Below are 46493 nucleotides of genomic sequence, written 5' to 3'. Positions count from 1 at the left end.
CCGCCAACAGGGCCTGGATGGAGTCGGCCATCATCCGGGCGTTATCGGCGACGGCGCCGGCAGCGCTCTCGTTTCGGGTCTGAACCCCGAGGACTATCGTCACCATATCGGCGTCGGCGGTCGCGTCCCCCGTCCCCGATACGGTCAGGGTCGAGGTCTCTTCCCCCTCGTCGTCGGCTCCCAGGCAGGAGCTCGCCGATGCCAGGATCAGCATCATTCCCATCAGAGCAGCTTCAAATATCTTCATGGAAAACCCCCATGAACCGATATATCTCATCTTTTACATTTAACGCCTTCGAACCCGCCCCTCCAGTTATCAGCAGCCAGAGGAAGGCCCCTCGGTCCCGGCTCAGAGATACCCCATCCCCGCCAAGGCCGCCACCATAAAGGCCGCCAGGGCCGCCGCCATCCCCGCCTTCAGCATCTTCTGGGCCCGAGGAGCCTCGCCCCTGATGATGCTCACCAGCGCCGCGAGGAAGAGGAGGTCGGCGACGGTGACCGCCACCATGTACGCCCTGCCCAGGGGGGCGAGGTAGCTGAGACCGATCGCCGCGACGACGAAGCCGGCTGCGAGGAGGGACGACCTCTTCTCACCTACGACGATGGGCAGGGTTCTCGCGCCGCTGGCCATATCTCCGGCCAGGTCCTCGATATCCTTCTCGATCTCCCTTGCCAGCGTCGCCAGGAAGGCCAGGAGGAAGAGGAAGACGGTGATCCCGACGTCGCCGCCAGCGGCCCCTCCGAAGAGGAAGGTCGAGCCGGTCAGGTACCCCACGGCCAGGTTTCCCGCCAGGGGCGTGACCTTGAGGTCTCGGGCGTAGAGGTAGAGGAGGATCGAGTTGAAGACGGCTATGGCAAAAGCGATGGGGTTTACGAAGAGGGCCGCAAGGCACCCCAGAACGAAGAGGAAGATCGACCAGGCCAGGGCGAGATCCGGGCTGATCCTGTTGCTCGGTATCGGCCGGCCTGGCCTGTTGACGGCGTCGATATCGCGGTCGAAGTAGTCGTTTACGGCGTTTCCAGCCCCCGTCACCGCGAAGACCGCCAGGGCCGCCAGGACGGCGGTGAGGGGATCGGGGCCGCTGTCGGCCACCAACAGGCCGATCAGGGCTGCCAGGCTTGCCATCAGACAGTTGCCGGGCCTCATTATCTCCAGGAAAACCTGCACCAACCTCGATATCCTCCTGATGAGGGGGCCTTACGCTCCGTCTTCGGATAAATTTATGCCCCTCGACAAGGTCGGCTCATCAAAGCCGTCCACTTTCGTCCGGGGCCAAAGGCCTTAAACTCTGAAGATATATAAGTCCGAATATGAACGGGTCACGAATCATCGATCGATCGAGGGGAGCTGGCGGATCTGGAAGGTTGGCGAGTCCAGCTAGCAGGGGCTCTGGGGGGGTGAGATGATGGCCGTCAGCTTCGATCCGGAGACGAGGCTCGACCACATAGCCGACTACCTGAGCAGGTTTCACATGAGCCTCACCTTCGAGGAGGGGAGGATGCAGCTCCTCCGGCTCCGGCTCACAGGATACAAGCTCGCGGCCGAGATGGGGGACGGGAAGGCGAGGGCCAGGGTCGACGAGATGATCAAAAAGGGGTACGAGAGCCTCGGCGAGCACTGGGAACGGGATCTGAAAGACCCCTACGACGACCCCTGCCAGGCTCAGTACGACCTTCTGGCGGAGCTCCGATCCTACGTCTACAGGGACCTATCCGAGCCCTTCATGGCCTTCATCCGGTCCGAGTTCAAGAAGATCTTCGTTCCCACCTTGCGCCTCATGACGGAGCTTTGCAGATCTGAAAACAAGTACACCTGGGGCCAGGTGAAGGTCCAGCTCCAGGAGATCATGGCCGAGATCGAGGTCGACGTCGAGTGGGAGGTCTGCGACGTCTACCTGGAAGGGTACCTGGCGAAGGTCTCGGGGGTCCTGGATATCGAATCCGGATGAGGGGATGGAAAAGGGGAATAAGTTAAAGGTCTCAGTTTGCCGCCCTCTCGACGAGGAGCTCGAAGCTCTCGGCCCCGGCCAGTGGATCGGAGTTCTGAGCTCTCACCCACTCGCCGAGCTTCTCAGTGGCCTTCCCCGACCGGATGATCTCTCTTGAGATAGAGAACCCCTCCCAGAGGTCATCGACCTTCCCGGCGATCTTGAGGATGGGGGCCGAGTTGATGCTGACCGCCGTCTCTTTTGGCCCTCTCTCCATCCCGGAGAGGACCCGGAGAAGCTCCACCGCCTCGTCGACCCGGTCTTCCCGGGGGAGAAGATGCCTTTCGTCCACCGGCTCTGCCCCGAAGTCCGCCGGAGTGAGATCAAAAGTTTCTATACCGCCATCTTCCCGAACTTCGGCGACGAAGCTCTTTCCAGAGGGTGATACCTCGTCCATTCCCCGGCCGTCGGAGGCTAGGCCGAAGACGACCATCGCCCTGGTGTAGCCGATCTTTTTCATCGCCTCGGCGACCGGTATCACCAGATCCTTCGAGTAGACCCCTCGAAGGCCAGACCGAGGCATCGCCGGGTTTGCCAGGGACCCCGCCATGTTCAGGATCGTCCCGAACCTGATCTTGGAGAGGATCCTCCCGAGGCCCGCCGGATGGACCTTGGGGCTCATGCCGTTGAAGATCCCGATCCCGGCCTCCTCGATGCTTCTTTTTATGATTGGGGGGTCGGCCTCCACCTCCACCCCCAAAATCTCCAGGATGTCGACGGTGCCGCAGCGGGAGGTTATCGCCCTCGCTCCGTGCTTTGCCATGGGAACGCCGGCGGCGGCGGCGACGATGGAGGCGGCGGTGCTGATGTTGAAGGTATCAACGCCGTCCATACCCGTTCCGCAGTTCTCGAAGAGATCTCCGGAGATCCGCGGGATGACCCTGATGGTGTCAAGCTCGATTATCGCCTCCCAGCCTCCTGCGATCTCGTCGGGGGTCGGACCCTTGGCGGTGATGGCCGCAAGAAACGCCCCCTGATGAGCGTCGGGCTGCTCGTCGTTTAAAATCTGGCTGAACATCACCCTCGACTCCTCCCGGCTGAGGCTCCCCCCGGCTATGAGCCGGTTCAGCCTTGATCCAAAATCTGCAATTGCATCTTCCAAAGGATATCACCCACCAAAATTCGTCACCACCGCCTTCAGCCCCTCACGCCTCTCGGCGTGCTCCATCCCCCGCATCATCTCGGCCAGGGAGACCCTCTCGGTGATCAGCTGGCTGAGATCAGGGTGGCCGGAGATAATCTCCAGAGCCTCCCTGTTCTGGGCAGGGGTGCAGCCGTAAGAGCCTGCGATCATCTTCTCCCGGTAGTGGAGATGGTTCAAGTCCAGATGCGGGACGGCGATCTCCGGGGGGAGGCCGGAGAAGAGAGAGATACGACCCCGAGGGGCGAGGAGGGCGAGGAGGTCGGCGTCTACGGCAACATCGCGGCTGGCCAGGACGATGACATCAAAGCCCATCCCGCCGGTCAGCTCCATCGCCAGCTCGAAAAGATCCTCTCCGCCCGAGTTGATGACCAGGTCCGCTCCAGAGGCCCTGGCGAGATCGGCCCGCTCTTCGAGGGGCTCGACGATCGCCACCGTCGAGGCCCCCCTCTCCCGGGCGAGGTGGGTGTGAAGAAAACCCGCGGGACCGGCCCCAAAGATCAAAATCGAGTCGCCCTCTCCGACCCCCACCCGCTCTTGGGCGTTGATAGAGCAGGCCAGGGGCTCGGCCAGGGCCGCCAGCTCGAAGTCGAGCCCGTCGGGGATGAGATTGACGCCTCCATTTCTGGCCGAGCCCCCCGGAACCGAGAGATATTCCGCAAACCCGCCGTCGAGGTTGAAGCCGAAGATCTGAATTCGTTCGCACATGTTTTCAGCCCCCCGCCTGCAGGAGGGGCAACTTCCGCAGAAGACGCCGGGGAATATCTGGACCCCCTCTCCGACCCCGGGGCCGACGCCGTCCCTCTCGGAGACGACGCCCGCGATCTCGTGGCCCAGGATCCGGGGGTATACCAGATCCCTCTGTCCCCCCTTGAGCATCTTCACATCGGTGCTGCATATCGAGCAGGCCTCGACCTTCAATATCAGGCCGCCCCGGGGGCAGACCGGGTCCTCCACCTCCCGCAGGGCCATCCTCCCGGGAGCTTCCAGCACGGCAGCCATCATAGACGATTTTCCTCCATAGTTCTCCCAATGACAATTGATCGCTGATCCCATCTATGAGATGGCATGATGTGGATCAGACGACCTCAAGAGCAATTATCGGGTATATAACATTTACCTATTATTAGAAAAGATTGATCTGAGCTCAAGTAAACTTTCCTTATTTCAGATCCGACTTATAAATGGTGAGGCCACTCCAAGAATATCCCCCCGATCAGTTCGGATGCGAAATCGGAGGTTATGGGAAATTATTTCATGGGGTGGAGCTAGATAAAAAATCCAAGGTGCAGAGGATGAGAGACCTTTTCGATTTTGCAGATGAGCTGGGACCGACCAAGATCATCCACGTCTACGAGCCTTCGGCGGGGCTCAGGGGCATCCTGGTGGTGGACAACGTAGCCCGGGGACCCTCCATCGGCGGCCTGCGGATGGCCCCCGACGTCAGCTGCCAGGAGTGCGTGAGGCTCGCCCGGGCCATGACCCTCAAGAACGCCGCCGCTGACCTCCCCCACGGCGGCGGCAAGTCGGTGATATACGGCGACCCGAAGATGCCGAGGAGAGAGAAGGAGAGGAAGATCAGGGCCATGGCCTCTGCCCTGAGGAACGTCGACGAGTACATCTTCGGCCCGGATATGGGGACCGACGAGGAGTGCATGGCCTGGGTCAGGGACGAGATCGGAAGAGCTGTGGGCCTCCCTTGCGAGGTGGGAGGGATCCCCCTCGACGAGATCGGGGCTACGGGGTGGGGCGTCTTCCATTCGACGGAGCTGGCCCTCGAATACCTCGACCTCGAGCTGGAGGGGGCGAGGGTGGCGGTCCAGGGGTTTGGGGCCGTGGGGAGGCATGCAGCCCGCTTCCTCTCGGAGAGGGGTGCAGTCCTGGTCGGGGCGGCCGACTCCTGCGGAGCCGTCTTTGATCCCCAAGGCCTGGACGTCGGCGCTCTCATCGATATCAAGGGGACGGGAAAGAGCGTGGTGGACTATGCTGGAGGAAGGAAGCTCGATCGGGAGGCGATCATCGACGTCGAGTGCGATATCTGGATCCCGGCGGCGCGGCCCGACGTGATCGACGAGGGGAACGTAGGCAGGTTGAAGACCAAGCTGGTGGTTCAGGGAGCCAACATCCCCATAACCGCCGGGGCGGAGAAGATCCTCTCCGAGAGGGGGATCCTCTCGGTCCCCGACTTCATCGCCAACGCCGGCGGGGTGATATGCGCGGCCAACGAGTACCGGGGAGCCTCCCGCTCTGAGACCTTCGATGCGATCGAGGAGAAGGTCCGAAAGAACACGAGAGAGGTCCTGGATGCCGTCTACGAAGATGGAAAGCTGCCCAGGGAGGCGGCCTTCGAGATGGCGGTGGGAAGGCTCAAGAGGTGCATGGGCTACCGGAGATGGTCGCTATTCTCCTCCGCTCCCGGATTCCTCTGAAAAATCGCCTCGCAGTTCCGGGGATCTCAGAGATGGGGAGGGTAGCGCTCTCCGATCTCCCTCTCGTTCATCACCTCGACGCCGATCTCCTCCAGGGCCTCCGAGATCCTCCTCTTCTCAGCCGAGCGGAGGGACTTTCGGTCCAGATAAGCCCCGACCGCCCCGGACTTCTGGGCCGCCTCCTCGATCATCGAGAGATCGAGGTCTTTTGCCTGGTAGTTGGAGAAGAGGTGGCCGAAGCCGATCTTCGTCTCCATGAGCAGCCGGTTCTGCCGCTTTACGTAGTGGCCTCCGCCGAAGCCGATAAAGGCGGGGACCAGAAGATCCTCCAGCTTTAGAATCGACCTGGCCACAGCACAACCTGCCTCTGAGTTCAACCACTCCGCCTCGGTGCTTCCGATCTCCGCAAAGAGGGAGGGGGTCGATAGGTCCGTCGGCCCGTGGTGGGTCGCCTCGACGGTGATCTCAAAGCCCTCCGGGGGGGCTCTCGTCAAATTCAGGATGAAGGACTTGAGGGCTCCTGGTGCCGCCACCGCCAGCTCTCTCGGCCTTCCACCCATGACAGCATCCCCGGAGTTTCCAGGGAAGTGGCCGCAGAGCCGGGGCGTTCCATCCTTTGCCTGGTGCCTAGAGGCGAAGACGATCAGCCCGGGAGATAGGCCCATCTCCCTCAGCCGCCCCTCCAGATCCCGAAGGTTGATCAGCCTCTCGTCGAGGACGACCAGCCGATAGCCCCCGAATCGATGGTAGAGCCCCTCGTCCTCCCAGAGGGCGAGCTCCATCATCCTCTCAGCGATGTTCTCGCTGGCGGGGTCCGTCCTGGATGCGACGACCACGATCTCGCCGATCATATCTCGGTCTCGATATTGAGCATCGACCTCACCATGGGGGCGTAGTCGATCTTCCTCACCTTCAGCTCTCGGAGGGGCATGATGACGCAGGTCGGCCTCTCTGTGATGAGCCCCACCTCGCTGAGCTTTTTGACCTCATTATCCATCCTCTCCTTCATCTCCACGTAGCACTGGGAGAGGAAGGAGCCGAAGATCTCGCCGGGCTGGATGTAGCTGCAGACGGCGGCCCCTATCCTTCTGAAGGAGGAGTAGACCTCCATCATCTCCTCAGAGGTGGCCTTCGGCCGGACGTTGATGTGGTAGAAGATCATCAGCTCGCAGCCGATCTTCTTCCAGTTGACGTTCGCCTGTCGGCTCAAGAGCCCGCTCGCGAAGAACTTGTTCCTCTTCCCGGAGATGGTGGGCCTGGAGATCCCCGTCCTCCGGGAGAGCTCCAGGTCCGAGAGGGCAGGGTACTTGACGAAGGCGAGGAGGGCGAGCTTGTCCTTCTCGGTGAGCTTGATCGAGTCCTCGGGGACCTCCTCCTCGACGGGGGGCTCGTACTGGAGGTCGGTCCTGCCGAGGTCGAAGGTGTTGTTCACCGCCAGGGCCGAGTCCCAGGAGACCCGGGTGAGGGAGAAGGGGTAATGATAGCATCCGATATCCTCGACGAACCCGGCGTCCCTGTAGTCGTCCGTGACCGGATCGAAGACCCTCTTGAAGTCGGTGAAGCTCTGGGAGTAGACCATGGAGACGGAGTCGGAGTCGGTGGCGGAGTGGAATACGCAGTGTGGGTGGTCTACCCACTCTTTGAAACCCGACTTGTTCTTCCTCGCCTCCACAGGGGCGTTGGGCTTGTATCTGGCGAAGACCGCGGTCATCATCTCCGCCCCCACGCCCACCCCGGAGGGGACGTTCAGAAGCTGGACCATATCCCACTCCCGAAACTTTCTCTTGCTCTTGAAGATCGTCGATCGATCCACCCCAATCTTCGAGGCAAGATCTATATCGCTGAGTCCCGGGTACCGCGCAAGGCCGTAGAGGACCAGCTTCTCTTTTGATGTAAGTTTCAGAGGCATCTTGCGTTGGGTCTACATTTTTTACTATTAATAGATTGCCTTTTTTGCATTTTGAATTGAATGTCGCTACATATAAGCGAGATCGAGGGGACATTTTTAGCAGGAATGGCGCAGCCGCAGAGGGTGAACGATAGGTCCTTCAGCCCAGATCAGTCACTCGCACCCTCTCCCGCACGAGAAAAGGCGAATCGTGGCCGGGGACCACCAGATCTGCGACCTCGACGATCCTCGCCATGCTCCTCATGGCGAGCTCCCTGTCCACGTGTAGGCGGGGCGGAACCCACCTCAGATAGTTTCCCATCAGGGGGATGGCGTCTCCCGCCATCACCGTCCGCCGGGAGGACTCGCAGACGACGGATATGCTATCCAGGCTGTGGCCCGGCGTCTCCATGATCCAGACGCCTGAGGCCACATGATCCCCCTCCTTCAATCGCCCCACCCCCTCTCCAGAGAGGATTCGGGCCCGAGGGAAGAGGCCGTTATTTCCGGAGTGGTCGGGGTGGTCGTGGGTGTTGATGACCAGGTCGACCTCCTCAGGAGAGAGGCCCAGGGCCGCCAGCTCCCCGACTATCAGCTCCTCCTCCCCCTCGGTGGCGGTGTCGACGACGATATTTCTGGACTGGGTGAGGATCAGGGTCACCGAGGACCGGGCGTCCAGGATGTTTCCCGCCTCGTCCCTCTCCAGGTGGCCCGGCTTCAGCAAGAACGCCCGGGGCCGGGCTGCAGCCATGTCTCCTCCGTTCGTATCTGCTCCTCCGTTCGTATCTTCTCGCCCGGCTCGGGGTCATCCCCTCCGGCCCTACCATCTCGTTTCGCTCTCTGCGGCCCCAAAATTCAGTCCAGGAGCGGCTCGAGCTTCAAAATGAGCCTCTCCACCTGCTCGACGGCGGTTCCTATGTACTGGTGGGGGTCGAGAAGCCGTCTGATCTCGTCGCCGGTGAGGATACCTGCGACCGTCTCCTCCTCGATCAGGACCCCGGCGAGGGCTCTATCCTCCTCGACGGCCCGCATGGAGGCGCTTCTCATGATCTCGTGGGCCTTCTGCCGGCCGACGCCCCGCTTCGCCAGCTCCACCATCACCGACTCGGCCATGTTCAGGCCCTTCAGCAGGTTGAGGTTCTTCTCGACCTGATCGGGCCTTATGGTGAGCCCCTCCAGGATCCGGGCGGTGAGGGCGAGGAGGTGGTCGGTGAAGATGAAGGCCTCGGGGAAGATGACCCTCTCGCAGCTGGAGTTGGTGAGGTCCCTCTCGTCCCATAGAGGTATGTTGGCGAATGCCGGCTCGATCTGAGCCCGGACGACCCGGGAGAGGCCGGAGACCTGCTCAGACTTGATGGGGTTTCTCTTGTGGGGCATGGTGCTCGAGCCCACCTGCTTTTTGCCGAATACTTCACCGACCTCTCCGATCTCGCTCCTCTGGAGGGTCCTGATCTCAACGCAGATCTTGTCCAGGGTCGATGCGACCAGCCCCATCCAGCAGATCATCTCGGCGTGTCGGTCCCTCTGGACGACCTGGTTTGAGACGTCCACCTCCCGGAGGTCCAGAATCTCCATCACCCTCTCCTGGATCTTCATGCCGGTGGGGCCAAAGGCCGCCTGGGTCCCGACGGCGCCGCTCATCTTGCCCACGGCGGCCCGGGGCTTGAGCTGGCCGAGCCTCTCCAGGTGGCGGGCCATCTCCGAGGCCCAGACCGCAAACCGGAGGCCGTAGGTGGTGGGAACTCCGATCTGGCCGTGGGTCCTGCCGGCGCAGACGAGATGCTTGTGCTCCTCGGCCCTGGCCAGGAGGACCCCGAGAACCCTCTTCAATTTCACCTCCAGGACCTCCAGGGAGGCCTTGATCTGAAGGCCGGTAGCCGTGTCCAGGATGTCGTTGGAGGTGGCGCCCAGGTGGACCCACTCTCCTGCCCACTCGCAGGACTCGGCCAGGGCGTGGACGACGGCCATCATGTCGTGGCCGATCTCGTCCTCGATCTCCTTAGCCCGCTCGGGGCTCGCCGCGCCGGCGGCCCTCTCGATGTCTTTTGCGGCCCCCTCGGGGATGAGGCCGAGCTCCTCCTCGGCCCGGGAGAGGGCGGCCTCGACCAGAAAGAGGCACCGAAACCTGTACTCCTCCGACCAGAGGTCCTTCATCTCGGGATTTCCGTAACGAAACTCGATGGGATGGATCGCCATAATCAAAGCTCCAACCGGTGATGCCGATGGGAATAAAAGGAGCTTTTGGTCGAGCCGGATGGCCTCCCGCAATCGAGCTCGCCATCATCTCCTTCCTATTCCCGATCGATCTATCGGTCAATAATCCGAAATCGGGGGTGGACCTCGGCCAGTCGGGCCCGAAGATCGCCCAGGGTTCGATCGAGATCTTCGGAGATCCTCCTTCGCCTCCCGCCGTCCTCCTGGACCTCGTTTACGGGGCCCCGATCCGGCGGGCAGAGGGGAGAGCCCCCCACCTCGTTTTTGAACAGCTCGGCCCAGAATGGGGGTAGATACTCCCGGACCTCCTCTCCCTTCATGATCTGGAGGGCGGCAGCCCAGGAGACCGGAACTACTCCCAGGTTGTAGCCGCCGCCCCCCAGGGCGAGGAGCCGCCCCTCGGCGTACTGATCTTTCAGCTCCCCGATCCGTGAGACGAGCCGCCCGTAGCCCGAGAGGGTCAGGTTCAGGTCCGCGAGGGGGTCGGCGTAGTGGGCGTCGGCACCGAGCTGGGAGACCACCACCTCCGGCCTGAAGGCCTCAAAGAGAGGGGGGACGATAGCCTCGAAGGCCCTCTCGTACTCCCGGTCACCCGAGCCCGGGGGCAGGGGGATGTTCACCGAATATCCGAAGCCCGTCTCCTCCCCCAGCTCGTCGACGAAGCCGGTCCCGGGGAAGAGGTGTCTTCCCGACTCGTGGATGGAAACGGTGAGGACTCTGGGATCGTCGTAGAAGACCTTCTGGACCCCGTCACCGTGGTGGGCGTCGATGTCGATGTAGAGGACCCGGCCGAACTTTCTCCTCAAGGTCCGGATGGCCAGGGCCGGGTCGTTGAAGATGCAGAAGCCCGAGGCCCGGTCGGGCATGGCATGGTGCAGGCCCCCGGCGAAGTTGAAGGCGACGCAGCCCTCCTCCGCGATCCTCCTCGCGGCATCGATGCTTCCTCCAGCGACGAGGCGGGAGGCGTCGTAGATCCCCTCGAAGACGGGGTTGTCGCCGATCCCCAGGCCGAAGAGGATGTTCGGCATCTCGGACCTGACCGCCTCCAGGTACTCGGGGGTGTGGACGGAGAGTAGCTCCAGCTCGCTCGCCAGAGGCGGCTCGACGACCTGGACGTCGCCCTCGTCCAGGAGGCCGTAGTCCTCCATCAGCCGATAGGCCAAAGCCAGACGGACCGGCCTCAGGGGATGGTGGGGTCCGAAGTTGTATTCGGAGAACCGATCCGAGTAGTATAGGTATATCATCTTTAATGAGGGAAGTTGTCGGGAACGTCCAAAAAGGTTTTGCTCTCGTGGTGCACGAGATCGACTGCTGATGCGAGGTGAACGATATGAATATCCCGAAGACCATGCGGGCCATGGTTCTCGAAGAGCCGAGAACGCCCCTGAAAGAGAAGAGGGTCCCGGTCCCCCGGCCAGGCCCCGGAGAGATTCTGATCAAGGTCCGGGCCTGCGGCGTCTGCAGGACCGACCTGCACATCGTAGACGGCGAGCTGCCGGAGCCGAAGCTCCCCCTGATCCCGGGCCACGAGATCGTGGGGACGGTCCTCGCCGGGGGCGAGGGCACAGATCGCTTCCGGATGGGGGAGAGGGTGGGGGTCCCCTGGCTCGGCTATGCCGATGGGACCTGCCCGTACTGCAGGAGGGGAAAAGAGAACCTCTGCGACGACGCCCTCTTCACCGGCTACACCATCGACGGCGGGTACGCCGAGTACGCCCTCGCCGACCAGCGGTTCTCCTTTCGGCTCCCCGACTCCTACGGCGACGCCGAGGCCGCGCCGCTGCTCTGCGCTGGCCTGATCGGCTACCGGTCCTACCGGATGGCGACAGCGGTTCCCGGTGCGGAGAGGATCGGAATCTACGGATTTGGGGCCGCAGCCCACATCATCGCCCAGGTGGCCCGGTTTCAGGGACGGGAGATCTACGCCTTCACCCGCCCCGGCGATCTCGAGGCCCAGAACTTCGCCCTCCGGCTCGGCGCAGCCTGGGCCGGAGGCTCAGACCAGGAGCCGCCCGTTCTCCTGGACGCCGCCATCATCTTCGCCCCCGTGGGTCCCCTCGTCCCCGCGGCGCTGAGGTCTACGGCCAAGGGCGGGACCGTCGTCTGCGCCGGGATCCACATGAGCGAGATACCCTCCTTCCCCTACCAGATCCTCTGGGAGGAGAGGGTTCTGCGGTCTGTCGCCAACCTGACCCGGCAGGACGGCGAGGAGTTTCTGAGAATCGCCCCCCGGGTCCCGGTGAGGACCGAGGTGATGCCCTTCGCTCTGGAGGAGGCGAACCTCGCCCTGGAGAGGCTGCGGTCCGGAGGGATCGAGGGGGCGGCGGTCCTGGTGATCTGAGCACGCTATCAAATCACGACTGCGACTCTTTGGTTATCTTCAGCCCCAACCGGTTGAGCCCACCGGTTTAGCTTGCCGACGTCCGAAGCGCGCGAGGTCTGCAACCTTCAGCCCCCAGGCACCCTGGATCTGCTGGCCCCGTAGCTTGGAGAGATCCGGGGTAGTCGCTGAAGTGTAGCTCCTGATAGGTATTGGGTTGCGGAGAGGGGCGTAAAACCCCGCCCTTCAAGGCGGGAAGTAGTCACCACCGGCCAATAGCGCCCCCACGGCCTTCGAGGCGTGGCCCACCAGCCCTCCGAAGATGGAGTAGGCGAGGATCATGTAGGCTGGCATTCCGAACAGATCGACGGGGGCCGCATACCACCAGGCTCCGGCGGCGATCGGCAGCGACTCGCATATCGGTCCTAGGAGGGCTCCCGTTCCCATCATCGCCAAGGTCGCCCTCTCCCTGAAGGCGAAGATCACCGCCGCCGCCAGAGCTGCCCCACCCGCCAGGGCGAGAGGTGGGTTCATGCCCAAGGAGACGAAGATCGCGATCTCGGCGCCGATCCCCGCCAGGGCCAGGGGCAGAGCTCTTGGAGAGGAGGTGATCGTAACGTCAGTTCCGAGGAGGGCTCTTGTCAGAAGCCAGACCGCCGGGGGAAAGCAGGCCCAGATGGGGAAGTTCCAGGGAGGAACGTAAGGGAGGCCTCCGGTGTTGGCGTAGGTCCAGAGCCCTCCCGCCACGCAGGCCATCTCCGTCAGGGGACCGAGGATCGAGCCCGAAAGACCCATCGCCGCCGCCATTCTTGGATCGCCGAGGATCAACCCCAGAACTATCGGCGGCGGCAGCAGAAGGAGGGCTGCGAAGTAGGGGCTGTCCCAGAAGGTCGCCAGGACGAGGGTGCCGTAGGCGGCGAGGATCGCGACGACGGCGACGTCCCCTCGTCCGGAAAGTCTCATCTAATCCTCTCCCGCGAGCTCTCTGACCTTTGCGATGTTGCCCCGATCGTCCCTCCTCTCGTCCGAGGGGGTCTCCAGGATCAGAGGGCGAGTTCTTATGCCGGGATGGCCGAGGATCAGCCTGAACCCCTCCTCGCCGATCTCGCCCAGGCCTATGTGCTCGTGGCGGTCCAGCTTAGAGGCGAGGGGGCCTTTGGAGTCGTTGAGGTGGACGACCTTGATCCTCTCCAGGCCCACAGTCCTATCGAACTCCTCCATCGTCTCCCCCAGCCCGTCCTCAGTCCTCAGCTCGTATCCTGCCACAAAGGCGTGGCAGGTATCGAAACAGGCTCCGACCCGGTCATCCCGGCCCACCCGTCTCATTATATCCGCCAGATCCTCAAAAGATCCGCCGACGCTGTTTTTGGAGCCAGAAGTCGTCTCTAAAAGGAGGATCACCTCGTTGTCTACGGAGGAGAGGACCTTTATGATCGCCTCGGCCGTCCTTTCGATCCCCTTCTCCTTGCTCGCGTCCAGGTGGCTTCCCAGGTGGGTGACCAGGTATGGTATCCCCAGAAGTTCGCACCTTTCGAGCTCTCCGGCCAGGGCGGCCACCGACTTATCGTATACGTCATCCTTGGGCGTGGCGAGGTTGGGGAGGTAGGGCATGTGGTCGATGGGGGGGGCCATGGCGGAGAGGTGGAGCTTCCTCTTGAACTCCTCGGCAGCCTCTTCAGAGATCTCCTTCGCCCTCCAGCCCCGGGGGTTTCGGGAGAATATCTGGAAAGTGTCGCATCCGATCTCTTCGGCCCTATCCACCGCCCGATCTATGGAGCCCGCGATGGAGACGTGCGCTCCGACTTTGACCATATCGTCGTCCTCCTGAATCCGTGACGTGACCCGCTGGATTATACGACCTCCAGAGATGGCGTGCTAGGTCACAGACACGGGCCAAATCCTCGGAGGCACCTCTTTTGAGAACCGTTTTATACTTTCCCGAAGAGCCCCGACTAGAGAGGTCGGCGGCACTTTCGTCCGCCCTCACCCGGCGCCGATGAAGAAAAAGAGATGGCTGATTTTGTGATGAGCCCTATGAGTCCTGAGGCGCCCGGGGCCTCTCAGACCACATCATCCCGCCTCGTGCCCACCCCACTTCTTCTCTAGCCCTCATTCGCCTGGGACCGAGCCCACCGGTCCACGTTATCGATGAGGTTGAACTCGATGATCTTCTTCGCGTCGTTCAGCATCTCCGCCACCTCGCCTATGGTGAACTTGGTGGCGTTGCCCGCCCGGTTCGCCACTTCGATCTCCTCGTCGAGGCTCACGCCCTTCCCGGTGGTGAGCATCTCGGAGAGTTCGCGGCAGGCCTTCTTCAGGTAATCGATCGAGTAGTCTGCCATCGATTCCCTGTCCTGGAGGTTCTTGTTGACCTCCCTTATCGACCAGCACATGGTAATTATATTCTCGTACATCTTCATCCACCGCCCTTCATCTCGCACATAAGGATATTTAATAGCTCTCGTCATCAAAAATAGTGGGGCTGGTGCGATTCGAACGCACGATCGACGGGTCTCTCCGATACCGAGAGCGATTCTCTCAGTGCTCCAACGGATCATCAACGGCCTCCCCGTCGAGAGGCCTCAGCAGACCCGTTGCTCATCATCAATAATACCGCTGGAGCCCGTCGCCATACCTGACTAGGCCACAGCCCCTCAAAGCGGGCCGAGAGGGATTTGAACCCCCGACCTAAAGGTTAAGAGCCTTTCGCTCTGCCTGACTAAGCTACCGGCCCGGACTTTCCATATACTATGCTGGTTAAATACGTTTCGGCTTTGAAGAGAGTTGGCGCCGGAGGCGGTCCTCTCCTCAGATCGTGTTGATGTACCTCTCGACCTCCCAGGGGTGGACGTGGTTGTTGTACATCTTCCACTCAAGGGATCCAAGCCTGCTGAAGTTGGCGTAGACGTGCTCACCGAGGGCGTCCCTGATGACCCTGTCCTCCTCCAGGCAGTCGAGGGCCTCCCGGAGGTTCGAGGGAAGGAGCCTGATCCCCAGCTTCTCCCGCTCCTCGTCGGATAGCTCGTAGATGTTCAGGTCGACGGGGTCGCCGGGGTCGATCTTCCTCTTGACGCCGTCGAGGCCCGCCGCCAGGATCGCGGCGAAGCCCAGGTACGGGCTGCAGGAGGGATCGGGCGACCTAAACTCGAGCCGCGTGCTCAGGCCCCTGCCGCTGGGGACCCTGATCAGGGAGGAGCGGTTCGGGCCTGACCAGCCGATGTAGACGGGGGCCTCGAAGCCCGATACGAGCCGCTTGTAGGAGTTGATCAGGGGGTTTGTGATCGCGGTGATGGCGCTCGCATGCTCCAGAAGGCCGCCCACGAAGTAGCGGGCGAGGTCGGAGAGCTGCATCTTCGCCGCCGGGTCAAAGAAGGCGTTATCCTCGCCCCGGAAGAGGGATATGTTCACGTGCATCCCGGAGCCTGCCGCACCGTAGATCGGCTTGGGCATGAAGGTGGCGGCAAGCCCGTTCTTCATCGCGATCGTCCTGGTTACGTACTTGAAGGTGACTACGTTGTCGGCGGTCCTGAGCGCCTCTCCGTAGGTGAAGTCTATCTCGTGCTGCCCCTTCGCCACCTCGTGGTGAGAGGCCTCGATCTTGAAGTCCATCTCGGTCAGGGCGAGGACGATCTCCCTTCTTATATCCTCGGCCAGATCCACGGGGCCGAAGTCGAAGTAGCCTGCGAAGTCGTGGGGCTTTGTGGTGGCTCTGCCGTTCTCCATGTTGAAGAGGAAGAACTCCAGCTCAGGGCCGACGTTCATGGTGTAGCCCATCTCCTCGGCGTTCTTCATCGCCCTCTTCAGAACGTACCGCGGGTCGCCCTCGAAGGGCTGGCCGCTCGGCTTGTAGACGTCGCAGATCAGCCGCGCGACGTTCTTGTTCTCTCTCGCCCTCCAGGGCAGGATGGCGAAGGAGGAGATGTCCGGTCGCAGGAGCATGTCCGACTCCTGGATCCGCGCGAAGCCCTCGATGGAGGAGCCGTCGAAGCCGGTCCCCGAGTCGAGGGCCTTTCCGAGCCTCGTGGCAGGGATCGAGACGCTCTTCACGAGCCCCTGGATGTCGGTGAACTGCAACCTCAGAAACTCGACGTTCTTGTCACGGATGGTCTCTAACAACTGATCTATTGAGTACATGATTGGTCATACACCCCTTGATGCAGGTCTCTTGAGCTGGCGACCCCCGTCCCTTGCCCATCAGCTCGGTTCGGTCCGGCCGAGAGGCGGGCTTTGGAGGCTGCAGACTCCTCTAAAGACCCCAGATGGACTGACCTCCTTTAATATAGTCATCGGCCCGGGGGGTGCGATCTCTCCATCAATTACCCTTATCTATTGGCATATACCACGAACTTGTCGGTAGATCAAATGTCTGGTGCAAAGGTTCTGGTTGTTGATGCAGGCGGGAGGGGAAACGCCATAGCCCACGCCTTCGCCAGGAGCCCTCTGGTGGAGCGGGTCTACGTCGCCCCCGGAAACGCGGGAAGCTCGATGCTCGATAAGTGCGAGATCGCCCAGAAGAGGGGACGCCCCATCAAGGAGATCGCAGATCTCATCTCCTTCGCCAGGGAGGTGGGTATCGATATGACCTTCGTCGGGCCCGAGGGCTACCTCTCCGACGGGATCGTGAACGTCTTCTCGAAGGCGGGGCTACAGATCGTCGGTCCGCGGCGGGAGGCGACGATCCTGGAGGGGAGCAAGTGCGACACCAAAGACTTTCTCCAGAGCATCGGGGTTCCCATCCCTCGCCACCGAAACTTCAGCAATCCCGACGAGGCGAAGGAGTACGCATCCGCCTTCTATCGAGATTTTCCGGAGAAGAACCTGGTGGTGAAGGCCGACGGCCTCGCCGCGGGGAAGGGGTCGATCGTCTGCAGCTCCCAGGAGGAGGCGGTCTCGGCGATCGAGAGGATCATGGTGGAGCCGAGGCTCTTCGGCGACGCCGGCCGAAGGGTCGACATCGAGGAGAGGCTCTCGGGAAGAGAGCTGATGTTCTTCGCCGTCTCCGACGGGCGGACCGTCCTCCCTCTGGAGTCGGCGATGGACTACAAGCGGGCCTTCGCCCCCGACGAGGGGGTGGCGATCCGCCTCTTCAACAAGCTCTCGGGAAACCCGAACCTGGATAACAACCCCAACACCGGCGGCATGGGCGGATACTCGCCCCACCCCTGGCTGGACCAGGATCTAACAGACCGGATCATGGAGACGATCGCCGTTCCCACCATAAAGGGGTTCAAGGAGGTGACCGGCTTCGAGTATTCGGGGATGATCTACTTCGGCCTGATGATCTGTGAGGAGGAGGAGGAGAAGGTGCCGCGAGTTCTCGAAATAAACGTGAGGCTCGGCGACCCGGAGGCCGAGGTGATCCTCCCCCGTCTGGAGACGGACATGTACCTCCTCTCCAAGGCCGTCCTGAACAAAGAGCTCGACTCCATAGACCTCGAATGGTCCCCCGAGGCCTGCGTCGGGGTCTGCGCCATCAGCGGGCGTGTGATCAAGCCGGTGACCAGCGGCGGGACCGAGGAGGAGAGGCCCGGCTACCCCGGTCCCCACTACACCAACATGCCCATCCGGGGTCTCGAAAAGGTCGACCCCGACGTTCTGGTCTACCACAACGGAACGGCCTTCGGGACCGACGCCGCGGGGAACGAGCAGCTCTACACCACAGGTGGCAGGGTCCTCACCGTCGTCGGCCGGGGCGAGAGCCTCACCGAGGCGAGGGAGAAGGCCTACCGGAACATCCGAAAGATCAGGTTCAACGGGATCAGGTACCGCAAAGACATCGGCCTATCCCCCTGAAACCTTATCCCTGAAACGTGAAATTATAATATTGCTTTATGAATCTTGGAGCTGGTCGAGAGATGGAAGCTGACCGAAGGACGATCGTTTTGGGATTGGAGGGGACCGCCTGGAACCTCAGCTCCGCCCTGGTGGACGAGGAGGACGTGATCGCCGAGAAGAGCGCCACCTACGTTCCCGCCAAGGGCGGGATCCACCCGCGGGAGGCGGCCCAGCATCACGCAGAGCACATGGCCGGGGTGGTCAGAGCCGTCCTGGACGCAGCCCGAGAGGACGACCTCAAGATCGACGCCGTCGCCTTCTCCCAGGGGCCGGGGCTGGGGCCGTGCCTGCGGACGGTGGCCACGGCAGCTCGCGCCCTCTCCCTGCGGTTCGGCGTCCCCCTGGTGGGGGTGAACCACTGCATCGCCCACATCGAGGTGGGGAAGTGGAAGACCGGCGCCACCGATCCGGTCGTGCTATACGTCAGCGGCGGAAATTCTCAGGTCTTGGCCCTGAGGCGAGGTCGCTATCGAATCTTCGGCGAGACCCTGGACATCTCCGTCGGAAACGCCCTGGACAAGTTCGCACGGCAGGTGGGCCTCCCCCATCCCGGCGGCCCCAAGCTGGAGGCTCTCGCAAAGTCCGCGAAGGAGTACATACCGCTTCCCTACGTGGTCAAGGGGATGGACTTCTCCTTCTCCGGCCTCTCCACCGCCGCGGCTCAGGCAGCAAAGAAGCACGATCTCGCCGACGTCTGCTCCTCCTTCCAGGAGACGGCCTTCGCCATGCTGGTCGAGGTCTCGGAGAGGGCCCTCGCCCACGCCGAGAAGGAGGAGGTGCTCCTGGTGGGCGGCGTCGGCGCCAACTCCCGCCTCCGCGAGATGCTGAAGATCATGTGCGAGGAGAGGGGGGCGCGGTTCTTCGTCCCCGAGAAGAGGTTCATGGGCGACAACGGTTCCATGATCGCCTATACCGGCCTGGTAATGATGAAGAGCGGTGTCACCACGCCCCTCGCCGAGTCGAGGGTCCGGCCGGGGTATCGGACGGACGAGGTGGAGGTCACGTGGCAGTAGGTTCTCAAGGGTGGGCGATCTATGGTGGAAGAAGATCGGGAGACATTGAACGAGGGCTGGCACCGGTTTTATCCTGAGGAGCCGCTCATCTCCTTTTGCAGGGTGGAAAGACCATGAGTCAACGTGACTTTTTAGAATATCATAAATCAATTGCTGCGGAACTAAAGGCTACCAAGGACCGTGTTCAATATTTGATCGGTTCAAATCATTGGCTCACGGTTGGGGAACATAAAGAAGCAGTCCTTAGAAAAGTACTTAGAGGTCATATTGCTGAGACGTATCACATTGGAACCGGTTTCGTATGCGGTCCGGATACAACATCTCATCAAATCGATATACTCATAAGTTCACGTGACAAGCCGATTTTGTTTGAAGATGGAGAACTGAGGATAGTCACTCCAGACATGGCGATTGGAATCGTTGAAGTGAAAACCCGGATGCCGATGTCGAGAGACTTGGAAGAGGTTCTGCAGAAAATTGCTGATGATGTTGAGATGATACGCACCAACGGAAATCAGCAATGCTTGGCGGGCCTTTTCATTTATGAGCCCTACAATACCATCGGAGGACCTGAGCGCATTCTTGGTATCGTTCAAAAGGTCACCAATGGAGAAGAAAGCCGAGCGATAAACTGGATCGCCGCAGGGCCGGACATTTTCATTAGGTATTGGTGTAAAGGAGAAGACGCCCAGAGCATTCAAGGACCGGTATGGCATAGCTACTGTTTGTCTGGTTTAGCACATGCGTACTTTTCGAGTAATGTCGTGTGGGACATATGTCCACACTCCGAACTCAATATGCAGTATGCTTGGTTCCCTATCGAAGGCGGAAAGGAACGTTATCGTCAATGGTATATCGGGCTAAATGATCTTCAGCCACGAAGGTTTAGCTTGGTCAAGGAGGCTGCAGCAAGTCGGTCCTGAAATCGGATCAAATCTAGGTAACGCATAAATCGTGTGAAAAATGGCGAGATCGTGTAGTTTAAACTCCTTAACCGATGACCCATGTAAATTATTTCGATGTTGAATACGACAGAGATTATTTTTGATCCGTTGTCAGGAACGCAATGGTCCGCTATAAAAGATATCGCTGGGCATGAAAGTTTTCCACAAGACAGGTACAGCAGAATCGATCGACGAAATATATAAATCACCGATTGAACAAATTAGAATAGAGGTGGATATAGTTGAAATCGAATAGATCAATCTGCATCTTACTCGCCTTCGCGGTGATCCTTTCGGCCTCGGCCCTCGCCGTCGAGGCCCCCTCCTCGCCCTTCGAGCCCGAAGAGGAGGTCGCGCCCGACACTCTCGGCGGATCAATCGATGGCCCGCCGTCGGGAGAGCCCACAGCCACCATGCCCGCCGCCGGCCCAGAGCCGTCGTATACGCCGTCGGCCTCCTCGGGGGAGGCCGAAGCCGACCTCTCCCAGGGGGAGACCCTGACCCGCAGCCGGGCCAGCTCCATCGGCGGCAGCAGCGCCCTCGCCACCATACCGGGGATGCCGGGGCTCCAGGCCTTCATCCTCTACAACGGGGCCTGGAGCATGAATCCCTCGGGCTTCTGGCCCGGCCAGAGGACAAACCTCCTTCTGGATAACGACCGGCCGCAGCAGCTCTGGTCTTACGAGATATTCCCAGACGGGCGGGATGAGTGGATCTCCATCGGATACGTGGCGGAAGGGTACATCAACGGCTGGTACGAGGCGGTCGAGCCGGGATGGCACCAGCTGGCAGTCTATGGCGAGATGACTGGATGGAGCAACGTCCTCTGGATCTACGTCTGGCCGGGCGGGGCTCCGGCCACCGAGCCCGATATCCGGATAGTCACCCAGGCCGTGGACCCGGCCACAGGCAGGGTCTACTACTCCTACAACTCGGCTGGACTGCAGATCTTCAAGATCAAGGTCCTGGTAACGGGGCCGGACAAGTTCGACCTCCGATCGGTCCACTACCAGCTCCATCCCACCTTCAGCCCCTCAGAACAGACGAGCACTGACCCCTACAACGACTTCGAGCTGGAGCTCTGGACCTGGGGAGCCTTCAATATGCCGATCACGGTGACCATGAAAGACGGGAGGGTCTTTGAGTACGACTACGACTTCTCCTTCGGCGATCTGCTGAGAGACGCCCAGCGGCGGGGGGTGCCCTTCGTCCGTGTGAGGTGAGCCGCCCGCCGCTCTGCCGCCTGAGCAGACCTTTTTTTCAGCGGGGTCGTCAGGGTCGTCAACCGTCACCAGAGCCTGCACCCTCTCGGCCCGTGCTCCTCGAAGTACCTCTGGTGGTACTCCTCGGCCCGATAAAACTCGGAGGCGGAAACGATCTCGGTGACCATCTCTCCCCTATAGAGGCCCGACCTCTGGAGCTGCTCCATCTTGGCCCGGGCCGCCGCCTCCTGCTGGGGGCTGTGGTAGAAGACCGCCGAGCGGTACTGGCTCCCGACGTCCGGCCCCTGCCGGTTCCTGGTGGTGGGATCGTGGATCGACCAGAAGAGGTCGAGAAGCTCTTCGTAAGAGACGACCCCCGGATCGTAGATCACCTCCACCGCTTCGCCTCTGTCACCCACGATGTAGGAGTAGTGAGCGAGCCCCTCAGATTCAACTCTTTCAAACAGCATAAAACTCAGCTCCGACCTCGATAGCTCAGCCTTTTAGCGTTTAAATCCACAGTATTTTTAGGATGGATCCCAGTATGAAACCTGTTCTGAGCTGAAGGCAGCCGACCGATGGCGCTAAATTTCATTACTACAATATACAGAAGAATTAATACACAACTTCACTTATACTCAGGTCCCATGTGGGGCAAATCGATATCGTTCATTATTTTTTTGATAGCGGTCCTATCGACCGGAGCCTTTGGCCTTGAGGCCGCTGCCTACGAAGATGCCGGAAGCTCGGACCTGAACGAACTTCCCGAGACTTCCCAGAGCCTTCTGGAGTTTGCGGGCCAGGCCCTCGCCTACGTCGAGGAGAACGGCAAGCAGAGAGCTCTGGAGGAGTTCAACTACGGAACCGACCTGTTCGTCACAGAAGACCGATACATAATCGCCTTCGGATTTGATGGGACCTGCCTCGCTCATCCCTTCAGACCGGAGATGGTGGGAGAAGACCATACCGACTTTCGAGATGTTAATGGCGTACTTTTGAACAGAAACCTGAACGACGTTGCTTCAAGAGGCGGAGGCTTCACCTACTACGTCCGGCCCAACGCCCAGAAGAACGACACCCCTGAGCTGAAGCTCTCCTACATCGCCAAGGTCGACGACGAGTGGTGGCTCGGGACCGGGGTCTGGCTACCGGAGGTTTCGGCCGTCTTCAGCGCCGAGTCCCGCCTCGCTCTGGTCGATCTAGTCGATGAGGCCGCCGCCTACGCCCAGGAGAACGGCAGGGAGAAGGCCCTGGAGGCTTTCGGCGACAGAGACGGTGAGTTCGTCGACGGCAACCGCTACATCTTTGCCTACGACTTCGACGGGCGGGTTCTGGCCCACCCCATCCAGCCGGAGCTGGTGGGAGAGGACCGGTCCGAAGAGCCTGACCACTACGGCGCCCACTTCATTCGCGATCTCATGGACGCCGCTGAGGAGGGGACGGGCCTCGTCTACTATTCCTACCCGGACCCGGCGAAGAAGATGACCCCCTCCGTCAAGCTCGGCTACGTGAGGGCCGTGGACGAGGAGTGGTGGCTCGGCTCGGAGATTTACATAAACGAGATCGGAGAGGTCGAGGAAGCCGAATCGTCTCACCAGCCACCGGCATCGAAGGAGGAGCTGGCGGCCTTCGTCGAGTCTGCGGCCTCCTACACCCAGATCTTTGGCAGGGACCTCGCGACAAAAGACTTCATGAACCTCGAAGGTCCCTTCGTGAGGGGAGACGTCTATATCTTCGCCGCAGATTTCAACGGGACGAGCCTTGCTCTCCCCTACCTTCCCTCGGCCGTCGGGACAAACCGCCTCGACCTTCAGAACTCCGAAGGCGTCCGCATCAACCGGGAGATGAGGTCGATCGCCGAAAACAGGAGCGGCTTCTTCGAGTACCTATGGACAAATCCCATCTCGGGCGAGACGGAGCCCAAGACGAGCTACGTGACGAAAGTCGACGACGTCTGGTGGCTTGGGGCTGGGATCTACCTTGAGGGCGAGGAGAGGGCAGCTGACGCCTGAAATTGCAAAAATAGATAACTGTCTGGAGTCCTAATTCTAGTGTCGAATGGGACCCTAAATCTTTTGGATCCTCGCTGTTTCATGTGAGTAGATTGAACTTGAGTTTCCCTAATCTAAGATATATAGTTATGATAAAATTCTTTGTGGTTCTGAATCTTCTCGCGTCGTCTTTTGCTGATTGGATGAGGCTATTTATTCCCTCTAAAATTCCGTTATCTATTCTAGAGTTTATATAGTTCAGAACTCCTTTCCAATGCCCCTTGATCGCTTTTGCGGTATCAATAAGAGCTATGGGATCAACATCAACTCCAGCCGCGACTCCAAGGAGAAGTACCAGCTGATCATCTCGAAAAAGCACTGGCGGCTCAAGGTTTCCGGCTTCTTTCTCATCCTCAGCTTCGTGGCGCTAGCTGCTGCCCTCGCCCACTACCTGCTGATGGTGCCGGCTCCGACGTGAGGAAAGTCGTTCAAGTGGTGAGCGCCGCCGGAGGAGCCGGCGGTGGGGTTGCTGGAGCCGGTCATCGCAGCGCAGCAGGGTTATATATAAAAAGATTTAAAATATCCCCGAGCTCTTCGGGCAGAAAGAGGGGGAGGTTGGAGGTTTGAGCAGATCGGCTCAAAGGGAGATGATTTGAGCATATCTATTCAAAACTCGGATATTTGGGCATATATGCTCAAATCACGCTCGAATATCTCCGGCCACCATCACCATCATCTATTCTCCGGCCCGGGTCCCCTCCCCTCTGGACTGGGGCCGGAGGACCACCAAATTTTCCCGACCGCCGCTCACCTCACATCGCCGCCGCCCAGAGCGCTCCGCCCACCAGGGCGCCGAAGAGGGTGGCGAAGAGGTTGACGCCGTTGTTGCTCAGGTATCCTCGCGACTGGAGAGTCGCGCCGAGAAGGCTATCGAAGTTCGTTCCGAGAAAGCCCCCCAGGAGGGCGGCGGCCAGGCCCGAAAGGCCCGCCATCCCCGTCGCCACGGCGAGGAGGCCGGTGAAGAGGGAGCCGAAGATCGAGGCAGCCTCGCCGAGGAGGGTGACGCCGCCGTCGACGCCCGGCTGGACGGGCTGAAGATTGGTGATCATCCGGGGGGTCGACCTAGCCGTCTCGCCGATCTCGCTCGCCAGGGTGTCCCCGGTGGCGGTGGCCACCGAGGCCAGGAAGGCGAAGGCGAAGAGGTCTGAGCCGTAAACCCCGTAGAGGACCGCCAGGGCCAGGGGTATGAGGCTGTTGCTGTAGACGTTCTTGTAGCCCCGGACGCCGCCTCGGGACTGGGCTATCCTCATCTCCTGCTTCTTTGCGTACTTGTACCTGGTAAACCCGCTCCCCAGGAGGTAGAAGGAGAGGAGGAGGAGAAACCAGAATATGTTCGCGAAGAAGATGACGAGAAGGCAGACGATAACCTCGCTCAATACGGCCTCGGAGTCGGCCGCCTTCATCCTGTAGGCGGCGATCCCCAGGGCCAGGGCGAAGACGTATATGCCAGCCATGTATTCAAGTTCCGGAAGAGGATAATCGAAGCTGAAGAGCCACATCACCATGCAGGAGCCGAAGGGGACGGCGAAGTCCCTCTCCGCCCTCCGGGAGGCGGAGTGGAGGAAGGCGCCGGAGAGCCCCCCCAGGGTCGCCAGGAAGAGGAGCCTCTCGGGCTCGAGGCCGGCGTCGGTCGCCGTCCAGAGGATGGCCAGGCAGCCGAGGACCGTCGTCGCCGCCAGGTAGGAGAGGCTCCCCGCGAGACCCGCAAACCTCCGGGAGGCCGCGGCCCCGAAGGTGGGGGCGACGAAGGATACCGCCACCAGATAAAGGGGGAGCTTGAGGCTCGTCGGCTCAAGTCCGAAGCTCAAAACGAGGAGGAAGGCGAGGGAGGCGGCGAGGACCCTAACCCCCCGCTCTGCGACGAAGAGGGCCAGAAGGGGGAGAACGGAATAAAGCCCGGCATAAGGAATGAACAGCACCGTTAGACCCACACAGATCCTCGCCCTAGCCTCTCTCTTCACGGACCGCTAGATGAAGGGGATCGCAAAAATACTTTCTCTCGAGGGAACCGTCCAGGTGCCGAAATGCTCGACCGCGCGCGCGAAAAACTGCTGGAGAAGGAGATCAGGAGGGGCGAGGTCCCATCCTGCATAGCCGTCGTCATCTCCACCGAGGCGAATAGGTCCCGATGGTGGCGAAAGGTTTGCGAGGTGGCGGGCTGGTGCACCTCCCTGGGGGTCCGCGAGGCGACGCTCTTTCCTGAGCGGGCCGGGGCCGAATCGGTCGAGGAGATCGCAAGAGAGCTATCGGACATCCCGGCAAAGGGTAGGCTTCTCGCAGAGGACGAGGAGATCGGCTTCGGGAAGGGCGGTCCTATGAACCTGGTCGTCTTCACCGGCCGAGGCGGAAAGGCGGAGGTGACCGAGGCGATCAGGTCGATTCTCGAAGACGTCAAATCCGGCCTCGTCAACCCCGACGAGATCGACGAGGCCGCCATCGAGTCGAGGCTCCGGCTCCGGCAGCGACCCGACCTGATGATACGGCTGGGGGGAAAAGAGCTGAGCGACTTCATGATCTGGCAGTCGACCTACTCTGAGCTCTACTTCATCGACCGATCGTGGGACCGGCTGGAGAAGGTCGACTTTCTTCGGGCCGTCAGGGACTACCAGAGGAGGGAGAGAAGATTTGGGAGATGATCAACCCTCATCCTGCGGATGGGCGAGGGCGACGAGGCCCAGGTACTCCGGAGGCACGTTCTCGGATATCACTATGTTCTCGCTCACGGTCATCATCTTAACCCCCGCCTCCTGAGCCGCCTCGGCATCGACCCTGATCACCCGGGGGTTATTAGTCCTGAAGGTGCCCACGTACCAGGCCTTCTCAGGGGTGGTGGAGAGATGGACGTAACGCTGGGTCGCCGCCTTCAGCCCGACCTCCAGGATCCTGTCCGCCTCCTCCTCGTTCGCTCCGTAGTAGAGGTCGGAGAGCTCGTTTGGAGGATAGTCCAGGCTCACGTCCACCGAATGGCCGTACTTCGCCCTGATCTTCCCCTCCCTGATCTCGTACCTCTCCTTGGGGTCTGACTGAACGAGGGCGATCACCAGCCTTTTATTGGCCCAGCGGTACCTGGTCCCGATCACCTCGGAGAGATGGTCCAGCTCCACCCAGCCTCTTGGGCTCATGTCCAGGCCGAGATCGTCGGGGAAGTGTCTGAGGGCTCCCGCCACCAGCCTGCCGAGCTTCTCGCTTCTCTCCTCTTCGAGGACGATCTGACCGGCGTTGCCGCATTCGCAGCGCTCTCCCCGGAAAAACCCGTGTTCTGGACATCTCTTGATCACGCTTCTCTCCTCCGGCAGGAATAGAAGATGGCCCTATTGATAAATATAGCTGACTCCAGAGGATGACGGACTTCAGACCGGCGAGACGGCTCGAGAGCCGCGATCCCGGCCATCTGGCACGCCAACGCCCCAATCTCGCAAAATCCGGGTCCAGAGCCGAGGCTCCGAGGTCGATGGTGCGAACCGCGGGCAAAGCCTGAAATAGAATTTGAACTCAGAGATCTGTCCATGCTGGATTTGGACGAGATCGAGAGAGGGCTGAAGTGCAGCGACCTTCTTGATCTGGACGATGAGCAGCTCTCCGCCGAGCTGGAGACCTTTTTCCATACTTTGGAGGAGCGGGATCGCCAGATATCCGAGACCCTGGAGGCTCTCATGGCGGAGGTGAAAGAGCTCATCGCCCTCTCCGACGAACTGGAGTCCGAGGACGAGATCTGCAGGTGATGCCCTTTGGAGACGCTGCCAGACGTTCAGGCCTGTCAACCCGAGTACCCCATAAACCTCACCCGCGTCGGCCTCACCGGGGTCAAGAAGCTGGTCAAGGTCCTCCGAGAGGACGAGGGGCGGCCGATAGTCCTCATCTCCAACTTCGAGGTCTTCGTCGACCTGCCCTCGGACCGGAAGGGGGCGAACCTGTCCCGAAACTTCGAGGTGATAGACGAGGTCTTGGAGGAGGCCGTAAACGAGCCGGTCTACGTGATCGAGGAGCTCTGCGGCGAGATCGCCCGCCGGGTTTTATCCAAGCACGAGTACGCCACCCGGGCCGAGGTGAAGATGAAGAGCGAGTACATCGTCGAGAGGAGCTCGCCCGTCACCAGGACCGCAGGCCAGGAGGTGGTGGACATCTTCGCCGAGGCGGTGGCCAAGGCTGGCCACGTGAGGAAGCTGGTGGGGGCCGAGGTGGTGGGGATGACCGCCTGCCCCTGCGCCCAGGAGATCATGAGAGACCAGGTGAGAAAGGAGCTTTTGACCCTCGGCCTCAGCCAGGAGGAGGCCTTCGATTTTGCGGCGAAGCTCCCCGTGGCCACCCACAACCAGAGGGGTCGGGGCATGATCTCGATCCAGGTCTGCGACCGACGCTGTGTATCCCTCGACGAGATAATCAAGATCATCGAGAGATCGATGAGCTCGCGGGTCTTCGGCCTTCTCAAGCGGCCCGATGAGGCTCTGGTGGTCCAGAGGGCCCACAACAACCCCAAGTTCGTAGAGGACTGCGTGAGAACGATGGCCCAGAAGTTGGTCGAGGCGTTCGAGGACCTGCCCGACGACGCTGTGATCGTCTTAAAGCAGGTGAACGAAGAGAGCATCCACCAGCACAACGCCTTCGCCGAGAGGTCCGCCACCATGGGGGAGCTTCGGGCGGAGCTGGGGACCGAAGATTCCGCCAGCGCGAGAGAGGTGCCTAAGAGATGACCGAGAAGAAGATAGAGCTTATGGGAGGCTGCCTGTCTGCCCTCCTCGCCGAGAAGGAGATCATAGCACGCTACGAGCTTCTCCAGCGGGTCTACGACTGCGTGAGGAGGGCAGACCTCACCGCAGAGGAAAAAAAGGAGCTCGAGAAGATCCTCGGAAAAAAGCACGTCGCTTCAGCCATATTCTTCAACCTCCTCAGCGGCGAGCCGATCTTCATCAACCTCCCCAAGCTCGACAGCGTGATGAAGATCAACGACCGGATGTTCCACTTCGTCCACACCGGAAACTACGCCGACCCCGACTTCGCCCTGGCCTTCAAGAGGTACCAGGACTCGGGAGAGGAGATCGATGAGCTCGCGAGGCTGAACCTCAGAGACCTCCTGGTGGAGTTCATGGCGGGGGCGGGTTACACCCCGGCCGACGGCTCCTCGGGAAGGCTCGCCTTTGCTGGCCCCAAAGGCAAGAGGCTCGACTTCTGGATCTTTCCCTCGATCGAGGAGGTGGAGCTGGTGGAGGGGATGGAGGGCTCTGTCGTCATCGTCCCCCACGCCGAGAGCCCCGGACCTTTCATCGCCTTCTTCCGGGAGAAGGGGGAGGTGGCGGAGCTCGCCGAGATCAAGGTCTGGGTCGCCAACATGGAGCAGGGGACGATCGACCCCTTCATCGGCTACCCCAAGGACCTGGCCATCTACAAGCAGTTCAAAAACCCCCGGATGGCCATGATGGTGAAGACGAACTGGGGCCGGAGGATGGGGTAGGGGCGCGGGGTTGGGCATTCTCCGGGGAACAGCTGGCTTCTGCCCCGGCCTTTGGCTGCAGAGGTTTTGGGATGACAATATCTCATACCAGAACTACGTCATCTCTTTCCCTGATCCGCTCGTAAAGCTTCCTGTCGGTGCTAAAAAGGGGCGCGTTCATCTTCTCGGAGGCTGCGACGAAGAGCGAGTCGTAGATCGGGATCCGGTTTTCTGTGGCGATCTCAAAGGCCTCCTCCAGAAGCTCCTGGGAGGGGATGGCCCTGCAGACTCCCAGGATGAACTCCCTGGATAGCCCCAGCACCCTGAGGGCCTCGCTCTTCGGCTCGTCGAAGAAAGCGACCCTCTTCCAGGCTACGTTGGCCACCTCGGCCATCGGAGCACGAAAAGAGAAGATCAGATCTGCGCCGAGGGAATAACAATAACCCCCGGCTTTGGACTTTTCGCGTTTCACCCCAGCATCTTCCCCATCCTCTCCAGGGCCTCGGTGAGCCTCTCCTTGGAGGCGGCGTAGGAGATGCGGACGTGACCCACGCCGCCGGGGCCGAAGGCCGACCCGGGCGTGGCCGCCACCATCGCCTCGGAGAGCATCCTCTCGGCGAAGCTGTCTCCGCCCCCGAACTCCGAGACGTCGGGGAAGACGTAGAAGGCCCCGCCGGGAAGAGAGCAGACGATCCCGATATCCTCAAGCCCCGAGACCAGGAGGTCTCTTCTCTCCTTAAACTCGGCCACCATGGCGCGGATGCTATCCTGGGGGCCCTTGAGGGCCTCGATCCCCGCCCACTGGACGAAGGTGGTGGCGTGGGAGACGGAGTGAGAGAGGATCCTGTTCACCCACTTCATCACCTCCTGGGGCCCTGCGAGGTAGCCGAGCCGCCAGCCGGTCATGGCGTAGCACTTGGAGAAGCCGTTGACGGTCACCGTCCTCTCAGACATCCCAGGAAATGACCCCATGCTGATATGCTCCTGGCCGTAGACGATCTTCTCGTAGATCTCGTCGGAGAGGACCGCGAGATTGTGGTCGATGGCCAAATCCCCGATCTCCTCCAGGATCTCCCGCCCGAAGACGGCTCCGGTGGGGTTGGAGGGAGAGTTCACCAGGATCATCCTCGTCTTGGAGGTGATCGAATCTGCGAGGTCGGTGGGCTTGAACTCCTCGTCCACCTGGGCCCACCGGACCCTCCCCCCGGCGAAGTTGACGCAGGGTTCGTAGCTGACCCAGGAGGGTCCTATCAGGACGCACTCGTCCCCCTCGTCCAGGAGGGCCTGGATCGCGGCGAAGATGGCCATCTTCGCTCCGGGAACCACCGAGACGAGATCGGGGGAGATCTCGATGCCGTTGTCGTTGTAGAGCTTCTCTGCGATCGCCGCCCGAAGCTCCGGGATCCCGCTGGTGGGGAGGTAGTGGGTCTCCCCCCTCCGGATCGAATCGATGGCGGCATCGCAGATGTTCTTCGGGGTATCGAAGTCGGGCTCTCCCACCCCCAGGTCGATGACGTCGAGGCCCGCGGCGTTCAGCTTCTTGGCCATCGCCGAGATCTTCATGGTGGTGGACTCGGGGATCGAGGCGAGTCTCTCTGAGACCAAATCTAATCACCCTTTAGCCTTCTGACCATCTTGACCGCGGCCTCCACGGCGCGCTTGGAGTAGTCTATGCGGCGATGCGCGTCCATCCTGGACATCTTGGGACCGGATATCCCCAGGGTGACGGGCTTGTCGAACTCCAGGGCCAGGTCCATAATCTTCCTTGAGGCCTGCTGGGCCACGATCTCGTCGTGGCCGGTCTCGCCCTGGATGACGCAACCGATCGTCACCACGGCGTCTACGTCATCGCGCCCGATAAGCTTCTTTACGGCTAGGGGCATGTCGTATACGCCGGGAACCATCAGGGCGCAGACGACCTCTGCGCCCAGAAATTCCGCATGTTCTCGTCCCAGGATCTCCATCTGGTAGGTAATATCCCGGTTGAACTCAGCGACCACAAAACCAAGTTTTATCATAGATCCAACACCGCCAAAGGGAGGCTGCTTCTTTAGCTCGGCGCATTTTGGGCTAATAAACCCATCGATCGACCCAGGGCGGAGCCGCACGGTCAAAACCCATTTATCCCTTGCCAATTATGCGAGCTGGTGGATGCCTTATGAGTTGGGTCTATCTAGATGGGAAGTTCGTTCCCGCTGAAGAGGCGGCGGTTTCGGTTTACGATCACGGGCTGTTGTACGGCGACGGGGTTTTCGAGGGGATCAGGGCCTACAACGGGAGGGTCTTCCGGCTGGAAGAGCACGTCGAGAGGCTCTACGACTCTGCCAAGGCTATCATGCTCGAGATCCCCATCACTCAGGTGGAGATGGCGGACGCGATCCTTGAGACCCTCAGGAAGAACGGCCTTTCGGACGCCTACATCCGCCCCATCGTCACCAGGGGCGTCGGCGACCTGGGGCTCGATCCTCGAAAGTGCGCAAAGCCCACCGTGATAATCATCTCTCAGGGCTGGGAGGCGATGTACGGAGACCTCTACGAGGTGGGCCTGGTCGCAGTCACCGTCACCGTTCGGAGGAACTCCTCGGCGGCGCTCCCTCCCAACATCAAGTCCCTCAACTACCTCAACAACATCCTCGCCAAGATCGAGGCCAACGTCAAGGGCGGAAACGAGGCCATCTTCCTGGACGAGGCCGGAAATGTCTCCGAGGGGAGCGGCGACAACATCTTCGTGGTCAAGGACGGGAAGATATTCACGCCTCACACCTTGAACAACCTCAAAGGCATCACCAGAAAAGCCGTCATCGAGGCAGCCCTGGCTCGCGGATACTCGGTGGAGGGCGTCCACCTCGGTATCTTCGACCTCTACACCGCCGACGAGATCTTCGTCACGGGCACCGCGGCGGAGGTCGCTCCCGTCACCAAGATCGACGGCAGGGCCGTAGGCGACGGCAAGCCGGGTCCCATCACCATGGACCTGATCGCGGGCTTCAAGGAGATGACCCAGACGACGGGAACGCCGATCTGAAGGGCATCCACTAAAATTATCAAAGAAGTATGATGACGGCCTAGCGGGGGACGATCTTGAGAAGGACGTTCCTGCGCCGGGGGCCGTCCAGCTCGACGAAGAGGACTCTCTGCCAGGTTCCCATAACCAGGCACCCCTCCTCGATCGGTATCGCCTGATTGCTACCGAGGAGGGCGGCCTGGAGGTGGGCATGGGCGTTCTCGTCGATCCTGTCGTGAAGGTAGCCCTCTCCAGGCGGCGCGAGGGAGGCCAGCCGGGCGAGGAGGTCTTGGACCAGGCCGCCCTCTGCCTCATTGATCACGATACCGGTGGTGGTGTGCAGACTGTAGACGAGGCAGATGCCGTCCTGGACACCGATCTCCTTTACGGCCTCGTTCACCTGATGGGTTATGTCTATGACCTGAGCGGGCTTTTCGGTCTTTATCTCAAGCATTATGATCACCCCAATTTCTCTCGGATGAGATCTATGGGACGTTGGGAATTTAAACCGAACGGGCGGGGATAGAACGTCTGCCTCTTAGGCCATCGATCCTTCTTTTCCGATCTCGGGGGCCGCGGCCGTGATCTCAGAAGATCCGAAAGCCCTTTACCCCCAGAGGTTGATATTCTCTCAGCGTTCTGATCATTCTGGGCTAAAGATCGAGGAGGATTAGCGACGGAGAAGACGATCCTGGTTCTGGGCGGGTACGGCGGTGCAGGCTCTGCCATATCGAGGGCGATCCTCAAAAATACCCCCGCCGATCTGATCGTGGCCGGAAGGCGCGATGAAAAAGCGAAGGCCATGGCGGAGGAGCTGAACCGTGAGTTCTCCGGCGACCGCGCATCCTGGGCCTTCGCCGACGCCTCCGACCCTCCGACCCTGGCAGAGCCCTTCGGGAGGGCCGACCTGGTCATCGCTGCGGCGACGACCACCTCCTTCGTCGAGACGACGGCGAGGGCCGCCATGGAGGCGGGTGCAGACTACCTGGATATCCACTACCCAGAGCAGGTGGTGGCGGTCCTCGAAGGCCTCGCCCCCGATATCGAGAGGGCGGGGCTCACCTTCGTGACCAGGGCGGGATTTCTCCCCGGCCTCCCTTCGGTCTTCGTCCGGAGGGCGGGGGCCTTTTTTTCTGACTACAGAAAGGCCGCCGTCTCCGTCGCCATGAGGAGCGACTTCGATCCCGGAGGCGCGGTCCTGGAGTTCGTCGAGACCTTAGGCGACTACTCCGCCGAGATCTTTAGGGGCGGCGAATGGAGGCGGGCCGGTTATCGGGACCTCCGGAAGGTCGACTTCGGCCCACCCCTGGGAGAGATGACCTGCTACCCCACGACCCTCTCGGAGATGAGGGATCTGCCGGCGAGGCAGGGGATCGAGGAGCTGGCGGCTTACGTCGCCGGGCTGAACTGGTTTGTCGACTACGTGGTGACCCCCCTCGCCTTCCTCCTCGGCGGGGTGAAGAGGGGGCTTGGGAAAAAACAGCTGGCATGGCTCATGGTCTGGGGGTCGAAGCGGTTCAAAGCGCCCGGTGAGGCGGTCGCCGTCGTCCTGGAGGCGGAAGGGGAGACGGACGGCGAAGAGCTCTCGGTCAGGATGGCGGCGAGGCACGACGACGTCTACGAGTTCACGGCGATGCCCGTCGCGGCCTTCCTAGCCCAGTATCTGGACGGAACCGCGAAGCTTCCGGGCCTCTGGATGATGGGTCATCTGGTCGACACGGCGAGGTTCGTCGAGGAGCTGGAGAGGCTGGGGGCCGAGGTCGAGGTGGAGGTCGGCTAGGTCTGAAGGCCGCAGGCGAGAGGTTGAGCGATGATGAAGTCAGACGAGAAGTTCATGAGGGCCGCCATCCTGGAGGCGAAGGAGGGGCTCGCCGAGGGCGGCGTACCCATAGGCGCGGTACTGGTGGAGGAGGGAAGTATCATAGGGAGAGGACGGAACCGGCGGGTCCAGGACTCAGATCAGCTGATGCACGCCGAGATCGACTGCCTCAGAGACGCGAGGCTCACCGGCGGCTACATGGGGACGACCCTCTACTCGACGATGATGCCCTGCTACCTCTGCGCGGGGGCCGCGGTCCAGTTCGGGATAAAGAGGGTGGTGGCCGGGGAGGCGGAGAGCGCTCCCGAGGCTAGGAAGTTCATGGAATCTCACGGGATCGAGGTCGAGAACCTGGACCTCGCCGAGTGCAAGGAGCTGCTGGCCGAGTTCATCCTGAGCTATCCTGGGCTCTGGGATCAGTTCCTCGCCGAGTGCAACCCGGAGATATTTTGACGATCTCTGGAGCAGAGGCGAGGAGATGTTCATAAAAAACCTCGAAGACCGCCCCCGGTTCGTCGCCCTGGACAGAACCGAGATCTGCGAGCTTCTCCACCCCGACCGGGAGGACGAGGTGCTCTTTTTGGGCTACAGTCTGGCCCACGCCCGGCTCGGGCCCGGCGAGGCCTCAAGACCCCATCGTCTCAAGACATCTTCGGAGGTCTACTTCATCTTGGAAGGAAGGGGCAGGATGACGATCGAGGGCGAGTCTGCAAAGGTGGGCCCTGGCATGGCGATATACATCCCGCCGGGTTCGATGCAGCATATCGAAAACCGGGGCGACGGCCCTCTTGCCTTCCTCTGCATCGTACGCCCTTCCTGGAAAAAGGAGGACGAGGTGCTGGACTGAAACCGATCTGTGGTGGCTTCTCGCTGTCGGCGGGAGCTAACCCTAGAAAATACCATTTTTGCAAGCGGCGGTTGCCTCATTGGGCAGACTCGTCGCTTTCAATTATGCCGAAGACGTTCCCCTCGGTATCCTTGCAATAAGCGAAGTATCCGTAGCCGAGTATAGTCATCTTCTCAGAGATCACCTCGCCCCCCTTCTCGACGACCTTCTCCATGTACTTCTCAAGAGAAGGAACCTCCACGGTGTTTGTGGTGCTCTCATGCGGCCTCTCCCTCATCTTGAGGGCGCCGTCTATCCCGGGACCCTCGCCGGTCTGAACCAACCAGTAGTCTACCGGCCCCCACTTCTCCACCTTCCAGCCGAATACCTCGGAATAGAACTTCACTGCACGGTCGGGCTCGTCGATGGCGATCTCAAAATGAATCACTCTGGGTATGCCAGATACTTTGTTTTTTGAGCCAGATATAGATGACGATGAGATGAGGGTCTGGAGGTGAAAAGCACTAAGATGAACGTCATTCCCACTCTTTTTCCAGGATCTCATAAAATTTCTCGCTCGCTTCCTTCTCGATCCACGGAGCATGCCCACATTTCTCGAGGAGGATGAACCTGAAGCTCCTCAGAACGGCCGAAAGGGGGAGCTCAACACCCAATGCTGGATGGGGGTCATAGTCTCCGTGTATCGCAACCACGGGGCACTTTATCTTTTCTCCCAGCTCCAGGAGCCTCCCGATCTTCCTCAATTCCGCAGCTTCTTTCCAGACGCCCTGAAATACGTCAGCACGGCAATCAACATCTTCTGATTCGGATGTCGCCGGGTCGTATGCATCGACCTTGGAGAATAGCGCTCCCATCCGCGTCATCGCTGCGTTCTTTTCTTCCGCCCTGACGTTCTCTGAGCTTTCCAGGATTTGAACGATGGACTCGACCTCAGCCCTCTCCTCCAAGCTCAGGCGGCTCAGTCTGGTCTCTGCTATTCTGGCGGCGTACTTCTCTTCAAAGGGGCCGCTTCCGACGAGGACCAGCTTTTCGACCATTGCCGGATAGCTGGCGGCAAATATGAAAGATAGCCAAGCACCCCAGGAAAAGCCTACAAGCGTTGCAGGAAGATCTCCCTCCTTCTCCAGAACCGCCTTCAGCTCTTCGACCTGTCCATGAACCGAGGTCGCCGTCTGGAGCGGCTCCAGGACTCCCCTTCTTTTTGAGAGCCTCCGCGCCACCCGAGCCATCTCTCCCCGAGCTCCCGGACCGCCGTGGACGACGACTACGTTGAAGGGCGGCTTTCCATATGCTCTGAGATCGTCCATTTCGAGCCTCCCCCATCCTCGCTTAACACTCACTGCGCGCCTTCTTGATCTGACAATCGCTTTAGTATGCTCCTCGCCGCCAAGATCCCCGTGGAGAAGGCGGCCTGGAGGTTGTAGCCGCCGGTGTCACCATCCACGTCCAGAACCTCTCCTGCGAAGTAAAGACCATCGACGAGCTTCGACTCCATCGTCTTCGAGTCGACTTCCTTCAAGCTCACGCCGCCCCTGGTGACCATGGCCGAATCAAAGCCGCCGAGCTCCTCCACCACCAGTGGAAAGCCGGAAAGACGGTCGACAAGGCCGATCCTCATCTCTCTCGTCATCGAGGCGCATTTAAGGTCTTGAGGAATCTCCACGATCTCAAGGACCCTCGCCGCGAGCCTGGCGGGAAGGCCCAGGTCCGCCAATACCGACCTCAGATTTCGAGCGCCGTCCTTTTGGGACCTATCTCGAAGCCACTGCTCCAGATCCTCCCTATTCTTGTCCCCTACAAATGATACCCTCAGGACGTCCCCGGCCCGAATGCTCCTGGATAGGTCGAGGATCCCTGGGCCACTGAGTCCCTGGTGGGTGAAGAGGACGTCTCCGTTCTGCTCCTTCACCTTCTTGCCCCTGAAGATCGAGATACTCGCGCTCGTAAGGGAGATCCCGGCGAGCTTCGAGAAGGGGTAATCTTTTATGCGGACCGGGGTGAGGGCGGGCCCGATCTCGGCGATGGAATGGCCCAGGCTTCTGGCGAAGCTGTAGCCGTCGCCGGTGGAGCCGGTGGCGGGATAGGAGCGCCCTCCACAGGCTATGACCAGAAGCCGGGATCGATGCCTCTCATCTCCACAGGCCACCAGAAACCTCCCGCCACCTTCGACTTCTCCTTCTCCCAACTTCTCGACCGACGTCACCGTTTTGCCGCCCTTGATATCGACCTTCTGAGCCTCGCACTCCTCGACGAGAACCTCCAGGACGTCCCTTGACCTCTGGGTCTCGGGGAAGAGCTTGCCGCCCTCCATTCTGATCATGGGAAGGCCCCTATCCTCGAAGAAGGCGACCAGGTCGCGGTTTGTAAAGCCCAGCAGGGCGGGGCGGAGGAAACGGCCGGCATCTCCGTAGTGGTCAAGGAATGATCTGATCTCCCCGTCATGGGTTATGTTGCAGCGGCCCGAGCCCGAGACGAGGAGCTTTCGGCCGGGGGATCTCTTCTTCTCCAGGACGAGAACCTTTACGCCATCGCCGGAGGCGCTCGCGGCGCAGAAGAGGCCGGCGGGACCCGCTCCGATGACGATGAGGTCGAGGAGTTCAGTGGCCCCTCCACGTCTTCTTTCATCTGATATCTGGCCCCCTCCCTGGTCGCATTTTGGGGACGGTTTAATCGACTTCTTCACCTGGATCTCTCAGCCATTACCATCCCGGATGGATGAAAAACCTTCCGTGAAGGCTTAGGTATGGTTCTGGCAAGAGCAAGCTTCGTCTTTTGTAGTCAGTCCCAAGTTAGTCTTTTGTAGTTTGGAAACCCACTGGCCTGAAGCGGAGGAGTATGAGAGATGTCTGCCAGGGTGAGCAAGTTCGAGCGAAGCGTCGTGGACGCGTTCAAGGGGTCGGTGGATGACTTCCGCAATGGAAAGATAAAGAGCGAGGACGATCTTCTGGCCTCCCTTTACCACCACCTGCGGGCTCATACAGATAAAAACAAGATCATGACCATGCTGATCAACCATCCCCTGGGCGACGCCAAACCGGCCATCTCCATCTTCAAGGGTGAGGAGTGCTTGGTGGTGATCGAGCCGTTGACCATCACCAGAGTCGGTGACGAGATCAAGCCTTACGACCGGTCGAGGATAAAGAGCAGCATGGAGAAGCTGAAGCTCTGCGCCCCCTCCTCTGAGAGGGGCTTTCTGATCCACATCGACGAGAGGGACCCGGGGTTCGATGACGGCTTTGCGGAGTGGAAGGAGGACTACTACAGAAACCTCTGGCACGAGCTCGAAGAGGATAAGACCTACATCTTCGAGGTGAAGAAGGGGCGGACGAACAAGAGGAGAGTCTAAAATTTCGAGCTTCGAGCATGAACGAGCTTCACATCTCCCGGATCGCTGCTGAGCTCGGCCTGAAGGAAGGCCAGGTCAGGGCTGCGGCGAAGCTCCTCTCCGAGGGCAAGACCATCCCCTTCATCGCCCGGTACAGAAAGGAGGCGACGGGCGGCCTTGACGAGGTGGCCATCGCCTCCGTCCGGGACCTGGCCGAGAAATACGTCGAGCTGGACCGGAGGCGTGCCTCCATCCTGAGGTCTCTTGAAGAGAGGGGAGTGCTCACCTGCGACCTCGAGAAGAGGATCCTGGCCGCGGAGACGCTTCCCGTCCTGGAGGACCTCTACCTACCCTTCAGGCCCAAGCGGAGGACCCGGGCCTCCGTCGCCCGGGAGAAGGGGCTGCTGCCATTGGCGGAGCTGATCTTCGAGCAGGGCAAGATCGATCCCCGGGCCGAGGCGGCTCGCTTTGTCGATCCGGAGAGGGGGGTCTCTTCGATCGAGGATGCCCTGGCCGGTGCCCGGGACATCATCGCCGAGAGGGTCAATGAGGACCCGGAGGCGAGGTCGAAGATGCGCGACCTATTCCTCTCCCGGGGGGTATTGCGGTCGAAGGCCTCCGGAGAGCTGGAGGGGGAGGGCGCGAAGTACCGGGATTACGCCGACCGGTCTGAGCCCCTCGCCAGGGTGCCGTCCCACAGGGCGATGGCCATGATGAGGGGCAAAAAAGAGGGCTTTCTGATCCTGCACGTCGAGCCGCCCATGGAGGGGGCATCAGCGATCTTGGAGGCGCTCTTCCTCAGGAGGAGGGGGAAGGGCCCCGCCTCTTCCGCCTGCGAGGAGGTCGGGCTCGCGGTCGAAGACGGCTACAGGAGGCTCCTTCTCCCTTCCATGGAGAGGGAGAGCCTCTCCATCCTGGGGGAGCGGGCCGAGGAGAGGGCGATGGAGGTCTTCGCGAGAAACCTCCGAGAGCTCCTCCTGGAGCCGCCCCTGGGAGAGAGGACGGTCCTGGCCGTAGATCCGGGGTTTAGGACCGGCTGCAAGGTGGTGGTCCTCGACCGGCAGGGGTCCCTGATCGCAAAGGACGTCATATACCCCCACCCGCCCCAAAAAGAGGGCCGGAAGGCGGCCGATAAGATCGCAGAGCTCTGCAGAAAGTTCGGGGTGGAGTTCATCGCCGTCGGAAATGGGACCGCCGGGAGGGAGACCGAGCAGTTTCTAAAAGAGCTGAAGCTCCCCGGCAATCTTCCCATCGTGATGGTGAACGAGGCCGGAGCCTCCGTCTACTCGGCCTCCAAATGCGCAAGAGACGAGTTTCCCCACCAGGACGCCACGGTCAGAAGCGCCGTCTCCATCGGCAGAAGGCTCATGGACCCTCTGGCGGAGCTGGTCAAGATCGATCCGAAATCGATAGGCGTGGGCCAGTACCAGCACGACGTCAACCAGACGGCCCTGAAGAGGAAGCTCGATGACGTGGTGGAGGCCTGCGTCAACGCGGTGGGGGTCGACCTGAACACCGCGAGCAGAGAGCTTTTGTCCCGGGTATCGGGGCTCGGGCCGAGGCTGGCGGGATCGATCGTCCGTTATAGAGAAGAGCACGGACCCTTCAGGTCGAGGGAGGAGCTCCTGAAGGTCCCCGGCCTCGGCCCGAGGGCCTTCGAGCAGGCTGCGGGCTTTCTTCGGATAAGAGGCGGAGAAAATTCTCTGGACAGCTCCGCGGTCCATCCCGAGAGCTACGGGATCGTGGAGGCGATGGCGGAAGACCTGGGAGTCTCCGTCGGAGAGCTGATGGAAGACCCCGCCCTCCAAGGAAAGATCGACCCCGGAAAGTACGTCTCCGAGAGGGCGAATCTTCCCACCATCGAGGAGATCCTGGAGGAGATCTCCAAGCCCGGCCGGGACCCTCGCCGGGAGTTTGAGCTCTTCAGCTTCATCCCGGGCGTTGCGAGGATGGAGGACCTCCGGCCCGGGATGAGGCTCTCGGGGACGGTGACCAACGTGGCCGCCTTCGGCGCCTTCGTCGACGTCGGCGTCCACCAGGACGGCCTGGTCCACATCAGCCAGCTCGCCGACCGGTTCGTCAGGGACCCGGCTGAGGTGGTTCGGGCCCACCAGAAGGTGAAGGTCACCGTCCTGGAGGTGGACCTGGACCGAGAGAGGATATCCCTCTCCATGAGGGAGAACCCCGAGATCGAGAGAGCCGATATAACCATAAGGAATAAAGAAGGTCTCAGATCCTGGCCACAACCTCGATCTGCCTCGCCTCCCTGATCGCGGCCTTCATCCCTCTGATCAGCTCTTCCAGCCCCGCCAGGTCGCCTCTCGATATCAGATCGACGCAGGCGGACCCGACGATGGCGGCGTCGGCCCCGGCCCGGATCACCTCCGCCGCCTGCTCCGGCGTCGATATCCCGAAGCCCACGGCCTTGGGCAGGTCGGTCTTGACTCTCTCGATCAGGGCCTTCGTCGACTCCTGGACCTCGGCCCTCGCTCCGGTCACCCCCGATCTCGCCACCAGGTAGAGGAAGCCGCTGGAGCTCTCGGCTATGAGGGGTATCCTCTCTGCGGGGGTGTTGGGGGCGACGAGGTATATCAGGTCCACATCGGCCCGCTCGCAGGCCTCCCTCAGGGGGCCCGCCTCCTCCGGCGGGAGGTCGGGGACGATGAGGCCCGTTATGCCGCTTTTGGCGCAGTCGGTGGCGAACTTCTCGAGCCCTCGCTGATAGATCATGTTGTAGTAGCCCATGAAGACCAGGGGCAGGTCGGCTTTGATCCGAGAGGCCATCTCGAAGTAGAGGTCGGTGTCCATCCCGGCCTCGATCGCCCTCTGGGCCGCGGCCTGGATGACCGGCCCGTCGGCTATGGGGTCGGAGTGAGGCAGGCCGAGCTCCACGACGTCGGCCCCCGCCCTCGCCAGAAGCTCTGCCATCTCCACTGTCGCCTCGGGGTTCGGGTCACCGGCGCAGATGTAGGCGATGAGAAGCGGCCTTCTCTCAAAGGCCTCGGACAGCTTCATCTCCCCGCCCCCCTCTCAAACTCCATAACCGTCGCCAGATCCTTGTCGCCCCTCCCCGAGAGGTTGATTATGGCGAGCTCTCCCAGGGCCTCGGGTTTTTTGAGGGCGTAGCCGATGGCATGGGACGACTCCAGGGCAGGGATGATCCCCTCCAGGACCGAGAGCCGCCTGAACCCCTCCAGGGCGGTTTTGTCGTCGGCGATGGCGGGGCTGACCCGGCCGACCTCGACCAGGTGGGCGAGCTCCGGCCCAACCCCGGGATAGTCGAGGCCTGCGGCCACGGAGTAGGACTCCAGGATCTGGCCGTGGGGGTCCTGGAGTATCTTGGTCAGGGCCCCGTGGAGGACCCCCTCTTGGCCGAAGTTGAGACAGGCCCCGTGGTCTGCGATCTTCTCGCCGGAGGAGATTCCCCTCCCTCCCGCCTCGACGGCGACGAGCTTCACCTCGTCGTTCAGAAAGCCCGAGAAGATCCCCATGGCGTTGGACCCGCCTCCGACGCAGGCCGCGACGGAGTCGGGCAGTCTTCCTTCCGCTGCCAGGATCTGATCTCTCGCCTCGGTCCCGATGACGCTCTGAAGCTCTCTCACCATCAGGGGGTAGGGGTGGGCTCCGGCCACCGTCCCCATCAGGTAGTGGGTCTCCTCGTAGCTTCCCGCCCAGTCCCTCATCGCCTCGTTGATGGCGTCCTTGAGGGTCCTCGACCCCGACCTCACCGGGATCACCTTCGCGCCCAAGAGCTCCATCCGGTAGACGTTCATCTTCTGCCGCTCGATGTCCACCTCGCCCATGTAGATCTCGGTCTCCAGGCCCAGGTTCGCCCCAACCATCGCCGCGGCGACGCCGTGCTGCCCCGCCCCGGTCTCTGCGATCAGCCTGGTCTTTCCCATCTCCCTCGCCACCAGTCCCTGTCCCAGGACGTTGTTCAGCTTGTGGGCCCCTCCGTGGACCAGATCCTCCCTCTTCAGATAGACCTTTAGGCCCAGCTCCCGGGAGAGGGACCGCGCTAGGTAGAGGGGGGTAGGCCTCCCTGCGTAGTCTGCGAGAAGGCCGGAGAGCTCCCGCCTGAACTCCGGATCCTCTTTGAGGCGGCTGTAGGCCTCGGCCAGCTCCTTCAAGGGCTGCATCAGGGTCTCGGGGACGAACTGGCCGCCGTACCTCCCGAATCTCGTATCTGACCTTGCTGTGATCTTCATCAAATATCATCCGCTCCAAGTGAATCTACGATTTTTAGCATAATTCGGATTCTCCAGCCCGCTTTCAGGGACGGACCATCCCGTTGAGGGCCGAAAGGAGCTCTGGCTCCTTCATCAAAGAGGTTCCGACGAGGAGGGCGTCGGCCCCGGCCTCCTCCATCCTCAGGACGTCCTCTCGGGAATTTATGCCGCTTTCGGCCACCACAAAGAGGCCCGAGTCCTTGGCCTGCGGCCCCAGCCGCTCGAATGTCTCCAGGTCCACCTCCAGGGTGGCGAGGTTCCTGTTGTTTATGCCCACCATCCGAGCGTCGGTTTTGAGGGCGGCCAAAAGCTCCTCCTCGGTATGGACCTCCACCAGGGGCTCCATATTCCTGGAGAGGGCCGCCTCCACCAGGCCGTCCAGGGGCTTGGAGAAGGCGGCGATGAGGAGGACCAGGTCTGATTCGACCTCGTCGAGCTGCCTCTCGTCCAGGATGAAATCCTTTCTGAGGATGGGAAGGCCGGCCGCCCTCCTCGCCGTCCGAGCGTTCTCCGGGGACCCCAAAAAGTAGGTCGGCTGGGTGAGGACAGAGATGGCGCAGGCCCAGTCATCCTCGTAATTTCTGGAGATCGAGGCCACCTCCCGGGGGGTGAGGGCTCGATTCAGGATCCGAGGCTTGATCTCGGCTATGATGGGGGTTATCCCCCTGGAACGGAGGGTCCCGGCCTGGGCCGCCAGGTCCCGAGGATCGGCGACCTGGACGCGGCTCTTCTGGTCGGCCTTTGGGAGATCTGCCAGCCTCGCCTCCGTCTCTCTCAGGATCTCCCTGACGACTTCTGAGGTCACAGGTCCAGCCCCTCCAGCCAGTTGGAGATCAGCCTCTTTCCCTGGGGCGTCAGGACCGACTCGGGGTGGAACTGGACCCCTTCCAGGGGAAGGCTTCTATGCCTCACCCCCATCACCACCCCCTCGGCGGTGAGGGCCGAGATCCCCAGGGGTGAAGCGAGCTTCTCCACGGCCAGGGAGTGGTAGCGACCTCCCTTCAGGGGGTTATCAAGCCCCCGGAATATACCCCGGCCGTCGTGGAAGATCGCAGAGGCCTTGCCGTGGACCGGGGTCGTCCTGTTGATCGTACCCCCGTAGGCGAGGTTGATCGCCTGGTGGCCGAGGCAGACCCCCAGGATCGGCGTCCCCTCAAACCGCCTCATGATCTCGATGCAGCTGCCGATATCCCTCTTGTTTGCTGGATGGCCCGGCCCCGGCGAGATCACGATTCCCAGGGGGTCGATCTCCCTCACCCGAGAGGGCTCGATCCGGTTGGCCACCACCTCTGTCTGGGGATGGAACTGGGATACGTAGTCGACCAGGTTCCAGACGAAGGAGTCCTGGTTGTCGATGAAGAGGATCGTCTTTCCCCTCACAGCTCCACCCCCAGGGCCCGCTTCATGGCAGCCATCTTCCGCTCCGTCTCCAGAAACTCCCGATGGGGGTCGGAGTCGGCGACGATCCCCGCCCCCGCCTGGACGAGGGCCAGATCGCCCTCGATGATCACGCTTCTTATGGCGATGGCGAAGTCGGCGGAGCCGTCGGCGGAGAAGTAGCCGACACCGCCGCCGTAGATCCCTCTCGCCGTCCCCTCCAGGTCGTCGATGATCTCCATGGCCCGGATCTTGGGGGCTCCAGAGAGGGTTCCCGCCGGAAATATGGCCCTCGCCGCATCGAACGAATCACACTCGTCCCGGAGGGTCCCCCGGACCGTCGTCTCGATGTGCTGGACGTGAGAGTACCGCAGGACTGACATGAAATCCTCCACCCGGATCGAACCCGCCTTCGATACTGACCGGACATCGTTTCTCCCCAGGTCGACGAGCATAACGTGCTCTGCCCTCTCCTTCTCGTCCTCCAGCATCCTCGCGGCGAGGAGGTCGTCCTCCTCGGGACTTCCTCCCCGGGGACAGGTCCCGGCGATGGGGTTAGTCGTGACCTGTCGATCGCGAAGGCTGAAGAGGGTCTCCGGAGACGCCCCCACCAGGGCGTGGTCTCCGAACTCGAAGATGTAGGTATAGGGGCTGGGGTTGATCTCCCTCAGCCTCCGATAGAGGAGGACGGGGTCGGGGTTTCCGAGCAAGACCCTCGTCCTTCTGGACAATACCACCTGGAATATGTCGCCGTCGAGGATGTGCTCTTTTGCCTCTAGTACCGCCTCCTCGAAGGGCCCGGCGGGATCGGACTCGACGGATATCGGCCGGAGATCTCCCGCCTCCGGCTCCTTCATTTCGATGTCTCTGAGCCGGTCTGTCGCCTCCGCGGCGATCCCGTCCGGATCGGCCTCGGGGACCAGGGGCGCCACCGCGAGACAGACTTTTCCCGTGAGGTGGTCGAAGATGAAGCTCCTCTCGAATATCCCGAACTTCGCGTCGGGCTTAGGGGAGGCCGAGGGCCTCTTGATCCTCTCGCCCACCAGGTCGTAGGCGAGGTAGCCGATCCCACCCCCCAGGAAGGCCTGCCTTCCAAACCTGGAGGGTCCGGAGCTTGCGGGCAGGGCCGACCGGAGGAGGTCGAAGAGGTCCATGCCGTCTCTGATCTCGCCGGCGAAAAGGGACCTGTCGCCGGCATCTTCGATCACCGCGGAAGAGGCGAGCCTCCTCTCCATCAGATCTTCAAGCCCCCTTCCGCAGTCGAGGATCTCAAGATCAAAGCGCCTCTCCTTCACGGTCACCACGGCTGCGGGGCTTGATCCTACGAAGGAGAACCGCGCCCTCTGCCCCGACTTCTCCACCGACTCCAGGAGGAAGGGGTACCTCTCCTGCCGCAGGGCGCAGTAGAGGCTCAGGGGGGCCCCGGGGTCGACGAGATCCGATACATCGAAGAGCCTGGGGAGAGGTCCCGTCTTCGGCCCATCCGAGAAGCTATCGGGGAAATAGTCTACTCTTGCGGGCAACTCTTCACCACCTCCAGGAAGGCCTCGATCTTTCTTGGGTCCTTCTTCCCGTCGGTCTCGACGCCGGAGGATACGTCCACCGCGTAGGGACGGACTGCGCCTATGGCCTCGGCCACGTTCTCCGGGTTCAGCCCTCCCGCCAGGATCACCGGAAGGCCTACCTTTCTCACCAGATCTGCGCTCAGGTTCCAGTCGTGGACGGTGCCGGTCCCGCCGAGCTTTCCACCCTCGAGGCTGTCGACGAGGAGGGCGTCGGCGACTTCTCCCATCTGAAGGGCGCGATCCAACAGGCCCGGCTCTGCCGGGACCGTTGCCACCAGCCTCTGAGGCACCATCTTCTTGAGGACCAAGAGATCCTCAAATCCAAGCGAATCGTTGACCTGGATCACGTCGGCGTTGATCTCCAGGGCGAGGTTCGACGCCTCTGCGACCGACTCGGGCTCCACCACGATGACGCTGGAGACGAAGGGGGGAAGCCCCTCGATCAGGCCTCTGGCCTCCTCCCGCCCTATGCACCTCTTCGACCGGGGGATCTCCACCACGAAGCCCACGGCGTCGGCGCCCGCGGCGACGGCGAGGTCCCGGGCGCAGGCGTCCTTTAGGCCGCAGATCTTGGCCCTGGTCACAGAAACCTCTCCAGCTTCTGGGGGCTGCCGCCGGAGCGGACCATCCTCTTCAGAGTCTCCAGGGACCTTCCAGAGTCGATCGCCTCCTCTGCCATCTTCGCGCCATCAAATAGGGTATCGGCGATCCCGGAGACGTAGAGGGCGGCTCCGGAGTTCATGGCCACGATATCCCTTCCCGGATTTTTTGCTCCGGAGAGGATCTCCACGAGCTTTCTCGCGTTCTCCTCGGGGCTTCCTCCCCTGATCTCCTCCAGGGCTGCCCGGGCGTAGCCGAAGTCCTGGGGGACTACGGTGTAGCTTCTCAAGCCCCCGCCGTTCAGCTCCGAGATCGCGGTCGGGCCAGTGTTCGTGATCTCGTCGAGCCCAGACCCGTGGACGACCATCGCCCTCTCCGCCCCCAGGATCTGGAGGGAGGCGGCGAGCCTCTCGCAGAGGTTTGGGTCGTAGACACCCATCACCTGGAACCTCGCTCCCGCCGGGTTGGTGAGGGGGCCGAGGATGTTGAAGACCGTCCTCATGGCGAGCTCTCTTCTGATGAAAGCGACCCGCTTCATGGAGGGGTGGAAGAGGGGGGCGAGCAGAAAGCCGATCCCCAGGGTCTCGATCCTCTCGCAGACCCTCTCGGGCGGGAGGGCGACCTCGACGCCCAGCTCGGAGAGGACGTTGGCGCTTCCGCAGTCGGAGCTGACGGCGTAGTTTCCGTGCTTCGCCACGAAGGCGCCGCAGGATGCGGCGACGATCGCCGCGGCGGTGCTGACGTTGATGGTGTTCGTCCCGTCGCCGCCGGTGCCGCAGGTGTCGACGAGGGGTCCTGAGACCCGGGGGCTGATCCGGATCGCTGAGGACCTCATGGCTCTGGCGAGCCCCGCGATCTCCGAGGCCGACTCGCCCTTCGTCTTGAGGGCGATCAGGAGCGCCCCTATCTGGGCGTCGGTCGCCCCTTTGAAGATCTCGCCGAGGAGGGCCTCCGCCTCAGAGACGGATAGGTCCCTCCCCTCCACGATCTGTTGGAGATATCTCATATGATCACCATAATGTATGATTCTGTACTATAATGTCTAAATATCGACGTTATATATAAAGGTTGTGCATTGTGCATCGAGCATTGAAGATCGGGCATCGGGCTCCTCCTGGGATCGATGATCTCGGAAGCTGCCCGACCCGTGGAAAGTGAGGACCAGTACCAAGGACCGCCGAGGGACTGAATAAGTCAAGCTGCGGCGGAGCACCCCGCAGCTTGCTGCAGGGCGTTTGAGGCGGTTTTGCCCTACCCACTCGCTTTTTGGGTGA

At 61.4% G+C, this 46493-nt stretch carries 49 protein-coding genes, 2 tRNA genes and 1 pseudogene; 19 read left to right on the top strand and 33 right to left on the bottom strand.

Annotated features, from left to right (window positions below):
• Both ACP5EL_RS00260 and ACP5EL_RS00255 read right to left on the bottom strand, forming a co-directional pair.
• A partial coding sequence (locus tag ACP5EL_RS00260; protein ID WP_428400415.1) for an SIMPL domain-containing protein occupies positions 1-247 on the bottom strand: 247 nt, incomplete at its 3' end.
• 102 nt (positions 248-349) lie between these two features.
• The gene (locus ACP5EL_RS00255) at positions 350-1180 is read right to left on the bottom strand and encodes a geranylgeranylglycerol-phosphate geranylgeranyltransferase (protein ID WP_428400423.1); all 831 of its coding nucleotides are present in this window, start codon (positions 1178-1180) and stop codon (positions 350-352) included.
• Positions 1181-1403: 223 nt separating this feature from the next.
• Here ACP5EL_RS00255 and ACP5EL_RS00250 point away from each other — a divergent pair, with 223 nt between their 5' ends.
• Positions 1404-1949 (top strand): hypothetical protein, encoded by a 546-nt coding sequence (locus tag ACP5EL_RS00250; RefSeq protein WP_428400414.1) that lies wholly within the window; start codon positions 1404-1406, stop codon positions 1947-1949.
• Positions 1950-1980: 31 nt separating this feature from the next.
• Here the strand turns inward: ACP5EL_RS00250 and trpD (ACP5EL_RS00245) are convergent, their stop codons facing one another.
• A complete protein-coding gene (trpD, locus tag ACP5EL_RS00245; protein WP_428400413.1) occupies positions 1981-3090 on the bottom strand; it encodes an anthranilate phosphoribosyltransferase in 1110 nt (369 codons plus the stop codon).
• Between the two features lie 6 nt (positions 3091-3096).
• Complete coding sequence (locus ACP5EL_RS00240; RefSeq protein ID WP_428400412.1) at positions 3097-4134, bottom strand: alcohol dehydrogenase catalytic domain-containing protein; 1038 nt, start codon at positions 4132-4134, stop codon at positions 3097-3099.
• 290 nt (positions 4135-4424) lie between these two features.
• Here ACP5EL_RS00240 and ACP5EL_RS00235 point away from each other — a divergent pair, with 290 nt between their 5' ends.
• A complete protein-coding gene (locus ACP5EL_RS00235; RefSeq protein ID WP_428400411.1) occupies positions 4425-5558 on the top strand; it encodes a Glu/Leu/Phe/Val family dehydrogenase in 1134 nt (377 codons plus the stop codon).
• Between the two features lie 26 nt (positions 5559-5584).
• On the opposite strand, the gene ACP5EL_RS00230 is transcribed toward ACP5EL_RS00235, so the two are convergent.
• The 5 genes from ACP5EL_RS00230 to ACP5EL_RS00210 form a co-directional block, all read right to left on the bottom strand.
• A complete protein-coding gene (locus ACP5EL_RS00230) occupies positions 5585-6409 on the bottom strand; it encodes a D-aminoacyl-tRNA deacylase (RefSeq protein ID WP_428400410.1) in 825 nt (274 codons plus the stop codon).
• Positions 6406-7467, bottom strand: coding sequence for an Lrp/AsnC family transcriptional regulator (locus ACP5EL_RS00225; protein WP_428400409.1), 1062 nt, complete (start codon positions 7465-7467; stop codon positions 6406-6408). The genes ACP5EL_RS00230 and ACP5EL_RS00225 overlap by 4 nt, the downstream gene beginning before the upstream one ends.
• A 139-nt stretch (positions 7468-7606) precedes the next feature.
• Positions 7607-8197 carry an MBL fold metallo-hydrolase gene (locus tag ACP5EL_RS00220; protein WP_428400408.1) on the bottom strand — a complete coding sequence of 197 codons (591 nt, stop codon included), beginning with the start codon at positions 8195-8197 and terminating at the stop codon, positions 7607-7609.
• A 104-nt stretch (positions 8198-8301) separates the two neighbouring features.
• Entirely contained in the window at positions 8302-9642 is a 1341-nt protein-coding gene (purB, locus tag ACP5EL_RS00215) for an adenylosuccinate lyase (protein ID WP_428400407.1), read from the bottom strand.
• 110 nt (positions 9643-9752) lie between these two features.
• Entirely contained in the window at positions 9753-10904 is a 1152-nt protein-coding gene (locus tag ACP5EL_RS00210; RefSeq protein ID WP_428400406.1) for an acetoin utilization protein AcuC, read from the bottom strand.
• A 104-nt stretch (positions 10905-11008) separates the two neighbouring features.
• On the opposite strand from ACP5EL_RS00210, the gene ACP5EL_RS00205 reads away from it, so the two are divergent.
• A complete protein-coding gene (locus ACP5EL_RS00205; RefSeq protein WP_428400422.1) occupies positions 11009-12001 on the top strand; it encodes a zinc-dependent alcohol dehydrogenase family protein in 993 nt (330 codons plus the stop codon).
• A gap of 225 nt (positions 12002-12226) precedes the next feature.
• Here ACP5EL_RS00205 and ACP5EL_RS00200 read toward each other — a convergent pair whose 3' ends face one another.
• From ACP5EL_RS00200 to glnA, 6 genes are all read right to left on the bottom strand, one after another.
• Complete coding sequence (locus ACP5EL_RS00200; RefSeq protein ID WP_428400405.1) at positions 12227-12943, bottom strand: hypothetical protein; 717 nt, start codon at positions 12941-12943, stop codon at positions 12227-12229.
• Positions 12944-13792 carry a deoxyribonuclease IV gene (locus ACP5EL_RS00195; protein WP_428400404.1) on the bottom strand — a complete coding sequence of 283 codons (849 nt, stop codon included), beginning with the start codon at positions 13790-13792 and terminating at the stop codon, positions 12944-12946. It lies immediately after the preceding gene.
• Positions 13793-14082: 290 nt separating this feature from the next.
• Positions 14083-14400, bottom strand: a complete 318-nt coding sequence (locus tag ACP5EL_RS00190; RefSeq protein WP_428400403.1) for a hypothetical protein — start codon at positions 14398-14400, stop codon at positions 14083-14085.
• A gap of 57 nt (positions 14401-14457) precedes the next feature.
• Positions 14458-14634, bottom strand: a tRNA-Trp gene (locus ACP5EL_RS00185).
• A gap of 6 nt (positions 14635-14640) precedes the next feature.
• Positions 14641-14714, bottom strand: a tRNA-Lys gene (locus ACP5EL_RS00180).
• A gap of 74 nt (positions 14715-14788) precedes the next feature.
• Positions 14789-16114 (bottom strand): type I glutamate--ammonia ligase, encoded by a 1326-nt coding sequence (gene glnA / locus ACP5EL_RS00175; protein ID WP_428400402.1) that lies wholly within the window; start codon positions 16112-16114, stop codon positions 14789-14791.
• A 228-nt stretch (positions 16115-16342) separates the two neighbouring features.
• Here glnA and purD point away from each other — a divergent pair, with 228 nt between their 5' ends.
• From purD to ACP5EL_RS00155, 4 genes are all read left to right on the top strand, one after another.
• Positions 16343-17773, top strand: coding sequence for a phosphoribosylamine--glycine ligase (purD, locus tag ACP5EL_RS00170; protein ID WP_428400401.1), 1431 nt, complete (start codon positions 16343-16345; stop codon positions 17771-17773).
• A 62-nt stretch (positions 17774-17835) separates the two neighbouring features.
• Positions 17836-18828, top strand: coding sequence for a bifunctional N(6)-L-threonylcarbamoyladenine synthase/serine/threonine protein kinase (locus ACP5EL_RS00165; protein WP_428400399.1), 993 nt, complete (start codon positions 17836-17838; stop codon positions 18826-18828).
• 95 nt (positions 18829-18923) lie between these two features.
• Entirely contained in the window at positions 18924-19751 is an 828-nt protein-coding gene (locus tag ACP5EL_RS00160) for a DUF6602 domain-containing protein (RefSeq protein WP_428400398.1), read from the top strand.
• 263 nt (positions 19752-20014) lie between these two features.
• A complete protein-coding gene (locus ACP5EL_RS00155; protein WP_428400397.1) occupies positions 20015-20995 on the top strand; it encodes a pYEATS domain-containing protein in 981 nt (326 codons plus the stop codon).
• Positions 20996-21060: 65 nt separating this feature from the next.
• Here ACP5EL_RS00155 and msrA read toward each other — a convergent pair whose 3' ends face one another.
• Positions 21061-21444 (bottom strand): peptide-methionine (S)-S-oxide reductase MsrA, encoded by a 384-nt coding sequence (gene msrA / locus ACP5EL_RS00150; protein ID WP_428400396.1) that lies wholly within the window; start codon positions 21442-21444, stop codon positions 21061-21063.
• 210 nt (positions 21445-21654) lie between these two features.
• Here msrA and ACP5EL_RS00145 point away from each other — a divergent pair, with 210 nt between their 5' ends.
• Positions 21655-22986 carry a cache domain-containing protein gene (locus ACP5EL_RS00145; protein ID WP_428400395.1) on the top strand — a complete coding sequence of 444 codons (1332 nt, stop codon included), beginning with the start codon at positions 21655-21657 and terminating at the stop codon, positions 22984-22986.
• A 79-nt stretch (positions 22987-23065) separates the two neighbouring features.
• On the opposite strand, the pseudogene ACP5EL_RS00140 reads toward ACP5EL_RS00145, so the two are convergent.
• Positions 23066-23251 (bottom strand): annotated as a pseudogene (locus ACP5EL_RS00140) (transposase); the annotation flags it as partial.
• Between ACP5EL_RS00140 and ACP5EL_RS00135 the strand changes: the two are divergent.
• Positions 23240-23443, top strand: a complete 204-nt coding sequence (locus tag ACP5EL_RS00135; RefSeq protein WP_428400426.1) for a hypothetical protein — start codon at positions 23240-23242, stop codon at positions 23441-23443. The pseudogene ACP5EL_RS00140 and the gene ACP5EL_RS00135 sit on opposite strands and share 12 nt — an antisense overlap.
• 334 nt (positions 23444-23777) lie before the next feature.
• Here ACP5EL_RS00135 and ACP5EL_RS00130 read toward each other — a convergent pair whose 3' ends face one another.
• On the bottom strand, positions 23778-24986 hold the full coding sequence (locus ACP5EL_RS00130) for a TIGR00297 family protein (RefSeq protein WP_428400394.1): 1209 nt from the start codon (positions 24984-24986) through the stop codon (positions 23778-23780).
• 63 nt (positions 24987-25049) lie between these two features.
• Between ACP5EL_RS00130 and ACP5EL_RS00125 the strand changes: the two genes are divergently transcribed.
• Positions 25050-25661 (top strand): undecaprenyl diphosphate synthase family protein, encoded by a 612-nt coding sequence (locus ACP5EL_RS00125; protein WP_428400393.1) that lies wholly within the window; start codon positions 25050-25052, stop codon positions 25659-25661.
• Here the strand turns inward: ACP5EL_RS00125 and ACP5EL_RS00120 are convergent, their stop codons facing one another.
• Complete coding sequence (locus tag ACP5EL_RS00120; RefSeq protein WP_428400392.1) at positions 25662-26303, bottom strand: RNA 2'-phosphotransferase; 642 nt, start codon at positions 26301-26303, stop codon at positions 25662-25664.
• Between the two features lie 228 nt (positions 26304-26531).
• Here ACP5EL_RS00120 and ACP5EL_RS00115 point away from each other — a divergent pair, with 228 nt between their 5' ends.
• From ACP5EL_RS00115 to ACP5EL_RS00105, 3 genes are read left to right on the top strand one after another with little or no spacing between them, the layout of a single operon-like run.
• Positions 26532-26747, top strand: coding sequence for a hypothetical protein (locus ACP5EL_RS00115; protein ID WP_428400391.1), 216 nt, complete (start codon positions 26532-26534; stop codon positions 26745-26747).
• Positions 26748-26753: 6 nt separating this feature from the next.
• The gene (gene mptA, locus ACP5EL_RS00110) at positions 26754-27716 is read left to right on the top strand and encodes a GTP cyclohydrolase MptA (RefSeq protein WP_428400390.1); all 963 of its coding nucleotides are present in this window, start codon (positions 26754-26756) and stop codon (positions 27714-27716) included.
• Positions 27713-28474: a hypothetical protein gene (locus tag ACP5EL_RS00105; protein ID WP_428400389.1), complete on the top strand. Its 762-nt coding sequence runs from the start codon at positions 27713-27715 to the stop codon at positions 28472-28474. Before mptA ends, ACP5EL_RS00105 begins: the two co-directional genes overlap by 4 nt.
• A gap of 82 nt (positions 28475-28556) precedes the next feature.
• Here ACP5EL_RS00105 and ACP5EL_RS00100 read toward each other — a convergent pair whose 3' ends face one another.
• Genes ACP5EL_RS00100 through ribH form a run of 3 tightly spaced genes read right to left on the bottom strand, consistent with a single transcriptional unit; the run spans position 28557 to position 30471 of the window.
• Complete coding sequence (locus ACP5EL_RS00100) at positions 28557-28925, bottom strand: type II toxin-antitoxin system VapC family toxin (protein ID WP_428400388.1); 369 nt, start codon at positions 28923-28925, stop codon at positions 28557-28559.
• Positions 28922-30058: a pyridoxal phosphate-dependent aminotransferase gene (locus tag ACP5EL_RS00095; RefSeq protein WP_428400387.1), complete on the bottom strand. Its 1137-nt coding sequence runs from the start codon at positions 30056-30058 to the stop codon at positions 28922-28924. The genes ACP5EL_RS00100 and ACP5EL_RS00095 overlap by 4 nt, the downstream gene beginning before the upstream one ends.
• 2 nt (positions 30059-30060) lie before the next feature.
• Positions 30061-30471 (bottom strand): 6,7-dimethyl-8-ribityllumazine synthase, encoded by a 411-nt coding sequence (gene ribH / locus ACP5EL_RS00090; RefSeq protein WP_428400386.1) that lies wholly within the window; start codon positions 30469-30471, stop codon positions 30061-30063.
• Positions 30472-30611: 140 nt separating this feature from the next.
• On the opposite strand from ribH, the gene ilvE reads away from it, so the two are divergent.
• Complete coding sequence (gene ilvE / locus ACP5EL_RS00085; RefSeq protein ID WP_428400385.1) at positions 30612-31478, top strand: branched-chain-amino-acid transaminase; 867 nt, start codon at positions 30612-30614, stop codon at positions 31476-31478.
• Between the two features lie 40 nt (positions 31479-31518).
• On the opposite strand, the gene ACP5EL_RS00080 is transcribed toward ilvE, so the two are convergent.
• Positions 31519-31911, bottom strand: a complete 393-nt coding sequence (locus tag ACP5EL_RS00080) for a secondary thiamine-phosphate synthase enzyme YjbQ (RefSeq protein WP_428400384.1) — start codon at positions 31909-31911, stop codon at positions 31519-31521.
• A gap of 234 nt (positions 31912-32145) precedes the next feature.
• On the opposite strand from ACP5EL_RS00080, the gene ACP5EL_RS00075 reads away from it, so the two are divergent.
• From ACP5EL_RS00075 to ACP5EL_RS00065, 3 genes are read left to right on the top strand one after another with little or no spacing between them, the layout of a single operon-like run.
• A complete protein-coding gene (locus ACP5EL_RS00075; protein ID WP_428400421.1) occupies positions 32146-33237 on the top strand; it encodes a saccharopine dehydrogenase family protein in 1092 nt (363 codons plus the stop codon).
• Between the two features lie 30 nt (positions 33238-33267).
• Complete coding sequence (locus tag ACP5EL_RS00070) at positions 33268-33729, top strand: nucleoside deaminase (RefSeq protein ID WP_428400383.1); 462 nt, start codon at positions 33268-33270, stop codon at positions 33727-33729.
• 25 nt (positions 33730-33754) lie between these two features.
• A complete protein-coding gene (locus ACP5EL_RS00065; protein ID WP_428400382.1) occupies positions 33755-34123 on the top strand; it encodes a cupin domain-containing protein in 369 nt (122 codons plus the stop codon).
• Positions 34124-34199: 76 nt separating this feature from the next.
• Here the strand turns inward: ACP5EL_RS00065 and ACP5EL_RS00060 are convergent, their stop codons facing one another.
• From ACP5EL_RS00060 to ACP5EL_RS00050, 3 genes are all read right to left on the bottom strand, one after another.
• Complete coding sequence (locus ACP5EL_RS00060) at positions 34200-34550, bottom strand: VOC family protein (RefSeq protein WP_428400380.1); 351 nt, start codon at positions 34548-34550, stop codon at positions 34200-34202.
• A gap of 88 nt (positions 34551-34638) precedes the next feature.
• Positions 34639-35430, bottom strand: a complete 792-nt coding sequence (locus tag ACP5EL_RS00055) for an alpha/beta fold hydrolase (protein ID WP_428400379.1) — start codon at positions 35428-35430, stop codon at positions 34639-34641.
• 29 nt (positions 35431-35459) lie between these two features.
• Positions 35460-36806: an aminoacetone oxidase family FAD-binding enzyme gene (locus tag ACP5EL_RS00050; RefSeq protein ID WP_428400378.1), complete on the bottom strand. Its 1347-nt coding sequence runs from the start codon at positions 36804-36806 to the stop codon at positions 35460-35462.
• A gap of 159 nt (positions 36807-36965) precedes the next feature.
• Here ACP5EL_RS00050 and ACP5EL_RS00045 point away from each other — a divergent pair, with 159 nt between their 5' ends.
• Together ACP5EL_RS00045 and ACP5EL_RS00040 are read left to right on the top strand one after the other, a co-directional pair.
• Positions 36966-37469 carry a hypothetical protein gene (locus ACP5EL_RS00045; protein WP_428400377.1) on the top strand — a complete coding sequence of 168 codons (504 nt, stop codon included), beginning with the start codon at positions 36966-36968 and terminating at the stop codon, positions 37467-37469.
• A 17-nt stretch (positions 37470-37486) separates the two neighbouring features.
• Positions 37487-39718 carry a Tex family protein gene (locus ACP5EL_RS00040; protein WP_428400376.1) on the top strand — a complete coding sequence of 744 codons (2232 nt, stop codon included), beginning with the start codon at positions 37487-37489 and terminating at the stop codon, positions 39716-39718.
• Here ACP5EL_RS00040 and trpA read toward each other — a convergent pair.
• The 7 genes from trpA to trpD (ACP5EL_RS00005) all read right to left on the bottom strand — a co-directional run bounded on the left by trpA (position 39678) and on the right by trpD (ACP5EL_RS00005) (position 46225).
• The gene (gene trpA, locus ACP5EL_RS00035; RefSeq protein WP_428400375.1) at positions 39678-40463 is read right to left on the bottom strand and encodes a tryptophan synthase subunit alpha; all 786 of its coding nucleotides are present in this window, start codon (positions 40461-40463) and stop codon (positions 39678-39680) included. The genes ACP5EL_RS00040 and trpA overlap by 41 nt on opposite strands.
• The gene (trpB, locus tag ACP5EL_RS00030) at positions 40460-41656 is read right to left on the bottom strand and encodes a tryptophan synthase subunit beta (protein WP_428400373.1); all 1197 of its coding nucleotides are present in this window, start codon (positions 41654-41656) and stop codon (positions 40460-40462) included. The genes trpA and trpB overlap by 4 nt, the downstream gene beginning before the upstream one ends.
• Before the next feature lie 64 nt (positions 41657-41720).
• Positions 41721-42482 (bottom strand): indole-3-glycerol-phosphate synthase, encoded by a 762-nt coding sequence (locus ACP5EL_RS00025; RefSeq protein WP_428400372.1) that lies wholly within the window; start codon positions 42480-42482, stop codon positions 41721-41723.
• The gene (locus tag ACP5EL_RS00020; protein WP_428400371.1) at positions 42479-43057 is read right to left on the bottom strand and encodes an anthranilate synthase component II; all 579 of its coding nucleotides are present in this window, start codon (positions 43055-43057) and stop codon (positions 42479-42481) included. Before ACP5EL_RS00020 ends, ACP5EL_RS00025 begins: the two co-directional genes overlap by 4 nt.
• Positions 43054-44577 (bottom strand): anthranilate synthase component I, encoded by a 1524-nt coding sequence (gene trpE / locus ACP5EL_RS00015; RefSeq protein WP_428400370.1) that lies wholly within the window; start codon positions 44575-44577, stop codon positions 43054-43056. Before trpE ends, ACP5EL_RS00020 begins: the two co-directional genes overlap by 4 nt.
• On the bottom strand, positions 44562-45203 hold the full coding sequence (locus tag ACP5EL_RS00010) for a phosphoribosylanthranilate isomerase (protein ID WP_428400369.1): 642 nt from the start codon (positions 45201-45203) through the stop codon (positions 44562-44564). The genes trpE and ACP5EL_RS00010 overlap by 16 nt, the downstream gene beginning before the upstream one ends.
• Positions 45200-46225, bottom strand: coding sequence for an anthranilate phosphoribosyltransferase (gene trpD / locus ACP5EL_RS00005; RefSeq protein ID WP_428400368.1), 1026 nt, complete (start codon positions 46223-46225; stop codon positions 45200-45202). Before trpD (ACP5EL_RS00005) ends, ACP5EL_RS00010 begins: the two co-directional genes overlap by 4 nt.
• Positions 46226-46493 lie beyond the last annotated feature (268 nt).

The sequence above is a fragment of the Methanocrinis sp. genome (genome assembly GCF_049974945.1).
Lineage (GTDB): Archaea > Halobacteriota > Methanosarcinia > Methanotrichales > Methanotrichaceae > Methanocrinis.
The sequence above is the reverse complement of the archived record's forward strand: the minus strand, read 5'-3'. Positions and strand labels throughout refer to the sequence as shown.

Bases quoted from the DNA above. Each gene is read 5' to 3' on its own strand.
- ilvE (WP_428400385.1), top strand. From the start codon at position 30,612: ATGAGTTGGGTCTATCTAGATGGGAAGTTCGTTCCCGCTGAAGAGGCG.
- ACP5EL_RS00105 (WP_428400389.1), top strand. From the start codon at position 27,713: ATGACCGAGAAGAAGATAGAGCTTATGGGAGGCTGCCTGTCTGCCCTC.
- purB (WP_428400407.1), bottom strand. From the start codon at position 9,642: ATGGCGATCCATCCCATCGAGTTTCGTTACGGAAATCCCGAGATGAAG.
- ACP5EL_RS00070 (WP_428400383.1), top strand. From the start codon at position 33,268: ATGATGAAGTCAGACGAGAAGTTCATGAGGGCCGCCATCCTGGAGGCG.
- ACP5EL_RS00205 (WP_428400422.1), top strand. From the start codon at position 11,009: ATGCGGGCCATGGTTCTCGAAGAGCCGAGAACGCCCCTGAAAGAGAAG.
- ACP5EL_RS00220 (WP_428400408.1), bottom strand. From the start codon at position 8,197: ATGGCTGCAGCCCGGCCCCGGGCGTTCTTGCTGAAGCCGGGCCACCTG.
- ACP5EL_RS00200 (WP_428400405.1), bottom strand. From the start codon at position 12,943: ATGAGACTTTCCGGACGAGGGGACGTCGCCGTCGTCGCGATCCTCGCC.
- ACP5EL_RS00040 (WP_428400376.1), top strand. From the start codon at position 37,487: ATGAACGAGCTTCACATCTCCCGGATCGCTGCTGAGCTCGGCCTGAAG.
- ACP5EL_RS00165 (WP_428400399.1), top strand. From the start codon at position 17,836: ATGGAAGCTGACCGAAGGACGATCGTTTTGGGATTGGAGGGGACCGCC.
- ACP5EL_RS00250 (WP_428400414.1), top strand. From the start codon at position 1,404: ATGATGGCCGTCAGCTTCGATCCGGAGACGAGGCTCGACCACATAGCC.
- ACP5EL_RS00080 (WP_428400384.1), bottom strand. From the start codon at position 31,911: ATGCTTGAGATAAAGACCGAAAAGCCCGCTCAGGTCATAGACATAACC.
- ACP5EL_RS00065 (WP_428400382.1), top strand. From the start codon at position 33,755: ATGTTCATAAAAAACCTCGAAGACCGCCCCCGGTTCGTCGCCCTGGAC.
- trpA (WP_428400375.1), bottom strand. From the start codon at position 40,463: ATGAAGCTGTCCGAGGCCTTTGAGAGAAGGCCGCTTCTCATCGCCTAC.
- ACP5EL_RS00225 (WP_428400409.1), bottom strand. From the start codon at position 7,467: ATGCCTCTGAAACTTACATCAAAAGAGAAGCTGGTCCTCTACGGCCTT.
- ACP5EL_RS00210 (WP_428400406.1), bottom strand. From the start codon at position 10,904: ATGATATACCTATACTACTCGGATCGGTTCTCCGAATACAACTTCGGA.
- ACP5EL_RS00055 (WP_428400379.1), bottom strand. From the start codon at position 35,430: ATGGACGATCTCAGAGCATATGGAAAGCCGCCCTTCAACGTAGTCGTC.
- ACP5EL_RS00135 (WP_428400426.1), top strand. From the start codon at position 23,240: ATGCCCCTTGATCGCTTTTGCGGTATCAATAAGAGCTATGGGATCAAC.
- msrA (WP_428400396.1), bottom strand. From the start codon at position 21,444: ATGCTGTTTGAAAGAGTTGAATCTGAGGGGCTCGCTCACTACTCCTAC.
- ACP5EL_RS00190 (WP_428400403.1), bottom strand. From the start codon at position 14,400: ATGAAGATGTACGAGAATATAATTACCATGTGCTGGTCGATAAGGGAG.
- purD (WP_428400401.1), top strand. From the start codon at position 16,343: ATGTCTGGTGCAAAGGTTCTGGTTGTTGATGCAGGCGGGAGGGGAAAC.
- trpB (WP_428400373.1), bottom strand. From the start codon at position 41,656: ATGAAGATCACAGCAAGGTCAGATACGAGATTCGGGAGGTACGGCGGC.
- glnA (WP_428400402.1), bottom strand. From the start codon at position 16,114: ATGTACTCAATAGATCAGTTGTTAGAGACCATCCGTGACAAGAACGTC.
- ribH (WP_428400386.1), bottom strand. From the start codon at position 30,471: ATGATAAAACTTGGTTTTGTGGTCGCTGAGTTCAACCGGGATATTACC.
- ACP5EL_RS00195 (WP_428400404.1), bottom strand. From the start codon at position 13,792: ATGGTCAAAGTCGGAGCGCACGTCTCCATCGCGGGCTCCATAGATCGG.
- ACP5EL_RS00235 (WP_428400411.1), top strand. From the start codon at position 4,425: ATGAGAGACCTTTTCGATTTTGCAGATGAGCTGGGACCGACCAAGATC.
- ACP5EL_RS00230 (WP_428400410.1), bottom strand. From the start codon at position 6,409: ATGATCGGCGAGATCGTGGTCGTCGCATCCAGGACGGACCCCGCCAGC.
- ACP5EL_RS00125 (WP_428400393.1), top strand. From the start codon at position 25,050: ATGCTCGACCGCGCGCGCGAAAAACTGCTGGAGAAGGAGATCAGGAGG.
- ACP5EL_RS00240 (WP_428400412.1), bottom strand. From the start codon at position 4,134: ATGATGGCTGCCGTGCTGGAAGCTCCCGGGAGGATGGCCCTGCGGGAG.
- ACP5EL_RS00115 (WP_428400391.1), top strand. From the start codon at position 26,532: ATGCTGGATTTGGACGAGATCGAGAGAGGGCTGAAGTGCAGCGACCTT.
- ACP5EL_RS00045 (WP_428400377.1), top strand. From the start codon at position 36,966: ATGTCTGCCAGGGTGAGCAAGTTCGAGCGAAGCGTCGTGGACGCGTTC.
- trpD (WP_428400368.1), bottom strand. From the start codon at position 46,225: ATGAGATATCTCCAACAGATCGTGGAGGGGAGGGACCTATCCGTCTCT.